Source organism: Marinomonas phycocola (assembly GCF_047525455.1).
Classification (GTDB): Bacteria; Pseudomonadota; Gammaproteobacteria; order Pseudomonadales; family Marinomonadaceae; genus Marinomonas.
This window is the reverse complement of the sequence record NZ_JBLIXL010000009.1, coordinates 61,613-119,283: the sequence shown is the minus strand read 5'-3', so window position 1 is coordinate 119,283 and position 57,671 is coordinate 61,613. Positions and strand designations below refer to the sequence as shown.

Below are 57,671 nucleotides of genomic sequence, written 5' to 3'. Positions count from 1 at the left end.
AAAACAAACTCAAACCGCAGTATTGCTCGTTGGGCATGTAACAAAAGACGGAACCTTAGCCGGACCAAAAGTATTGGAACACATGGTCGATTGCTCGGTATTACTTGAAGGTTCTGAAGATTCACGTTTTAGAACGTTACGAGGTATGAAAAACCGTTTTGGGGCCGTCAACGAACTCGGTGTCTTTGCCATGTTAGAAAACGGGCTGAAAGAGGTAAAAAACCCCAGTTCTATTTTTCTCAATCGTAATAAACACCCCGCGGCAGGCAGCTTGGTCATGGTGGTATGGGAAGGTACTCGCCCTCTTTTGGTTGAATTACAGGCTTTGGTAGACGACTCCGCTTTTAGCAACCCAAAACGCGTAACCGTTGGTTTTGACCAAAACCGTTTGGCCATGTTATTAGCGGTATTACACAAACATGGAGGGTTAGTGACTTCAGATCAAGATGTGTATTTAAACGTTGTTGGCGGTGTCAGAGTATTAGAAACCAGTGGTGATTTAGCCGCCATTGCAGCCGTTGTTTCTAGCTTTAGAGACAGGGCATTGTCTGATGAATTGGTGGTATTGGGGGAAGTTGGTTTATCTGGAGAAATTCGCCCCGTACCATCAGGACAAGAACGCATTAGTGAAGCCGCAAAACATGGCTTTACGAAAGCCGTTGTCCCAAAAGGAAACGTGCCCAAAAAACCAATTAAAGGCATGACCGTAATTGGCGTAGAAAGATTGTCTCAAGCATTGGATGCCATTTTTGAGAATTAAAATGCTCTTTAAAAATAGTGAAAATACTATTTTCTTAAAGAGCGAATTAAATACCTCTCATGAAAGCTTGGTCTTACCAAAGCGAGTTTTATCATTAAAGTGGCCGTGTTTTGTTTATGAACTACACCACTACATTATTGCAACGCACATTATTCAATGTCATCAAACAAGCTCTGCATACCTTCTTCTGTCATTCCGTAAGGCAGGCTCTTTGCATTATCTAATGAATCCAATTTATCTTGCCTTGCTTTTAAAAGTCGTTGCCAACGATGCTTACAGGTTTGCAGCACTTTTCTTTTTTCTACCTCAGAAAGAGTAAACCACTGATAGCGTTCTTCACGGCTTCGCAAACATCCTTTGCAAAAGCCTTTGGCACTGTTTTGGCAAATGCCTCTGCAAGGGCTTTCGACTTGAAATAGCTCAATCTGCTCCAAACCTCTTCTCCCACTTACTATCTCTGTCTATCGAGTTTAGAAGGTTACTAAACTAAAATCATATATTTCTTCAGGAGATAAAAAATACACTCGCTCAGGAGGAGAAGCCGTGAGGGAGAACCAGTAAAAACGCTCAGGAATCCCCATTTCAAGGTAAAAATTTACATAGGCTGCATGTATCGGATCGGATAAATTCAGTTCTTGTGGGTTCACCCCCATCGTATCAAACCATGAGTGAATACCAACACCCGCCCCAGATTCAATTGTTCTGTCCACACCACCAAGGAACAAGTCGACTCCACCTGAGACAACAAACCCTGTTCTCACTATCATAGTATCTAACTCTAAACGACGAATGAGTCGAGCGGTTTTTATCGTTTCTTGTTGGTCTAAAGAACCTCGAATATCCACTAATGCCAAAGTAGATACATTCGGGTACTGTTGAATCATTTCTTTTAGCTCTCTGCTGGAATTCGCACCTAATACGCCTGAAAGATACGCTATATTACCTTGAATAATAAAAGACAAGCCATCATGAGAGTAGGTAACATCAGGAGGCGCTGTATAAGAGTACTTTGCATTAAAAATTTGGTCTGTTAGTGGTAAATTTTCTAACGGTGCACTCGCCGATGTCTTTTGATAACTGCATCCAGAAAAAAACACCATCACGACCCCCCATAGAATATGAGAAGCTATACGCGAAAAACGTAACAACATCATTCTAAGAACTCTCTTTTGCTAGATTTCGATGAACTAAAAATAGTCTTATTTTAAATAAAGAACAGTACTTACCTTCAATAAAAATCTTTTTTTACATTTAATGAGACCTTTGCACGCAGTTATGAGCGACGAATAAGACAAGGCAAAAACAGGCCAAAAAGCGGAGTTTATGAATTATAAATGAGCATTTCAAGTCTGTTTTTAACCAAGTATTAACAAGCGTAGTCGTCGTGCAAAGGTCTCTTAATATACTCAATGGAAATCAATATAGAGCAAGATATAGAAAAAATTCATATCAAGCATGCCTAATAAGAAATTCATATCTAGACTAAAGAGATATAAAATGAAGTTATTCGTAACTACTGTTATTCTCACGGAGAGTTTAATGAAAAACCCGACAAAATACTCAATGCTAATTGGCACTGTTTTAACAACGTCTCTTTTGTTGAGCGCATGCTCCAATGAAGAAACGGTTGAAGAAATAAAGCCTGAAGTCATTCGCCCTGTAAAATTATTTACGATTAAAACCGAAAATACAATCGACATCCGTCGCTTCCCTGGTGAATTAAAAGCCAGCCAAGAAGCAGACTTGGCCTTCAGAGTAGGCGGTCAACTTGCAACCTTAAATGCGATTGCAGGTAAGCAAGTTAAAAAAGGGGAACTGCTTGCTCAACTTGATCCAAAAGATTTTCAACTAAAAGTGGACTTAGCAGAAGCAAACTATCGTTTAGCAAAAGCAACATTCAATCGAGTACAGTCCGTTTATAAGCAAAATGCAACAACCTTGGCACAATTCGATGAAGCAAAGGCCAGTCTAGATCAAGCAGAAAACGCATTAACACAAGCTAAAAACCAACTGTCTTATACTCAGTTAAAAGCACCATTTGACGGCGTTATTTCGACTGTTTCCACAGAGAACTTCCAATATGTTAATGCAACTCAAGCCTTGATACACATTCAAAATATCAAACAATTAGATGTTGTTTTCCAAGTGCCTGAAAAACTCATTATTAATATTCAGAGACACGAAGCGGCATATCAACCGAATGTAATTATCGACGCAGCACCAACAAACGTATTAAAAGGTAAGTATAAGAAACACAATACAACGCCCGATAATACAACAAAAGCTTACGATGTTACGCTAAGTCTTCAAGCAAATAGAGATAAAGACTTAACTTTACTTCCAGGTATGACAGCCAGCATTGACATGAATATCAGTGAGCTTTTAGGCGTCGAAAAAAATATTTTAGTCCCTGTTGAAGCCGTATTAGAAGCACATAATACCTCTGGCGAACCTGAGCGCTCTGTTTGGGTATTCAATGCCGACACGAGCAGAGTTGAAAGCCGTATTATTAAAATAGGAACACTTCAAGCAAATACGATTGAAATCGTCGAAGGCCTAAAAGATGGAGATCGTATTGTTTCAGCTGGCGTTCATAGCCTAAACAAAGATATTCCCGTTCGTCCTTGGACTAGAGAGAGAGGGATCTAAGTGAATATTTCAACCTATTTTATTGAACGTAAAGTCACCAGTTGGATGATTACACTCATCCTACTTGTTGGCGGTGCGATTGCCTTTACTAACCTTGGGCAATTAGAAGATCCTGAATTCACAATTAAAGAGGCCTTAATTGTCACTAACTACCCTGGTGCATCGCCAGAGCAAGTTGAGGAAGAAGTTACCTATAAAATTGAAACAGAACTACAGAATCTAACGTATGTTGATAAGATTAAATCAACGACAAAGGCGGGTTACTCTTTAATCCAAATTACGATTAAAGACACTTATCGTAAAGAACAGCTTAAGCAAATTTGGGATGAGATGCGGAAGAAAATCCGTGATATCACTCCAACCTTTCCTGCGGGTGTTCAATCTCCCATTGTTATTGATGACTTTGGCGATGTGTATGGCGTCATGTTGGCCGTTCATGGTGAAGGCTATCCATACAAAGACTTAAAAAATTACGTTGATTACATCAGACGAGAATTGGTTTTAGTTGATGGGGTTAGTCGTGTGTCGGTAGCTGGCGAGCAAGCAGAACAAGTCACAATCGAAATTTCACGTTCTAAACTTGCCAATATGGGCATTTCACCCAATCAACTAAAAGACTTATTGTCGAATCAAAATAACGTTTCAGATGCAGGTCGTGTCACTGTCGGCAGTGAATACATTCGTATTAGCCCAACAGGTGAATTTAAAGACATTTCTGAATTAGAAAACCTAATTGTAGGCACACCTATTTCAGGAAACTTAATTCGCCTTAGCGACATTGCAAGCATCAAAAGAGAGTATCAAGACCCTCAAACTCACTTAATTAATTATAATGGAGAAAGTTCTCTCTTATTGGGTATATCGTTCACCTCAGGAGTGAATGTGGTCAACATCGGGAAATCGCTAGAAAAACGCATTGATGAACTGCAATATCAGCAGCCTGTCGGTATCAGCATGGACCCGGTTTACTTTCAATCAAAAGAAGTAAACAGCTCCGTTTCTAACTTCTTATTTAACCTGTTTGCCGCTGTGGGCATTGTTGTTCTTGTGCTCTTGGTTTTCATGGGAATTAAATCAGGAATATTAATTGGGTTAATATTATTGTTAACCATCCTTGGCACCTTTATTGTCATGGATTATTTTTCAATCAATCTACAACGTATTTCACTGGGTGGATTGATCATTGCCTTAGGAATGCTGGTAGACAATGCGATCGTCGTTACCGAAGGAATATTAATCGGTTTACAGAGAGGAATGACCAAACGTGAAGCCGCCAGTTCGGTTGTAAAACAAACAAAATGGCCATTGCTGGGCGCTACTATTATCGCTATCACCGCTTTTGCTCCTATTGGCCTGTCTCCTGATGCCGTTGGTGAATTTGTCGGCTCTTTGTTCTATGTGTTGTTAATTTCTCTCTTCTTAAGTTGGATTACAGCAATTACATTAACACCTTTCTTCTGTGACTTGTTTTTTAAAGAAACGATTAATAATTCAGAGGAACAAAAAGAGCTAAAAGACCCTTACTCAGGCTTTTTGTTTATCGGTTATAAATGGTTACTTGATAAAGCTATGCGTTTCCGCTGGCTTACAGTATTGCTATTAATTGGCACCTTGTTCACTGCGGGTTGGGCATTCCAATTTGTAAAACAAGCCTTTTTTCCACCATCAACCACACCCATGGTCTATCTGGATATTCGTTTACCTGAGGGAAGCCACATTAATGCAACCTATGAGACCGTAAAAGAGATTGAGAAATCGATTTCTGATGACGAACGTATCGAATTTATTACTTCGACCACAGGTCAAGGGACGCCACGTTTCATGCTGACCTATAATGGCGAGCAAGCAAATTCTAGCTACGCTCAGTTTATTATTCGTGCCGTAAATTCGGACGTTATTCCAAGCTTAATTGAAGACTTGTATTACAACATGCAAACAAACTTCCCTGACCTTGAGATGAAGTTACAACGACTTCAATTAGGACCACCGGGTGGTGCAAAAATTGAAGCTAGAATCAGTGGACCAAACCCAGATGTATTACGTCAGTACAGCGCGAAAATAAAAGAAATTTATCGTCAAGATGGTGGTTTAGAGAACATTAAAGACGATTGGCTAGAGCGAGTTAAAGTATTGCGGCCTATTCTGGACGATGCTCAAGCTCGTCGCTTAGGCATTAGTAAAACAGACCTAGATAATGTACTACTGACCAATTTCACTGGTTCACAAATTGGTATGTATCGATCAGGTACAGACCTCTTGCCTATCATTCAAACCGTGCCTGAAAATGAACGTCGCTCCATTGATCAGATTCGTGATTTACAGATATTCAGCGCAGCATCTGGCTCTTATGTGTCACTTTCGAGTGTGGTATCTGGTTTCGATGTTGTTTGGGAAGACCCTATCATTGAACGGTTAGATCGTAAGCGAACTATTACAGTCATGTCTGATCCAAATATCCTAGACAATGAAACGGCTATGGCTGTTTTCGGACGCGTTCGAGGCCCAATTGAAGCACTGGAGCTACCTCAAGGCTATAGTCTTGAATGGGGTGGAGAATTTGAAAGCAGCACCGATGCTCAATCAAATATATTCAAAGCATTGCCAATGGGCTATTTGTTTATGTTTATTATTTCGATACTGTTGTTTAACTCCATTCGTGTACCTTTGGTTATTTGGTTCTGCGTGCCATTAGCGCTTATTGGGGTATCATTTGGTCTACTCGCGATGAATACCGCTTTTGGGTTTATGTCTCTATTAGGCTTCTTGAGCCTGTCAGGCATGATTGTGAAAAATGGCATTGTACTGGCAGATCAAATTAATGCGGAACTAGCAGAAGGTACAGAAACTTATCAAGCTGTATTTAATTCAGCAGTAAGCCGTGTTAGACCTGTCTGCATGGCAGCCATTACGACAATATTAGGCATGATTCCATTACTTTATGATGCCTTCTTTGAAGGTATGGCAGTGGTAATATCCTTTGGACTTGGGTTCGCTACGATTCTGACGTTAATTGCTGTTCCTGTTTTTTACTCTTTACTATTTAGAGTGAAATATCGTGCACAGAAAGACTTTTCTTAGTCTTTATATACGTCTAGATTACAGCAGATCTAGGTGAGTTTACTCTAGATCGTAATCTCGTAAAGAGGGCAGTAACTGTGTTGCTGTCTTCTTCGCGTTTATTTAATTGAGAAAGTTATGCGCTTAGAAGAAATTTCAAAACTGGACATTAAGCTGTTGGTTGCGTTTGTTACTATCATGGAAGAAGGCAGTGTATCTCGCGCAGCAGAACGACTAAACCTTACTCAGCCTGCGCTTAGTAAGAGCCTTCAGAGATTGCGCGAGTTATTTAACGATGCACTGTTCACACGCCAGGCTTACGGCCTAAGTCCAACAACACGAGCAAATGAACTTCATGAACAGATTCGCCCGATTTTAAAGTCATTAACCTCATTAATGGCTCCTATTTCATTGGATGTGAAGAATTTAAATAGGCGATTTCGATTGGCAGTAGGTGAGAGCGAACTTGAAAACTTTATTGAGCCATTATTAGACCATCTTTATCAAGAAGCTCCCAATGTTCGAATTTCTATCAGTACATGGAACGACAACAGCATTGAAGGACTACTCAATAGCAGTATTGATATTGGCATCAGCACACTAGCCACAACACCCGCACACATCCGTACTAAATTAGTAGGTTATACAGAAGGATGCGTTGTCCTCAACACCAAGCACCCGTTATTTGATCAAGACAGTTTATCGCTAGATGACTTACTCAGTCACCACTTTGTGACCCACCACATTAAGCACAATAACAGCAATTATTATTTCTATAACACCTTACAAAAGTTGCAACAGCAAGGCTACGATTTAGAACCAACCCTAGAAACAGAAAGTTTAATGGTGGCGATGAAGGCCGTCAAAAGAGGCATGGCGTTCATTGTTTCTCGCTCTATTGGTGAGCTTTTTCAAAAAGTCATGTGTGAAAAAAGTGAATTTTTCCCAGTAAAATTGTTACCCATCCCTAAAGAGGTATCTGAACTAGATACTTATAATGACTCTCATCCAATCCAAATGTGCTGGCATGAAAGAGACAATAATGATTTAGCACACCGTTGGTTTAGAGAAAAGATCATTCAGTTAATGAGAGAAACACCTTGGATAACAGCCCCGTAACTCAGAGGCTTTTTCAACGCGGTAAAACGAAATATTGATTGGCCCTACCGCGATAAAAAGCACATTAAACACAATAAAGAAACGCCTTAACATGGCGTTTGACATTAATTTAATCAATTGAATGCCGACTAGTACCTATCAACGAGACAGAGTTACAACTCTGACGATCCCTCTGCTAACACGGCAGCCAGCCTTGCATTTGCCTCTTCAATCGATCCAATCCATTGAAAACGAGGAATCTCTTCACCTCCTACAACAACCGTCTCCTTAAACATAGTAAGGGGACGTACCCATAGACCACAATCACCATACAGTGCCTGATAAACAACAAACGATTCCATCGTTTCACTGTGTCGAGCGACTTTCTCAACTAAATATTCCATACCTTTAAAGTGACGATACAAACCCGGTTTAAGTATTCCCATAATGCTCTTCTTTTGTATTTTTAATCCAATTAATCATTATTCAGAATATTTTGTCGCAAATTCGAAAGTTTGCATCTACTCTCACTATCAATATTCCTGAATAATACTTCACCTAAGGGATAAGTATTGAGTTGCATAATATTATTTAAAATCAGTATATGTCTAATTATTCGAAACACATACAAAAATAAATAATGAGCTTTTATCAGGAGACTAATAATGTATCTTGTAAGACCCGTTGATTTCTCTGATTTACCTGCATTAGAGAGGCTTGCTCAACAAGCAGGAATAGGATTTACTAATTTCCCTGCTAATCGTGATCGCTTGAATGACCGTATAGCCTCAACAAAGAGATCGATGCAATCTACAGTCAACCAACCGGGGGAGGAGTCTTACACTTTTGCATTAATTGATACCAGTCGAAATGAGATTGTTGGCGTCTGCGGCCTTGAAGCCACGGTGGGTGCAGATACTCCTTTTTACAGTTATCGCATTGATGAAGTGGTTCACGCGTCACCTCAAATGCAGATTCACAATCGAATATCTGCACTTTTCTTATGTCACGATTACAATGGAATAAGTCGTATGATGGCTTTGGTTGTCGATAGAGCACACCAAAATCACGTCGCAATGTCTCTGCTATCAAGAGCAAGATTACTCTTTATCTCACGCCATAAAGAGCGCTTCACCAAAAGGCTTTTCGTAGAATTACGCGGAGAAAGTGATCGTCATGGCTTTTCGCCATTTTGGGATTCATTAGGTAAACACTTTTTCTCTATGGACTTTCAAAAAGCAGATTACCTATCTGGTGTCAGTAACAAGAATTTCATCGCAGATCTAATGCCTAGATACCCCATTTATGTACCAACACTACCGAAAGAGGCGCAAGACGTTATTGGTGTTGTTCACGAAGACTCGGATAAAAGCGCTGAAATACTGTTGGAAGAAGGTTTTCAATTCCGTAATTATGTGGATATTTTTGATGCAGGACCAACCGTTGAATCAAGACTGCAAGACATTCATACCATAGCCAACAGCAAAGTAGGAAACGCATCAACAAAAGACGATTTAAGCAGTTATCCCATGCACTTAATTGCCACTGGAGATTTAGATAACTTTCGAGCCACTGCAGCCCCTGCTTACGACAACCACGATGGTTTAACTATTGAAATAGCGACACAACAAAGATTGCAAATACTTGAAGGTGAAGAAATACAATGGATAGCACTATAACTTGTACCTTATTTTATTGATTAAAGAGACCTAAGATTATGATGATTATTCGACCAATACAAAAACACGAGATTGAGCCTCTCTATAAATTGGCAGAAAAAACAGGTGTTGGCTTTACCTCTTTAATCCCAAATCACGACATACTAGAAAAAAAAATAGAGTCTTCCGTAAAGGCATTTAAGAAAACAGACATTAGTGCACCCACTGGTGAAAGTTATTTGTTTGTTATAGAGGACTCAGAAACAGGCGAAATTGTGGGCACTAGCGGTTTACTTAGCGCAGTAGGTCTAGACGAACCTTTCTATAGTTATCATCTAGGTAATATTGTTCATTCATCACGTGAGTTAAGTGTGCATAACATCATGCCAACACTTGTTTTAAACAACGACTATACGGGCTTTAGTGAACTCTGCACTCTGTTCTTAGATGAGGGTTATCGACACTCAAAAAATGGTCAACTTTTGTCTAAATGCCGCTTTATGTTCTTGGCGCAGTTTCCTGAACGTTTTACCGAGAAGATATTTGCAGAAATGAGAGGTGTCTGTGATGAGAACGGCCGCTCTCCTTTATGGGAGAGTCTAGGTCGTCATTTCTTCTCGATTGATTTCAAAAAAGCAGACGAAATGACCTCGTTAGGTGGAAAGCAATTTATCGCAGAACTTATGCCAAATAACCCCGTTTATGTGTCTTTGTTAAGTGACGAAGCAAAAAATGTATTAGGTAAGGTGCATAAAAAAACCGCACCAGCTCGACGTCTTTTGGAGCAAGAAGGTTTTAGATTTGAAAATTACGTTGATATTTTTGATGGTGGCCCAACCATTGAAGCCCGAGTTCAAGACATCCGTGCAGTTCGAAGCAGCCGTTTATCCGTTGTGAATATTGGTCAGCCTAAAAACACACAAGAAGGTGATTTCTACATGGTTTCAAATTCAAAACTAACGGATTTTCGGTGCATTCTCATTCAACGTACCAGCCCTCCAGGTAGCTCAATTACCCTGACACAAGAAGAAGCTAGCAACCTTTGTATTGACAATAAAGACACCGTTCGTTTAGTCGAACTTTCATCCCGCCGTTAACGTTTACCTTCACTTTATGAGGACATATCAATGACAGCAATTCAGTTAAATACAGCCAAACAAGCACATTTCATTAACGGTGAATGGGTTGCAGGGTTAGGCAAACTCAGCCGATCTATTGACCCTTCAGATGCATCTCTTGTATGGGAAAGCAATACGGCAACGGCGGAGCAAGTTGATGCTGCAATTAAAGCCGCTCGCACGGCTTTTGCTGATTGGGCCAATATGGATTTATCGGATCGACTCGTGATCATTGACCGCTTTGCTAAATTGGTACAAGAAAACAGCGAGAAAATTGCTCATACTATCAGCCGTGAAACAGGTAAACCTATTTGGGAAACGCGCACAGAAGCGGCTGCGATGATTGGTAAAATCACCATATCTAAGCAAGCATACAATGAACGTACAGGTGAAAAAACCACACCTATGCCGGGCGCTACCGCACGTTTGCGCCATAAACCACACGGTGTCGTTGCAGTATTTGGTCCTTATAACTTCCCAGGCCACTTACCAAATGGGCACATAGTACCAGCACTCATTGCAGGCAATACCATTGTTCTTAAACCCAGCGAGCAAGCGCCTGCAACATCGGACTTTGTTCTTCAGCTTTGGGAACAAGCAGGTCTACCAAAAGGCGTATTAAACATGGTTCAAGGCGAAAGAGAAACAGGCGTAGCGTTAGCAAATCATAATGAAATTGATGGTCTATTTTTCACTGGCAGCCCTCAAGTTGGGCACATTTTACACAAGGATTTTGCAGGCTATCCAAGGAAAATTTTAGCTCTTGAAATGGGCGGCAACAATCCTTTGCTTGTCTCTGAAAAAACGCAAAATATTGATGCAACGGTTCATGAAATCATTCAGTCTGCCTTTCTTTCAGCAGGGCAACGCTGCACTTGTGCGCGTCGATTATTAGTTCCAACCGGCTCTCATGGCGATGCCATTATTGCAAAGCTGCTTGAAACAACCAGTAAATTAAATATCGATCGCTTTGATGCTGTCGATCAACCGTTTATGGGGCCAGTCGTATCGGCTCAAGCGGCGGATGGTTTATTAGAAGCTTACAATAATCTAGTACAACTGGGCGCAAAATCACTTTACCCAATGAGCCGTGGACCAAGTGATTCAGGCTTTGTTACACCAGGCATTGTTGATGCGACAGCCATTCTTAGTTCATTGCCTGACAATGAACATTTCGGGCCTTTGTTGACGGTTGTTCGATACAGTTCGATGGACGAAGCGATGATCATTGCCAACAACACTCGCTTTGGCCTATCTGCAGGCATCCTATCGGATGATGCCTCTGAGTATGACTGGTTTTTCCGTCACAGTCGTGCCGGCATTATCAATTGGAACCGTCAAACAACAGGCGCATCAAGTGCAGCACCTTTTGGCGGAACGGGTGCAAGCGGGAATCACAGAGCCAGTGCTTATTATGCTGCTGATTACTGTGCATACCCTGTTTCCAGTATTGAAGTTGAAGAATTAACCGTTCCAGAAAAGCTGGTTCCAGGCCTTTCCCTGTAAACGGTTCGTTTTTATTAATCGATATTTTTAAAGTATCGAACACTACTTTCATCACGGTTATTAATCCATCGTTTACGGACTAATAACCCCATACTCTGAGGTTCTAATGAATAAGGCAAATGAAGCAAACTTTGATGGATTAGTCGGCCCAACGCACAATTACAGCGGCCTTTCATTCGGTAATGTCGCATCACTGAACAATGTAGACAGACCATCTCATCCTAAAGAGGCCGCTAAACAAGGTCTGACCAAAATGAAAGCTCTTGCCGATTTGGGATTTATTCAAGGGGTTTTAGCCCCCCATGAAAGACCTCATATCCCTAGCTTAAGACGTTTAGGATTCTCAGGAAGTGATGCGCAAGTCTTACAAAAAGCCGCCAAAAAAGCACCTAACATTCTTGCAGCGGCAAGCTCCGCATCTTGCATGTGGACAGCTAATGCAGCAACGGTTTCTCCAAGTTCAGACACTCACGATGGTCGTATTCACTTTACACCAGCAAATTTGGTCAATAAGTTTCACAGATCCATTGAACATGAAACGACAGGTTCAATCTTAGCGGCAACGTTCAGTAATCCTAAGCACTTTGCTCATCATCAAGCACTGCCTAGCGTAGATCACTTTGGTGATGAAGGGGCCGCAAACCATACGCGCTTCTGCTCAGAATATGGCGATCGAGGCATTGAGCTATTTGTCTACGGCATGACGGCATTTGACTCGACTTCCCCTAAGCCTGCTCGCTTTCCTGCACGACACACACTAGAAGCCTCAGAAGCCGTCGCACGTCTGCACGGCTTATCAGATAGCAAAGTGGTTTATGCTCAGCAAAAACCTGATGTGATTGATGCAGGAGTATTCCACAACGATGTGATTGCAGTTGGCAATCGCAACGCGCATTTTTATCATCAAGAAGCCTTTTTAGATACTGAAAAAATGCAACGCGATATCATGGCCGCTTGGGAGGGGAATACAGAGCCCTTCCACTTTATTGAAGTACCTAGCCATGTCGTCTCTGTTGAAGATTGCGTTAAATCCTATCTTTTTAACAGCCAACTACTTAGCCATAATCCAAATGACATGACAATTGTTGTGCCAGGAGAATGTCAAAATACACCGGATGTTTGGAATTACCTAAATGCACTCATCGCAAGTGATGGGCCAATTAACGAAGTTAAAGTCTATGATTTAAAGCAAAGCATGAGTAATGGTGGAGGCCCAGCTTGCTTACGCTTAAGAGTAGTTTTGACTGATGAAGAACATGCCGCAGTCAACCCACATTGTTTAATGAACGACGCCTTGCATTCTCGATTGAATCAATGGGTTGATCAGCATTATCGTGATCGTTTAGTTGAGCAAGACCTTGCTGATCCACGGCTTTTAACAGAAAGTCGCACCGCATTAGATGAACTGACACAAATCATGCATCTTGGCAGCGTATACGATTTCCAGAAAATATAATATTTTTCTGTGAAAAATACGAAAAAAATCAGCATAATGTAAATCACATATGCTGATTTTTTATTGTCCAGAGTAACTAAAAATGCTCTGTATTTTCATAGTAATTCTCACCATTTATAGAATGAAAAACAATGGCTATATCTTGCTCTTCTGGTATTAATGGCCTAATCAAATGATCAATGCAAGAAGCGACTTTCGTTTTTACTTCTTGCCCTCGATCAAACCAAATAATGTCAAAAAATGGATAAGATGGTGACGCACCACCAGCAACAATATAGGTTACCGCTTGGTACTCTAATGTGAAATGAGAGTTAGGTGCCTCTGTTATTTTCGCAACAGATTCAATCAATTCAGCAGAGATCGACTCCACTATTTCAAAAGGCATTCCTCTTACTCGAATATGCGGCATTATTTTTCCTTTGAATTAAAGCTTATTGAAAACATAAAAAAAGGCTTATTTTATAGATCTTTCGAGATCAAAATAAGCCTTTAAATCAAAGTGCTATAAAATTTAATTAATACTCAAAGTCATCAACATAATTAAATGAACGAGATTCAATGACCGTACCATTGTCTACAATTTCTACAGTCCATAAACCATCAAAACCAGGCATTAGCTTCTTACTAGACCAAACTCTCCAACGATCACCGCCAATATCAAATGGTAATTCAACCTGAATTTCTCCATTTAATAACCAGCGGTGGATAACTTTATGGCCAGACATATCCCGTAAATCCGTAAAGAAATACACTCGTTGAATCTCACCATAAATTACTTTAATCGTATCACCAATATCATTAACAGGCTCTCGATCTACCACATCATTTGCAAATTGAGCACGTGCGACTAATGCCATTGCAGGCTGAACTAAGCAAAAAGATAACATGCTTAACACACATAGCTTAATGGTCGATCTCCACATACATAAACCCTATTTAATGTATTAAATGATACTTAAGGCAGTATCGTAATCTTGAAGACTTTTCTTCAATCCTTTTGTATAACAATTAAGGCACCTTGCTTGACATCAGACTTTTCGAGCAAGCTCGCATTAGTTTAGGTCATAGTGCGTTAAATTAGCTCAATCGTTTACAAAAACGGTGCAAATTACATTTGCTTACAATTAAATACTATTTATTCCCGATCCGCTAGTGGTTTAGAGAAGGTGAACTCCATATCCCAAGGAAAACGAATCCAAGTATCTTGACTCACTTCTGTTACAAACGTATCGACCAAAGGCTTACCTGCTGGTTTTGCATAAATAGTTGCAAAGTGCGCTTTTGGTAGTATCTCCCTGACTTTTTGAGCTGTACGGCCCGTATCAACGAGATCATCAATCAGCAGCATGCCTTCTCCATCACCTTCAACACCTTTTAAAACGTTCAACTCGCCTTGGTATTTCGCTTCATCACCTTCAGAAGAGTAACTTACAATACAAATAGTATCGATCAAACGGATGTCCAATTCACGACAGATAATGGCCGCAGGTACCAAGCCACCACGTGTAATCGCAATAATGCCTTTCCAAGGCCCTTTCTCTAATAAACGCCAAGATAAAGCACGTGCATTACGGTGTAACTCTTCCCAAGAAATAGGAAAGTCCTTTGAATATGGGTTCATTCTAAACTCCTAAAGGTGGCAAATTCAGCGCAATTAACATTAATTCGACGTAATACTTCAATTCTAAAATAAAATTGGTCGTGAATTTTAACCAAAGTAACTCTAATTTACATGGAAATTTATCATTGCAATTATGAAATTTTTATTTCATTTTTTAGAATTAACGGCAAACCAGCAGAAACGAACGTCACCTGCTGACACAATGTCGCCAGCATCTGGTTTAAACTTCCAAGCTCATCAGCAAATCGTCTAGCCAGTGCATTCATAGGCATAATACCTAACCCAACCTCACCACTAACAATCACAAGACTGCCTTGAAAGCGTTCCAAAGAAGATAAAAACTGGCGCTTTTCAGATTCTAGCCGCGCGTCGTCGTCTAAACAAAGTAAGTTAGTCAACCACAGAGTAATACACTCTATAATAAGATAGCTGTCTTGCTTATTTACCGTCTCTATTGCTTTCGACAATAACAATGGTTCTTCTATTAACGACCATTTATCCGATCGCTTTAATTGATGCGCTAAAATACGTTCGCTCATTTCCTCATCCCATGCTTGGGACGTCGCAATATAGGTCATCGTCGCTGCTTTATTTTCATTGGATAGTGTCTTAATCCAATTTTCTGCAAAATCGCTTTTTCCACTTCGAACACCACCCAACACCAAATGTTTCACTCGATTTTTCCTTTATTTTTTAAGAGCGCATTATCTAGGATAATGCCAATACGCTCTTCTAGCAAAGAGAATGCCTCTGTCTCAGGTAAAGCAATGCGAAGCCAACCATCACCAAGGCGCGTATGAACCCCTTGATTTTGCAATGCTTTAAACACGTCAATTTCATCATTTCCATCAAAAAAAACACTGAAGAAAAAATGAGAACGACGCCAATAAAATTTCCCACCTAAGCATTCAAACCAACGATTTAGCAGGGGTTCAATACTTCTTTGAAATCGTGCTTGCCTTGTTATTAAAGACACATTTGCTTGCTTTTGCCATTGAGTATCTTGTAATGCACAAGTCACAATGTGAGCCGACACCGTTGCGATTGGCCACGGGCCAACAACCTGTTTCAGTGCGTTTAATACCGAGTTAGAAGCGAAACAGAAGCCGACTCTGGCACCCGCCAATCCGAAGAATTTTCCGACGGATCGCAAGACAATCAATTCATCAGGCCAGTTTACAGTGATTTCTTGATTAAGTAGGCTGTTCTGCGGGGTTGAATCAATAAATGCCTCATCCACTAGAAGGTAACCACTTCTTTTTTTAGCCAATGAGGCGAGTTGATCTAATACGGTATTTTCAGCCCATTCTGCAGTTGGATTATTTGGTGTAATGACCACCACAATATTCCAAGAAATGCTCAGCAACTCCGCCAGACTATGATAATACTCAACCTCATAGCCCCACTTTTCCCATGCTTGAGTATGTTCTTGATATCCTACATCTGGCAACATCACTTTAATACTCTTTCGAGAAAGGAAAGCGTTTGTGACTTGAGGTAAAATAACAGGTAGCCATTCAATCGCTTGCTGCGTTCCTGATACAGCCAAGCCATTAGGTCTTCCATAATAAACAGATGCAGCCTGGTTAAGTTGGTATAAGTCGGGTAATGCCATCCACTTTTCTGGGCTGATAGTAGGAATCGGCCATGGCTCTTTGTTCACTGCAGAAGATAAATCCAACCAAACAATAGGCGCCTTGTTCTCTCGTTGGACTTTGTCAAGGTCTCCGCCGTGCTTCAGCGGTTCTATATTAAGATTAAGACGAGGATAACCCATACAACTACGCCTCTATCAACCAGTTGAATTGATGCGGCAATATCTTGAACATTCGGTTCTCGACCTTCACCCAATATTGGTCTCGTTTCTGTTTTACCAAAATACACTGCGTCCCCACCCAGCTTTAACCCTAAAGCACCCGCACCAGCGGCCATAACGGGACCTGCATTTGGGCTTTTCCAATATAAAGATTGACGTCTTGCACAACGTCTCGCTCGTGTAGCGTTACCATGAAGAGCACCACACAGTGCGTAGGTATAAACCACTAAACGTGCAGGGATAAAGTTTAAAACATCATCAGCACGAGCCGCAAACCACCCAAAATTAATGAGTTCTTCTGTTTTGTAACCCCACATAGCATCAAGAGTATTGGCAAGTCGATAAATCAGGACACCTGGAGCGCCCAACATTACAAACCAAAAAATCGGCGCAAAGACAGCATCACTGCCATTTTCTAAGACAGACTCAATACTGGCTTTCGAAATTTCAGATTCCGTTAATGTATCAGTATCTCGACTCACAATTTTACCAACAGCATCACGCGCCTCCTTGAAATTACCTTTTAATAAAGGCGTTTCAATCGCTTGGGCATGTTCTCTCAGGCTTTGCCAGCCGATGCAAAAATACAAAACACCTGTAGAAAGCACCCATGATAGGCTGGAAGATAATGTGCAAAACAACGTGAGTAATACAAACACCCAAGGCAATACCGCTAACCCCCAAGCAAGAGCACCAGCCACTTTCTGGCCTTTTATGACCGAATCCAACGGCTTTTGAATAAATAACCGAGCGCTGTCTACCCAAGCACCGAACCAAATCAATGGGTGCCATGATTTCGGCTCTCCCACTACTCTATCTATTATTAATGCGCACAACAAAGACCAAAATGTGGCTGAAAACCAATCTAAAATCATAAAGAGTTTTCTCAAAGTTACCGTGTTAGAGGAAATATTCAGGTAGAATTCTACCATCTTAATGTAATTAACAGTGATATCTATTCATGTCTTCAAAATGTTTAATGGTTCAAGGCACTACCTCAGATGCAGGAAAAAGTACGTTAGTCACAGCACTGTGTCGATTATTGAAAAGGCGCGGCATGTCAGTTGCGCCTTTTAAGCCTCAAAATATGGCACTGAATAGCGCCGTTACTCCAGAAGGTGGTGAAATAGGGAGAGCACAAGCAGTTCAAGCTTATGCCGCTGGAATTGGGCCTCACGTGGATATGAGTCCCATTTTGTTAAAGCCAAATACCGATACGGGTGCTCAAGTCATTATTCAAGGCAAAGCCATTGGCAATATGAATGCGGTGGGTTATCACGAATACAAACTCATCGCGAAAAAAGCGTCACTTCAGTCTTTTTCTCGTTTATGTGATCAATACGATTGGGTATTGGTTGAAGGAGCTGGTAGCCCTGCTGAAATAAATCTTCGTTCGCGTGATATCGCCAATATGGGGTTTGCTGAGAGTGTAAACTGCCCTGTAATTATTATTGCTGACATAGATAAAGGCGGCGTATTTGCGCATTTAGTTGGGACATTAGAACTGCTCAGCCAGTCAGAACAAGATCGAGTGATCGGCTTTGTTATTAATCGATTTCGTGGCGATTTATCCCTGTTGCAATCTGGCTTGGATTGGCTTGAAAAAAAAACAGGCAAAACCGTACTTGGCGTCTTGCCCTATTTAAAAGGTTTCTATCTTGAATCTGAAGATGCGGTTACTCAACACAACCAAGATGCTGGACCTTTGCTCAATTCCCCCACTGAAACGTTACGAGTTGTTATTCCAATCACTCCAAGAGTCAGTAACCACACAGATTGGGACCCTTTAAATTTACACCCTCAAGTTCACGTTACACTCGTCAACGCAAATCAACCAATACCACCAGCCGATCTTATTATTCTCCCCGGTAGCAAAAGCGTCCAGTCCGATTTAACCTATTTGAAAGAACAAGGCTGGGAGGCTCACTTAAATAAGCACCTACGTTATGGTGGCAAAGTATTAGGTATTTGCGGTGGTTACCAAATGTTAGGCCAATCTCTTAACGATCCGTTGGGGTTAGAAAACAATACCGCTTCAGAAATCGATGGGTTCAACTTTATCCCTATGACAACCAAACTTGAGAACGAAAAGCAACTTAGCTTACAACAAGGAGAAATAAATAAACATTCTCCTTGGCTATCAAAAAGCCACATTACTGGCTACGAAATTCATTCAGGCGTTTCGACTCACCATCAGCCTTATGAACCTTTTTCAACATTAGAATGCGGCCAACTAGAAGGCTATATCAGTGAAGATGGTCAAATTATTGGCAGTTATTTACACGGTTTATTCGATCACCCAGACGCATTAGAAAGTTTATTAAAATGGGCCGGATTGAAAAATATTTCCCCATTCAATTACGACCTTTATAGAAACGCAGAAATTGAGCGCCTTGCTAAATCGTGTGAAGAACATATCAATATTGACGCACTATTAAAACAAGCAAGCAAATTCACCTTATCACTTTAAGCTCCAATACAGCACACAAACAAGACGGCTCAATGTGCAGCTATTTAAAGACGGTTAATGTTTTAAACCTATTGAAACAGCAGCTTAATTGAGCCGCTTTGAGCTTACTTCAAGCCGCAGCCACTGCGTTATTTTCTTTCGTAATTAACCGTGTTTGCGCTCTTTTATAAACAAACCGAAAGCGAAGTATTAACAGAGCAGACAATAAGGTTAGTCCAGCGAAAAGCCCCATATAAAACCCCAACACACCAATCGTATCGGCCCAAGGGCTGTAATGTGACAGCCAATATCCTAGCGGCATACTTAATCCAAACAAAGACACACCGAAGGCAATCATTGAAAAACGCGTATCACGAAAACCTCTTAACGCCCCTGTGAATACCGTCTGTAATACATCAGAGAATTGATAAAATGCCGTTACCACTAGAATATTGGCCGCCATAATTGCAACCTCACTGTTTGCCGTATACAGAAAAGGTATTTCATCATTGAACACTTGAGTGATCGTAAAACAGAGAAAAAAATACCCCATACCAAGACCAACGATGACCTTCATTCTTTGCCTAACACCATTAACGCCTTCATTTGCCAATGCCTTCGCAATGACAATGGCAGTAACAGCGCTCATCGCCATCATAGGAGTAAATAGAATCGAGGTATAGGACATAATGATTTGCCCCGCACCTAGAGCATAATCTCCAAAAGAAGAAATGAGCCACATTAGAGAAGAAAACAGAGCCACTTCAAATGAAAAAGCAAAACCAGCAGGAACACCCACACTTAGTAACAATCCACACTTTCTTACATAGGGAAGCACCAGCTTAGTAAACAAAGGGCGTTTATTAATAAATCGATCGTAAATAAAGAAATAAAGCACCGATAACCATACGGATAGACTAGACGCGATAGCCGCCCCTTCTGCACCCATTTCAGGAAAGCCAAAATTACCAAAAATCAGCACATAATTGAAAAATATGTTCAACAATAAGCTAATAAACGCCACCAGCATTGGAAAGTGTGGTCTACCTGCCGACTCATACAAGTTTTTATAAGCCGTCATCATTCCAAGCATGGGAATGACTGGTGATATCAGCCATAAATAACCGATGGTGACCTCTCTCGTAACTTGCTCTGTTGCCATATAAGGAACAACCAGAGGTGCGACAAAAGCAACTAAAAGAATAGCCGCCAAACCAAGAAAAAAACACACTCCCACAGCTTGTGACATGTAAATGTTCACTAATCTGATTTGCTTTCCATGCAGATGTCTCGTAATTAAAGGCGTTAAACCAAAAGACATACCAATTAAGAAGCAGCCTATAGGAAGCCATAAGCTTGATGCCAGCCCAACTGCCGCTAAATGATAGGCGTCATAGCGACCCAACATAAGCGTATCCACCAAACCAATAGAAAGCTCCAAAGTCATGGTTAACACCATAGGGAACAATAAGAAGAGCACTTCTCTTAAATTTGGCCATCTTTTTAACATAAATACATTCCCTTACACATAAAAAAACGGCCTACAATGTAGCACTTTACTTGAGATAATCCAGCTTTAATCTGAATTTACCCTACTCTGAACAAACTTCTTTAAAATCGACTATCATCTTGCTATTAACTCTTTATACGAACAGAATGCATGCTCTATAACCTATTTGACTAAAAGGATTTTTCACGCCTTATGACCGTACTTTCAACACTGGGTCCCTTATTATTAGCATTGTTAGTCGGTTATTGGATTAATGTCACACCATTAACTCCATTAAGAGTCAGCAAGCTATTAAATTACCTCACGTATTTGATTCTTGCTCTTATTGGCTTTAGCTTGGGTGCTTTGGAAAATTTTTCAGAAAAGCTTTTTATCGCAGGAAAACAAGCGGTTGTGTTCTTCGTTATGATTTGTCTTTTTAGTTGGTTGGCGCTTTTTGTATCTGGTCGCTATTTTGCTGACAAAGCCCTTTATAACCAAAAAGCTGACCTAAAAGCAAACCAAAAAGACGCTACAACCAATGTGCTAAGTTGGGCTATTTTGAGTGAAGCCATAAAAACCATTGGTTGGGTGTTGATTGGCAGTATCTTAGGGTACTTTTTTGCTAACCTATCTCCTCATATAGACAGCTTGGTAATGGTATTACTGTACGTTTTGCTTTTCTTAATTGGTTGTCAATTACGTCAAGGTCATTATCGCTTACGCAAGCTTTTTCTAAACAGCCAGGGAGTTATCATTGCCAGTGTGGCGGTTTTTAGTACATTGCTCGCAGGATTAACCACCGCAATTATGATAAACATACCGTGGCAACAAGGATTGGCTGTAGTATCTGGGTTTGGTTGGTACAGTTTATCGGGGATTTTAATTACAGGGCTTGGCAACCCAGTTCTAGGAACTACCGCTTTTTTATTAGACTTAAGCCGTGAAATTCTAACGCTGATGCTTATTCCTATTTTTTCAAGAGTCAGTACTCACCTTTCGATTGGGTTTTCAGGCGCAACGGCCATGGACTTCACTTTGCCTATGCTAAGTCGATTCCACAGTGCAGAAGTGATCCCTATCTGCATCGCTAGTGGTTTTATTATGAGCCTACTTACCCCCACCCTCATTCCTTTATTTTTAGAAATGTGATCTAAACAATACTGAAATTCAGCCTATCAAGACATAACTCAAAATAAGAGTGGACAATAAAAAGGGGAGGGATTTCTATGAGGCATACCAATAAATGAATGAAACGGTAAGAGTATTCTGATTATGTCTCTGTATTCACTGTTTTATGTTTTAATCGACGCCATTTAAGGGCGAGGAGCATAAGCAAAAACATCCGATGTGCACTGCGCATCTTGCAAACCTTGAGCCTTCAATTGATCTATTGTCCCATACACCATTTGAACGGAGCCGCTGATAAACGCAACACAGTTACTTAAGTCCGCATGATCCGATTGAATTGCTTGATACAACCAACCAATACGACCATGCCATGTATCATTGGGTTCGTTAACAATAACATCGATACTAAAATCAGACTCTACGTTCGACATGCCTTCAATCCATGCTTTTTGGAAAACGTCTTCAGGTGTTCGTAACCCCCAATAAAAAGACACTTTCCCCGAATAGTTTTGATGCTTTAAATGATCATAAATGCTTTTGATTTGTGAAAAGCCTGTTCCACCCGCAAGTAATAAAATATGATCCACTTCAGAAGTAATAAGAGACGACTCTATGTGGCTGTCTCCTCTTGGCATTTGAATGGTAATGTCCGTTTGCCCTTTCAAAAACTCAATGACTTTATAAGCAAGTGATGCTTCGTCATCAACCAAAATGTACAAAGTGAGTTCCGGTAATTCGTGTGGTGCACTACCAATAGAATAAGGAACCGCCTCTCCTGTTGGCAACACTATCATCAAATACTGTCCAGCAATAAAACGCTGATTTTCAACCTTTAATGTTACTTGGTAAACGTTTTGATTAATTAGTTCAATCGTACCCACTTGGGCCATTACATCTTTCACACCATAACTCCAAAACTAGTTTATCTGCTTACCTCTGATCTACTTATCTCCAATCTACTAACCTCTGTCTAAAAGTGAGCATCAAAACGCAAGAAATAACATGATCAAGAAATGTATTAACGTTAAATCATTATTACAAATACAAAAAAGCCACTCATAAAGTGGCTTTTTTAGACAACGTGCTTAACTACTTACCTTTGCCCTTCATAGATTCAAAGAAGTCATCATTTGTTTTTGTGACTTTCAAACGATCTATTAGAAACTCCGTTGCAGCAACGTCTTCCATTGGATTCAGTAGCTTACGCAAAATCCACATACGTTGCAGTTCATCTTCTGAAGTCAATAAGTCTTCGCGACGAGTACCTGAACGGCGAATATTAATTGCAGGGAAAGTGCGTTTCTCAGCTATTTTACGATCCAAATGAAGCTCACTGTTACCTGTGCCTTTGAATTCCTCAAAAATAACTTCGTCCATTTTAGAGCCAGTATCAACCAATGCTGTTGCAATAATGGTTAAACTGCCGCCTTCTTCAATGTTACGAGCCGCACCAAAGAAGCGTTTTGGACGTTCTAGTGCATTCGCATCAACACCACCTGTTAATACCTTACCAGAGGAAGGAATGACCGTATTGTATGCTCTAGCGAGACGAGTAATCGAATCTAATAGAATAACAACATCACGTTTATGCTCAACAAGACGTTTTGCTTTTTCGATAACCATTTCAGCCACTTGTACGTGACGGCTTGGTGGTTCATCAAACGTAGAGGCAACAACTTCGCCACGAACAGTACGTGTCATTTCTGTTACTTCTTCCGGACGTTCATCTATAAGTAAAACAATCAAATGGCAATCTGGAGAGTTACGAGTGATCGCATTAGCGATATTTTGTAACATGAAGGTTTTACCCGCTTTCGGCGGTGATACCACCAAAGCACGTTGGCCCAATCCCATTGGTGCAACCAAGTCGATAATACGGGATGTAACGTCTTCAGTTGATCCATTCCCAGCCTCCATCAACAAACGTTGATCGGGGAATAATGGCGTCAAATTTTCGAATAAAATCTTGTTGCGTACGCTTTCAGGCTTGTCAAAATTAATCTCATTAACTTTTAACAATGCAAAATAGCGCTCACCATCTTTAGGCGGTCTGATTTTTCCAGAAATCGTATCACCAGTACGTAAGTTAAATCGGCGAATCTGACTTGGAGAAACATAGATATCGTCAGGGCCTGCAAGATAAGAACTATCAGGGGAACGTAGAAAGCCAAAGCCGTCTTGCAGAATTTCTAAAATACCATCGCCATAAATATCTTCACCACCTTTAGCACGACGTTTTAAGATAGCAAAAATCACATCTTGTTTACGAGAACGGGCAATATTATCAAGGCCCATCTCTGCTGCAATGTCTAATAGTTCTTGTACTGAGTTCTGTTTTAATTCGGTAAGGTTCATAAACGGATTTTGCGTTTGCTCATTAGGGGACAATGGACGGGTCTACTCTTCAAATAAATACGTTAATGTGAATAAATGTATAGTCTTTTCTTGAAGCAATAATGTAACGGCAACTAGACGAGAAAATCCATATATAGCCTTGATAAATTATCTTATTAAAAAGTTGCAAAGAAAGCTAACTGTCGATAATTAAGTCTAAGTAGTCGTAACGATTTGATTGGAGTCTTTGTTAATCAGTGTAGAAACACAATAAGATTTTTAATCGCATTTAACTCAGACGACCCTACTATAATTCGACTTTTCCTTAAGGTCTATAGGGAAAAGCAGGAATTTGTAATTTTTTGCTATTTTTTTGATCACACGTCAAATTCATGACTTTCCCAAGATTCTGAGATACCCTTGCGATTATTCGACGACTGGCAAAGGCTTAATGAATGCAATCTCTCTTTCAGCAACAAACTCATGATTTACCTTTCGAAAAAATTGCGGCTATCGATTTAGGATCAAATAGTTTTCACATGGTCATCGCGCAAATCAATCATGGTCAACTGCGTATAACCAATGAATATGGTGAAAAAGTCCAATTGGCGGCAGGTTTAAAAAAGGGCGTTTTAAATGAAGAAGCAGAACAAAGAGGACTGGATTGCTTAGCCCGTTTTGCTCAAATTATCGAAGATATGCCCCTTGGCTCAGTTCGTATTGTCGGTACAAATGCATTAAGAGTGGCCAGCAATCGCTACAATTTTATCGGTAAAGCAATGGATATCATCTCTCACCCAGTGGAGATTATTGCAGGTCGAGAAGAAGCTCGACTAATTTATGTTGGTGTATCGAACACTATGGATCATGGGGATCAAAAACGCTTAGTAATCGATATTGGGGGGGGCAGTACTGAGCTTATTATTGGCCGGCAACACAAACCGATTTTAACTGACAGCCTGCACATGGGTTGCGTGAGCTTCCGCCAGCGCTTCTTTGCGAATGGCAACATAAACAAATCCAATTTCCAAAGGGCCGTCACCGCAGCCAGATTAGAATTACTCGGCATTCAAGACGACTACCTAGGTGAAGACTGGGACGTTGCTATCGGCTCTTCAGGCACGATTAAAGCGGCCTATAACATTATTAAAGAGAACACTTGGAGTAAAAAGGGTATTACACCCAAAGCCCTGAAAATGATTCAAAAGTCCCTTTTAGAGGCTGGTCACTGCGACAACATCAATCTAATTGGGCTCAAACCTGAACGTAAATCAACGTTTGCAGCAGGTATTGCCATTCTAACGGCCGTCTTTGAGTGTTTTGACATTAAACAAATGGACTTCTCAAACGGTGCATTACGTGAAGGCGTACTATACGACATTGTAGGGCGATATGCTGGATCCGATATCCGTGAAAGCACCATTCAATATATTTTGAACCAATACCATATTGATAAGCAGCAATCTAAACTAGTCACACATACCGCCTTATCGGCACTGGCTCAGGTAAAAGATGACTGGAATCTCAAAAGTGTCTCCGTTGAAGATTTATTAAGATGGAGTGCATTAGTGCACGAAGTTGGCATTGGCATTTCACACAGTAAATACCACAAACACGGAGCCTATATTCTAAGTGAGTCAGATCTTCCCGGTTTTTCTCAGCAAGAGCAACAAGCACTTGCTATGCTAGTATTACGTCACAGAAGAAAATTCAGTCAATCTTTTGTTTACCGCTTTACCAAAAGTGATCAATTAGAATTAGACAAATTGGCTATTTTATTGCGGCTTGCCATTGTTATGCACCACGATAGAAAAAAGGGTGACATGCCAATTTTCAACTTGCAAGCAGAAGGCAAAACGTTAAAAATCGAGTTTCTACCAGATTGGCTGAAATCAAGACCACTAACAGAGGCAACGTTACAGCAAGAAGCAGATTATCTTGCAGTAGAAGGTTACCAACTCACCTTTAGTTAAGCTTTAACATTCTTCAAAAAACAGAAAACCTCTTACTCGGCGTTATTACCGCGATCAAGTAAGAGGCTTTTTAAACGCTATCATCATCTAATAGTGTAACAAGTGATTAAGCTTATTTTCGATTACTGTCAGCCAATTCTTTTAGCAACGTTCGCTGAGCACTTCTATAATCGTCTTTACGAGGTTTACTCAGTTGATAACTTCCATCACTTTGCAATACCCAGCTTTGAGTATTGTCAGACAAATAACATTCTAGCTCCTTTTTAACCCTTCTCGCCAACTTCTGATCCTGTAGAGGAAACGCAACTTCAATTCGATTGTTCAAGTTACGATCCATCCCATCCGCACTAGACAAATACACAAGTGGGTTTCGATTATTAAAAAAGTAATACACCCGCGTATGCTCTAAGAAGCGGCCAATGATGGAGCGGACACGAATATTAGACGACACGCCTTTCACTCCCGGCCTTAAGGTACAAATACCCCGTACGATCAAATCGATTTTTACGCCCGCTTGAGAAGCTTTATATAAGGCTTGTATTAAACGCTGTTCGGTTAACGAATTAACCTTGATGATAATACGAGACGGATCGCCATTACGGGCATTTTCTGCTTCCCGTTGAACCATATCCAATAAACGATCTCTTAAAGTGAAAGGAGCATGGAGCAGTTTTTTTACCTTTAGCTCTTTACTCATTCCCGTCAATTGCTGGAAAACTTTATGAACATCCTCTCCAATCGCTGGATCACTGGTTAGAAAGCTGTAATCGGTATACAAACGAGCATTACCTGCATGATAGTTACCCGTCCCTAGATGCACATAACGAGACAGTACATGACCTTCTCGACGCACAATAAGAATCATTTTTGCGTGCGTTTTATGACGTACCACACCATAAACAACTACCGCGCCCGCGTCTTGTAATCGACTGGCTAATGCTAGGTTTTCTGCCTCATCAAAACGCGCTCTTAGCTCTATAACCACAGTCACTTCTTTGCCATTTCTTGCCGCATCTACAAGTGCATTAGCTATCGGTGAACGAGAGCCAGTTCGGTACAAAGTTTGACGAATCGCCACCACATTTGGATCTTTCGCTGCATTCGTCAGAAAATCCACCACGGGAGCAAAGCTTTCAAAAGGGTGCATAAGCAAATAATCACGAGCGCGAATTGCTTCAAAAATATCACTACCACCAGCCAACTTTCTTGGTAATCCCGGAGAAAAAGGGGAATACAATAATTCAGGTCGATCAACCATCTCCAAAACAGCCATCAATCGACTTAAATTGACAGGTCCATCGATTTTATACAAATCGACTTCATTCAAATCAAACTGCTTTAATAAAGAAGCGACTACTTCATTTGGGCAATTGTCTGCAATTTCCAATCGAACCGAACTGCCATAATGACGACTTTGTAATTCGGTTCTTAATGCACCCGCTAAATCAACGCCAATATCATCCGAGTCCACTTCCAAATCAGCATTACGCGTTAAACGAAATTGATAGCACCCTTTAACCGTCATGCCAGGGAATAATTGATCAGCATGAGCATGAATAATGGAAGACAAAAAGACCAGATTATCGCCTTCGTCGCAGACATCGTCAGGTAAACGAATCAATCGTGGTAATGAACTAGGAGCCGGCACAATGGCGAGACCATTTTCACGACCAAAAGCATCACGCCCTTCTAACTCAACCACAAAATTAAATGTTTTGTTCGCAAGTCGAGGAAAGGGATGAGCAGGATCTAAACCAACAGGGCTGATGATAGGCAGAACATTATCTCTAAAGTAATGTTTTACCCATGAAGCTTGCTCATCAGTCCATTCACTACGTCGAATAAAATTAACACCATTTTCAGCCAATTTAGGGAAAATAATGTCATTTAAAATACGATATTGACGACGTACCAATTGGTGGGCTTGCTCGCCAATTTGACGTAGCACGTCCTTTGGATGCAACCCATCTGGACCGTTCTTTTCACGACTGTATTCAAGTTGGCTCTTTAATCCCGCAACGCGAATTTCAAAAAACTCGTCCATATTGCTACTAAAAATACACAAGAACATAAGGCGATTCAGAATAGGATGATTTTCATCCATGGCTTGCTCCAACACCCGCATGTTGAATTCTAAATGGCTCAGTTCTCTATTAAAATACAGCTCAGGATCGTTCAAATTAATTTTTTCAGGGCTGCGTGCTTCAATAGCAACGTGACTAGGAGCAGTGGGTTGCTCAGGTATAGTTTCCAATACCAGCTCATCCGAGTCTTTTATTACAACGGTTGCTTTTGTTTCTTTTACTACTGGTTCTGACGCTGGTAACTCTGACATGAGCTTACTTTACTCCCAATTTAATAATTCAAAAAATGTCACGATGTTATTGGTAAACACACCAACCCTAAAAATTATTATACAAAGCGGTGCTTAATCACGGCACCTGCTATTAATACTATAACTCTACCCCGTTGATTTTCTTAATAAATAAGCGGCATCTTTAGCGAAATAAGTCAAAATACCATCCGCCCCAGCTCGCTTAAATGCAAGCAGTGATTCCAGCATAACGCTGTCTTTATCTAACCAGCCCTGTTGAAACGCAGCCATTTGCATTGCGTACTCACCGCTTACTTGATAGGCAAATGTTGGCACAGCCAATTCTGTTTTTACTCTACGAATAATGTCTAAATATGGCATACCAGGCTTCACCATAACCATATCAGCCCCCTCTTCAATATCTAATAAAACCTCACGAATGGCTTCATCAGAATTAGCAGAGTCCATTTGATAATTAAATTTATCGCTTTTACCTAGATTAGCACTTGAACCAACCGCCTCTCTAAAAGGGCCATAATACGCCGATGCGTACTTTGCTGAATACGCCATAATGCGTGTATTAATGTAACCTTGAGCCTCTAATGCTTCTCGGATAACCCCAATACGGCCATCCATCATATCCGAAGGAGCAACAACATCCGCTCCTGCTTCAGCATGGGACAATGCCTGTTTTACTAAAATTTCCGAGGTCATGTCATTCAATACATAACCCGTTTCATCGATAATTCCGTCTTGGCCGTGTGTTGTAAAAGGGTCCAGTGCCACATCCGTAATTACCCCCAACTCAGGAAATGCATTCTTTAATGCTCTTACCGCCCGCTGAGCCAAACCATCTGAATTATAGGCTTCTTCTGCATCTAAGGTTTTTTTCTTAGCGGGTACAACAGGAAACAAAGCAATTGCAGGAATACCAAGCTCAACCAATTCAGCGGCTTCAATCAACAATTGATCTAACGACACTCTCTCCACACCCGGCATAGACGGGACCACTTCTCGTTGATTCTCTCCTTCAATAACAAACATAGGGTAGATTAAATCATCCGTATTCAAACGGTTTTCACGCATTAAACGACGGGAGAAGTCATCTTTGCGCATACGACGCATACGGACCAGTGGAAAAGACATATACTTATCTCCTGTAACTGTAGATTAAAATAACGATTTTTTATGACGTTTAAATGACAAACCGAGCTAGTTTAACGCGGATTCGGCTTCTTCCAGTGCTTCTTGAGATTCAAACCAAGCCTCTTCACTTTCTTCCAGTTTTTGTTTCCAACTGGCTTCATCGGCGAGGAGTTTCTGAAGTTTATCTTTATTCTCTGCTTCATAAAGAGATCCATCTGCCATTAATTCGGTAATGCCATCAAGTTTTGTCTGAGCGGTATGCACCGCTTTTTCGTGTTTTTCTAAGGTTTTGCGTAGCGGTCTCAATTGCTCTCTAAGCTCAGCGGCTTTTCTGCGCTCTTCTTTGCGATCCACTTTGTCCAATGTGGCCGTGCTTTCTCTTTCAGATCGGTTCATCGCTTGTTGACGATTCTGCAACCATGAGTGGTAAGCAGGTAAATCACCATCAAATACTGATACATGGTTATCAACCACAAGATAAAATTCGTCTACTGTGCTATTTAATAAATGACGATCATGGGAAACAACAAGAATGGCACCGGGAAACACTTGTAACGCTTCCGTTAATGCCTGTCGCATATTTAGATCCAAATGATTTGTTGGCTCATCCAGTATTAATAAGTTCGGCTGAGTCCATGCAATAAGTGATAACGCCAGTCGCGCTTTTTCACCACCGGAAAAGCCTTTTACCGGACGTAATGCATCATCCCCGATAAAGCCAAAACCGCCCAAGTAACGGCGAATTTCAGTTTCCAATACTTTCGGCGTTCGCCTTTGAATATGCAATAATGGCGAAGCATTCAAATCTAATGCACTGAGTTGATGCTGAGAAAAATACCCTATTTTTAAGTTTTCTCCGCAGACTCTATCTCCTGTTAAGTTGGAAATGTCACCTACTAGAGATTTAATCAAAGTCGATTTACCCGCGCCGTTTGGCCCAAGTAAGCCAATTCTCTGTCCATCTCTAATACCGAAGTTCACATTTGAGAGCTGTACTTTAGGCTCGTCACCTTCAATTTGGTACCCTAAATCAGCATGAGTTAACTGAATGAGTTGCTGAGAAGTCTTTTCTGCAAAAGGAATACTAAATGAAAAGGGCGAATCGATATGAGCAGGGCCTATGGACTCCATTTTCTCTAACATTTTTAATCGGCTTTGAGCTTGCTTCGCTTTTGTGGCTTGATAACGAAAACGATCAACATATTGCTGTAAATGTGCTCGCTTCACTTGCTGACGCTCAAACGTTGCTTGCTGCTGAGCAAGGTGCTCTGCACGTTGCTTTTCGTAATTGCTGTAATTCCCCTTATATACAACCAATTTTTTCTTATACAAATGGACAATATGACTACAAATTGCATCTAAAAAATCCCTATCATGAGAAATAAGAATTAAGGTGCCTGGATACTGACGTAACCAACCTTCTAACCACATAACCGCATCTAGATCCAAATGGTTAGTCGGCTCATCCAATAACAAAACGTCCGATGGGCACATCAGGGCTTTCGCCAAGTTTAAACGAATTCTCCAACCACCTGAAAAATCTGAAACGGCACGCTGCATGTCTTCCATCTTAAAGCCAAGTCCTTGCAACAAGGTTTCACCGCGTGAGCGAGCACTGTATCCATGAGCAGACTCAAATTCACCCAACCAATGAGCATGAGCATTGGCATCATTTTTTGCTTCGGCTTTGACAACTTCCGCTTCAATTTTCCTTAACCAATCATCGCCATCCAGACAGTAATCTAAGGCACTACGTTGAGTTTCCTCAACTTCCTGAGCCATAAAAGAAATCCGACGTTGCCCCGGTAAAATAAGTTCACCCGTATCTGCTAACAAATCCCCTCGAACCATTGCAAATAAAGAACTTTTGCCTGCGCCATTGGCTCCGATAAGACCGACTTTCTGACCTTCAAAAATCGTTAAATCAGCATCGTCTAATAAAAACTGAGTACCGCGTTGTAAACTTACTTGAGAAAATTGAATCATGCTTTGCGTTTATCTCGCTGTCACTAACAAATAAAATAGGAAATGAATAAAGCTATTTTAGAGTGCTGAACTCTTAAACAAAATAGCTAATCCAAAGAAAGGCATTTAATTTTTATGCTTTTACTTTTTGACTTCCATTTTTTACCTTTTCCGAACTTAACAGTGTCTTTTCCCAATAAATGCCCACAATATAGTTTTTCTGAAGAGAACAAAAATACACTTCGCAAAACAATAGCGCTTAAAATGCATGCAGAATAAGGAAACATCGTTGAACAGGTTTGAAGAAGAGTTCCAATAAAAAAAGAAGCAGCGTAAAATGCGCCCTATTATCCTTTGCAGAAAACTCATTATTTAAACGCACATAAGTGTAAGGTGACCCAGTGAACGAAATTCAACGCTTTTCATTTGATAATACAAATGTTCGTGGTGAACGCGTAATTTTAACCGACGCTTATCAAGATATTATCAAGCGTAAAAACTACCCACTTTCAATCGAAAAGCTGCTCGGCGAATTTGTTGCAGCCATTGCTCTCCTTCGAGACATTGTGAAAATTGATGGTGTTTTATCCATGCAGGCAAAAGGTAATGGATTCTTAGAAACTATCATGGCCGAGTGCGATGAATTGCAAAATTTACGTGGTATTGCACAATGGGACGAAACGCAATCGGTTCCAAACGAAATAGACTTACAAGACGCGTTAAAAGACGGCTACTTAGTTATCACTATTACTCCTAAAAACGGTTCACGCTATCAGGGTATCGTGGAATTAGTAGGATCAACACTTAGTGAATGCATTGCTCAGTATTTTTTACAATCAGAGCAATTACCAAGCCGTGTATGGTTAGCCTGTGATGGCACAGCGTGCGGTGGACTATTCCTACAAAGTTTACCAGAGGGACAAGATCAAGACAGTAACGAGAATGAAGATAAAGATGCATGGACACGTATCACACATCTTGCTTCTACCGTGAAACAAGAGGAATTATTAACCTTGCAAACTGAAGCGCTTCTTCACCGCCTATATCACGAAGAAGTGGTTCTCTTGTACTCTCCAAAAGAAATGCAGTTTGGTTGTTCTTGTTCGCGCCAACGCACATTAGAAGCAATGGCATCCATCAATGCAGACGAACTACGCGAAATACTCATTGAGCAAGGCTCTATTAGTACAACGTGTGCATTTTGTGCGGAAACCTACGATTTTACTGAAAATGAGCTCAGTGTCATTTTAGGTGACCAAGCTCATACCCATTGAAAGTACTTACATTATAAATAGCTAAAGATTGAACTTGGCGTGTTTTATTAAATCACGCCAAGTCACAATCCCTTTCAGGTTAGATTCTTTATCGACCACTAAAACACAAGAAATATCGACACTTTGTAACCATGCTAATACCACATCGACAGAATCATCTGGCGTAACACAAATAGGCTGTCTGGTCATAATTTGATGAGCGACTTTGTTAACAGAATCTAGATCCCTTTGCATCTCCCCCGCCGTACCAAAAAAAGGACTTAAGACTCTAAGCAAATCTCGGTCAGAAATAATACCCATTACGTCTTCACCATCAAGAACAGGTAAATGGTGAATTTTATGTGTTTCCATTAAGTTTCGAATGTCTGAGAACGATGTATCCATCGTCACCGTTACCACAGAATCCGTCATTAAATTCACTACTCTCATTTTCCTTCTCCTATTCATCGAGCTTTTCTTTTCAACAAATCAATGTAACTTATACATTCATTGATCAAGAGGCCATTGGAAATCATCTAATCTTTGAATCCAGCAAGTTATAACTATCCCACATCAAATATCCAATTAAGTATTTAAAAACAAAAAGTTAAATAAAAAATATTTTATCTCTATTTATACCTTCATTAACCTCTATATAACGAACATGAATCATTCAAATCATCGTAACCATCAAGACATTTTAAAAAAAATACGTATAATCATACTAATTCGATCCGTTTTTTATGAGACCATTCTTGTACGGTTAAAAAATGTGCTGAACCTCATTATTTTAGAACACTTTGTTTTAAATATGACATTCACCACAACATAAAAATCTGAAAAGAGACATTTGTTGTTGAGTGATCAATTAGAGGATTCTCTTTGATTGAAACAGAGGCCAAAAGCCCTACAACAAATGCGACTTGAACTACATTAGCTTTAACATGGCGAGCCCCTATGACCTCAAATTCAGTTGATATTTTGCTAGTTGGGGGCGGTGCGATGAGCACTACCCTAGGAATGATACTTACTCAACTTGACCCAACATTAACTATTACTATAGTAGAACGTTTGGATCAAATAGCTCAAGAAAGTACAAATGGCTGGAATAACGCCGGTACGGGACACGCAGCCTATTGCGAATTAAACTATACGTCAACTAAACCCGATGGCAGCATCGATACAAGCAAAGCAGTCGACATTAATGCGTCTTTCGAAGTCAGTTTACAATACTGGTCTTATTTAGTTGAAAACAACATTCTTCCAGAACCTTCTGAGTTTATTAACCAAGTCCCTCACCAAAGCTTTGTTTGGGGTGAAAAAAACGTTGCCGACTTAAAAGCACGCTACCAAGCAATGAGTGCGTTACCCGCTTTTCGCGAAATGGAATACACAGAAGACAGAGACACTCTGGCGCAGTGGATGCCTTTAATCATGCAAAATAGAGGGGATAATGAGCCACTCGCGGCAACCCGAATTCAACACGGTTCCGATGTAAACTTCGGTGCCATTGCCCGTAATATGGCAAATCATTTAATTAAGCAACAAAATGTCGACATTCAGCTCAGCACTTCTGTCACCGACATCACAAAAAACAAAGATGGCTCTTGGGCTGTAGAAGTGGCTAACAAAAAAGGCAAAAAACAAACAACCAACGCTAAGTTTATTTTCTTAGGCGCTGGAGGCGGTGCCCTGCCCTTGTTGCAAATGTCAGGCATTGAAGAAGGCAATGGCTACGGTGGGTTTCCGGTAAGCGGGCAATGGTTGGTCTGCGACAGGCCTGACGTAGTCGATAAACATTTTGCCAAAGTCTATGGTGCAGCACCTATTGGCGCGCCACCAATGTCTGTCCCGCATTTAGACACGCGCATCATTGACGGTAAAAAAGTCCTATTGTTCGGTCCTTTTGCAGGCTTTACCACTAAGTTCCTAAAAAATGGCTCGGTAATGGATTTACCTTTAAGTGTCCGACTGAGTAACTTAAAACCCATGTTATCCGTGGGCAAAAACAATATGGATCTCACTCGGTACCTGATCGGTGAGGTCATGCAGTCTCATAAAGACAGAGTTGAATCATTACGTAACTTCTATCCAGATGCACAAGACAAGGATTGGAAGCTAGCTTACGCAGGTCAACGCGTTCAGATCATTAAAGAAGGAGAACAAGGCGGTGGAAAACTGGAGTTTGGCACCGAAGCCATTGTTTCAAAAGACGGATCTTTAGCTGCATTATTAGGAGCTTCTCCTGGTGCATCTACAACGGTCAACACCATGATTGATATCTTACAGCGCAGTTTTCCAGAACGTGTTGCATCAGATGGGTGGCAAACTAAATTAAAAGAAATGGTCCCCTCCTACGGCCAATCACTCGTAGAGAATACGGATTTACTTTTAGAAGTTAGGCAGCGCACATTAAAAACACTTAAATTGGCGCCTTAGTATTCTATAAGCCACTAAAACGAATTATACCAACCGCTCTTCTTATTCAACAAACAAACGGAGGAAGGGTTAGTTCTATAAACTAACCCACCAATTTATTATGTCTCTTTCATTTGCAGAAAGATCAGATCAATTATGTGGCCAACTACATACTCTCGAACATCAAACCGACGATCAAGACCAACTGTTTTATTGCGCATACTTACTGGGGTTGCTCGGTGTTCACGGTGGCCTTGATGGAATGGGCGCAGCTGAGTTTGATCAACACTTTAAAGAAGAACTTCAAGAGACTTTAGAGCGAGAGGCGGTTTCTGAAACAGACCAAAAGAATATTCTCTCTCTATTAGAAAGTCTTCTTTAACATATTGATTTAACATATTTTCACTCATACTTATCATTGTAATGATTGCGTAAAACGACTTGATTCATCTACGACACAATGAGACAAAACCAGCATTGGTTTTTGTCTGTTGTCTGTGTTAAAAATGGAAAACAAACACTTTTATTGCTCCTTATTAATTATTGGAATTGAATCATGAAAAAAACATTTATTGCGGCTTTAATGCTATCAACGACAACTTTGGCTTTTGCGGACAGCGATCATGACGCGCCAACACTTGAAAGCAAAGAGCAACGCTTAGGATACAGTGTTGGTTCTATGTTCGGCGGACGTATGGGTCAAGATTTTACAGATTTAGACCTTGAAACCTTTATTAAAGGTTTTAAAGATGCCTACGCTGGCAAGCAATTATCCATGACGGAAGAAGAAATTGAGGCATCTATCCAAGCCTTCCAACAGGAAAAAATTGCCGAGGCACAACGTGAGCAAGAAAAACTAGCAGCCGAAGCCGCTGAGAAAAACGCGTCATGGTTTGCTGAGTTAGATAAAACTGATGGCGTCATGAAAACGGAATCTGGCCTAATGTACAAAGCCATCACGACTAGTGAAGGCAAATCACCAATAGAAACAGATACTGTAAAAGTAAATTATGAAGGCTCTCTTGTAGACGGTACCGTATTTGATAGCTCTTATGAACGTGGCGAGCCAATTAGCTTCCCATTAAACCAAGTTATCCCGGGTTGGACTGAAGGTCTACAATTAATGACAGTCGGTTCAAAATACGAACTGTATATTCCAGCAGACCTTGCTTATGGTCCTGGCGGTACAGGCCCAATCCCACCAAACTCTCCTTTGAAATTCGTTGTTGAGCTATTAGATATCGAAACAGCCGCAACAGAAGAAGAGCCTATGGAAGATGAAGAAGCAGCTAAGTAATTAATTACTTAACCCTCAAAATAACAGCTCAAAAAAAAGCCGAATCATGTGCATTCGGTTTTTTTATATTCACAATTTATTTTCTATCACTAAAACGGCTTGTCTTGATTTTCAACTTTCCCTGATGCCCAAACAGTTTGCAAACACCCCTCAAAAACTAGCCTTATTGACTGTACCAAATTATCGTTTATTGGTTCATTAATCCAATTAATGTTATTCAACAGATTCGTAGGATTCGCCGTACCCACTAACGTCGAACTAATCGATGGGTGTTGCACTGCAAACTGCATGGCCAACTGAGTAATATCCACACCCTCTCGAGCACATAAAGCCTCAGCGGCATTACAACAGGCAATTAATTCTGGAGACGCTGGGTGCCAGTCTGGCCCACCACGTTTGGTTAACAACCCCATAGCAGTTGGTGACGCATTGATAATACCAACACCTTTCTCGCCTAATAAAGGCAATAACTGAGTCAAAGAATCATCATGCAATGCATAACGGCAATAGCTCAAAATGCAATCAATATCACACTGCTCAACAATGCGTTTAAAACTTTCTAATGGGTAACCCGTCACACCAAAGTAACGAATTTTCCCCTCTTGCTTTAGCCTTTCTAAATACGGCAAAGATTCATGAATAACCTGCTCTAAATCAACAAATTCAATGTCATGCAGCAAGAATATATCCAACTCATCAACACCCAGTCGCTGTAGACTTTCTTCTAGACTACGTTGAATACGCGTTGGAGACATATCGAAATCACTAAAGTCTGGGCCATATCGGCCCGCTTTGGTCGAAAGTATGTATTTGTCTCTGCTCACTCCTTTTAAGGCTTTCCCTAGAACCGCCTCTGCCTTTGTTAAGCCATAATACGGAGAGCAATCGATGTAGTTAATTCCCTGATCCAACGCCGTATGAACCGTACGAATGCCTATTGATTCCTCTATATCTTTAAAGACACTGCCTAAAGGCGAAGCACCGTAACCTAATACTGAAAGATGTAAGTCCGTTGTGCCTAATTGCTTATACTGCATTCGTTATCTCACTTCATATATTGATACTACAGAGAATAAAATTGGCTTGCATTACGCCCCATAATATTCACTTTGTGTTCTGGGAATCGTGCATTCACGAAAGATTCAACAAGGTCGATGACGTCACTGTAACGACCCGCCACCTGACAGACAGGCCAATCCGAACCAAACATCACTCGTTCAGGCCCAAAACAATCCATGACTTTTTCCAAATAAGGCCATAATTGCTCTGGCGTCCAAGTTTGCCATTCTGCTTCGGTCACCATTCCTGATAACTTGCAATGGACATGATCGAACTGAGACAAAACCTCCATATTTGAACACCAGGCTTCCCACGCGACATTATACGGGTCCACAGCTTTACTTTGTGCGGAACCTTTTTTGGCTTCAGATAAAGCACAACTAATCACGGGTTTCGCGATATGATCAATAACCAGAGGCATAACAGGTAAGGCTTCAACAAACTTAATCACTTCTGGAAGCTGATGCTGCACGACTAAAATATCGTAGCAATACCCTCTCGATGCAATTTCTTTAATGCCTGCGATAAAATCACTGCTTAGCATAAAGTTAGGATCAAGCTCTCCTTGTAAAACATGCCGAAACCCCTTTAAACTGGGGTATTCAGATAACAAATCAAGCTGATAAAGTAATGCTTGCGAGCGTAAATCAACCCAGCCCACTACCCCTTTAATCCATGGGTGCTGTTTCGCTAATGATAATAACCACAAGGTTTCCTCAAGCGTTTGCCTTGCTTGTACAGCAAGGCAACCTGATATTTTTTGGGCGTCTAATTCCGGTTTTAAATCTACAGGTAAAAAGTCTTTTTGCAATAACGACATAGAAGCATCAATCCAATCGTACTCCTCTCGACTGTAATGCCAAAAATGCTGATGCGCATCGATTCTTAGATCTGAATTCATAACCATTCCCTATATCAGGTACGTCGTCTTATTTTTGCTCCGATAAATCAAAGCAACAAGACATCTGAATCCACTTTTTCTCCGCTGGATAGCCAACGAGTCTTTGTTGATAGGTATCCATTAGCTTCTCCCACTCTTGCGATTTAGGATCACTGGCCAAATAAATTTGGGCTTCAGCCTCATCGTACTCATCCGTTGTTGTCATCTGCATAAACATACGCGAGCCTAAACGGAAAATCTTCATATCCAAAATACCAACATGACGAATGGCCTCTAGTACTTCTGGCCACACTTCACGATGATACGCTTCGTATTCTGCAATAAGTTTGGAATCATCTTTTAAATCCAGTGCCAGAGCAAAATGCTTCATACCGACTTAACCTCAATTTCTTAATACTTGTTTTATGACCTACTTTTAACATGATCAAAAGGGCACTAAAGGGAAACACCGCGCTTCCATGGTATAAAATCGTCTTGCTCTAGTCGTCGTGACTTCACTAAATAATCACCTGAAGCTGCTGCAATGCACAAATCCAATAACTCATTACTGAGTTCTTCTAAACCTCGCTCCCCAGTAACAATTGGACCAGCGTTAAAATCAATAATGTCATGCATTTTTTCGGCAACAGCCGTATTACTCGATATTTTCATTACAGGTACGATAGGGTTGCCCGTTGGTGTACCAAGGCCTGTCGAGAATAAAACCAAATTTGCTCCTGACCCAACCAACGCCGTAGTGGATTCCACATCATTTCCCGGAGTACACAGTAAATTTAATCCTGCTCGTGTTACTACTTCGGTATAGTCTAAGACATCCTCCACCGGTGCAGCTCCACCTTTTAACGCAGCACCTGCTGATTTCATTGCATCGGTAATTAAGCCGTCACGGATGTTACCAGGGGAAGGATTCATATCGAATGTCGCCCCTACCGCTAATGCATGAGCTTCATAAGCTTTCATCAATTGGGAAAAACGGATTCTTAATTCTGGACGTGTGCAACGATTCAGTATGTTCTGCTCAACGCCGCACAATTCTGGAAACTCCCCTAAAATAGACGCTCCCCCAAGTGCCACCACTTTATCCACAACACGCCCAATTAAAGGGTTCGCAGACAACCCAGAAAAACCATCAGAGCCACCGCATTCAACCCCAATTTTTAATGCCGACAGAGGCACGTCTTCACGAACAGCTTTATTGGCGTCGATTAAACCTTTAAATGTGCTTTTAATGGCCGCATCAAGCATTCTTTTTTCTTGACCATACGCTTGCTGCTCATACCATTGCACTGGCGTGACACCATCAGGATCCAGCTTTGTTAATTCTGATTGCAACAGAGACATTTGCGCATTCTGACAGCCCAAACTAAGTATCGTCGCTCCAGCGACATTTGGGTGATGAATGTACCCCGCTAACAACTTACAAAATGACAGAGCATCCTCGCGAGTACCGCCACAACCCGCCGTGTGTGTAAGAAATTTAACCCCATCAACATTAGGAAAAATCGGCGGTTTATCTAACTCAATAGTCTCTTCACCAACGCCGATAACATCGTCATTTTTCTCTAACAAATCACCGTTTTGATATTGAGAAACCAAACCGCGTGCTAGATCAATATGGTGGGTTTCATTGCGATACCCTAATGCATCTTGCAGGGCAATTTTCATACGCTCAATGTTTCTATTTTGACAAAAAACCAGAGGTACAACGATCCAATAATTCGCAGTCCCTATCCGTCCATCTTGTCGTTTAACGCCTTTAAAGGTCTTACCTTCCCATGGAGAAACATCCGGTTTTTTCCATTCATAGGAATCAACATCCTGACCATAAGACTGGCTGCTGTGCCGGGTGTTCTCTACGGTCAACACCCTGCCTTTTGCTATAGGGTGAATGACTTCACCGACCGTAATACCATACTGAATGACCGCGTCTCCAACCGAAAAACCCCGAATGGCAAACTTATGCTTCGCTTTCACTTTTTCAGCCATGACATAAGACTCACCGTCCAATACAATAACTTCACCTTTTTGAAAATCTTGCAATGCAACAATAACATTATCATCAGGATGAATTCTAAGCAGTTGATGCGCCATTCATTTGTTCCCCATTAACTGATTCTGTGACGGTGATAACTGATTACGAGACAAACACGCCTCCAAATGAGTAAGAGATACGTTAGGGAGAAGTTGCTTACCTTTTTTAATAATTGGCATAATTCGACGTTCAATCTTTGCGACATGATTCTGTTCAATATCTTGTAAACGATGCTTTAAAAAAGGGTTTAGAAAACGCTCTCGGACAGTATCAACATAAGCCGTAACATCTTCATTTAAATCCATCGCCAGTAATACAGGTATCACTTCGTCAGTCAGTACGGTTTCAAAAGCGACCCTTAGTATTGGGTTTTCCATCGCTTCAAAAACCGTATTGACTTGCGCTATTTCATCGTTCAAACGCCCATCTGCCTTTAACTTCCTCCATGTATCGACTATAAAAGTATGCGATAAATTCAAAACACCTAACTTTAAAAATTCTGCATCTTCTAAGTTTTCTAGCACTCGAATCGCCTTATGCTTGCAAGGCAATACTAAATTAGGCTGATTTTCAATCGCCCACAACGCATAAGGCTCCGCTACCGCGCCGATCGGATCTATTGACTCTGAGACAATACGATCAACTAAAGAATTTACCCACAGGCACTGATTCTGTAGCCACTCTAAAAATGCATCCGATAGAGACCATTGTTTAGCAAGTTCCAGCACTAAGTTCTTTATTACATCCCCATTATTCACCACCAGTTCACAGGGCATGATGGTGACAGGAATAGCATTTACCTCAAAACGAGCACTTAACAACACCAAAAGCTTTGCAGGGAAACTCTTTGGTGGCGTTAACTGAAGATGGTCATCCTCTTCTAATACATAACCTTGATCCGCGGTATTCGACACAACGTGTGTCACACGCTGACAGAATACTGTCACAATGTCGTCCCATTCGTTATCTGCCTGAAACCCCGTTTCAATACTGTCTATATAGCGGGTCTCATCGACAATTTCACCGCCTTGTATTCCCTGTATTTTTACTGGGTAAGCAGACGCTTTTTTAAACGCTGCAAGACGCTGCTTACCAGATGAACTACTAGAGGTTTGAACAATAACAACTTTACTTTTTGAATGCCCTTGAGCAAGCGATTCACCAACAAAAAAGTCCACATGCGCTTGTAAAAAGCGACTCGTACCAAACTGCATGATAACGCTTTTATTTGAGTGAACCGCCTGCATTAGATTTACCTCATCACTCATGATTAGACCTCAATCAGTGCTTTAATCACACCACTTTCCGATTTACTCCATTCAGGCAGTAAAGTTGGTAGATCCAACAAGGCACCTCGGTGAGTAATCATGGATTCAGCAATAACAGAACCATTACGTAAACACGAGACCACATGAGCAAAATCCTCATGAGTAGCATTACGACTTCCCATTAATGTCATTTCTCGCTTATGGAATTCAGGATCTGAAAACGAAATGTCAGACTTAACAACGCTCACTAATACATAACGCCCACCATGAGCCACCCATTTAAATCCGGCTTCCATGGCTTTTGGGTTTCCGGTTGCATCAAATACCGTCAATATAAATTCATTATTGGTTAACTCTGCAAGTGCTTCAGTTGCACCTTCTCCTGCCTGTACCACAGCATCCAATTTCAAGGTATTTTTGCAAAAATCCAAACGCTCTTGATTCGTGTCCATCACAATGACACGAGCGCCTTTTTCTTTAGCGAATTGAGCAATTCCCATGCCTATCGGACCAGCACCGACAACCAACACATCAGTATCCACCTTTATCTCTGAGCGACGAACCGCATGAGCACCAATGGCCAAGCATTCCACAACGGCTAATTGATCCAATGGAATGCCATCGGTTTTGATAACATATTCTGCGGGAACTTGTAAGTACTCACACATGCCACCGTCTACATGAACACCTAACACCTGAATATTTGAACAGCAATTGCTTTTAGCATTTCGACAAGCGATACACTGGCCGCAAGACATATAAGGAACAATGTATACTTCCTGTCCAACTTCCAAATTGACACCTTCGCCGATGGAATCAATCACACCCGATAACTCATGACCCAGCACTCTAGGGTATTGGAAAAATGGCTGATTCCCTCCAAATGCATGAATGTCTGTGCCACACACCCCAATACGCTTTATCTTCACTATAACCTGTCCAGCTCGATCCTGAGGGCGCTCAATATCACGCACTTCCATCTCTCCGGGTTGCGTACACACAACGGATTTCATCACAAAACTCTCCTAAAAATCAGACATCACATAACGTACAGCAGTATAAAAGCTCTAAACACCCAATTTACGGCGTTTTTGAACGTTATCGATATAAACAACAATGGCAATCAAGACTCCGGCTGCAACCATTTGCCAGAAAGGATCAACACCTAATAAATTAGCGCCATTTGCAATAGTGACAAACAAGAGAGCACCGATAAATGTCCCTACAATAGAGCCCCTACCACCAAATAAACTCGCACCACCAACAACAGCCGCTGCAATGGCATTCAATTCATACGCCATGGCCGCCGTCGGTGTTCCCACACTCAAACGCGATACCAATAATATCCCCGCTAACGCAGCCAATCCGGCACTTAAGGTATACGCAATAAACGTCATTTTACTAATGTTAATACCCACTCGACTGGCAGACTCTTGATTGCTTCCCATTGCAATTAAATAGCGCCCTGTTCGAGTTTTTGTTAAAACAAAATGGAGAATCAAACCAATGATAGCCATGGTCCAAAATAACGTTGGTATGCCTAAAAACTCTCCACGAGCAAATGCACTGAACGCACGCGGTAAACCCGATACACTCATGCCATCACTGACTAATAACGCACCACCTCGATACGCTTGCAAACCAGCCAGAGTCACAATAAACGCGGGAATACCCAAGCGAAAAATAGCAAAGGCATTAAAGAATCCAATGACAATACCCAAACCCAGAGCGCCAGCAACTGCCAACCAAATAGGCAAGCCCAAAACCAATAGTTTCGCAACGACAACACCGGCCAACGCTGCTACAGAACCCACGGATAAATCAATGCCAGCGATCAAAATGGTAAACAGCACACCAAATGCAATGATTCCTGAGATCGATACTTGGCGCATAATGTTTAGAATATTGCCTTCCGTTAAAAAATACGGAGAAGCAAAAGCAAGCATAACCCACAGCAATGCGGTTAACAGGACAACAAAGGTTTCAACTGGCACACCTTTATGCTTAATTCTTTGAGACAATTTATCAATAACAGACCCATTCACATCTTGATCTTTTAATTCACTCAATTGCGGTACAGACATAACCCCTCCAATAATTTTATTCACTCCGAATAAGTCGAGAAAGGGGAGGGAATAGGGCAAAAAACTCTCCCCTCTCACTTATCTCAAATAAAATTAATCACCAACAAAAGAATCCAATTCACGCTTTTTAGGATCTAATAAACCAGCGAATTTAGACTCTTTGTAATTACTAGGAGTAACGACCATAACGCCCGTATCAATTTCTTTTGGTAAACGCGCACCATTACCCGCCGCTGCGGCAAACCACACGCCGGCATAACCCATCATGTAAGGATCTTGAACAACTAAACCGTCAATAATATTGTCTTTCAATAAGCTCACTTCTTGCTCGTCCGCATCAAATGCAATCAAACAAGGCTTATTTCCCCCACGTTCATCCAATGCAGCACCCGCACCGACCCCCATGATGGCATTATCTGCGAATAAACCCGCTAGATCTGGTGTACGGCTTAGGATATCCAATGTATTTGTTAGGCCTTGTGCCATATCGTTGTTACCAATGCGGTTATCAACCACTTTAATGCCTGGGTACGCTTTTATACCGTCAAGAAAACCATTATCACGAGAAGTCAGCGATTCAACACCCGCTAATGACGTCAGATAAGCCACTTTGCCTTCTGCTTTACCTGTTTTGTCTTTGATGCATTGAGCAAGCGCTTCTGCGCCTTTTTGACCACCAACATAGTTGTTAGTTGAAAGGAAAGATGCATAGGCATTTGTGCCAACTGCTGAGTCAATTAGAATAACGGGGATACCCGCCTCAGTCGCAGCTTCAACCACACCAGATAATGGGTCTGTCGCTGTTGGAGCCAAAACAATCGCTGTTGGCTGGCGAGTAATGGTGTTTTCCACGATGGCGATTTGCTCCGCAATATCAGATTCAGCCGCCGCACCCAGTTCTTCAATGCGAACGCCTGCGTCTTTAGCCGCTTCTCGTGCACCTAAAAAAACAGTCTGCCAATATTCTGAGGTTGTCGCTTTCACAATCACAGGGACATAAGACTCAGCGGCTGTTGCTGACATAGAGGTGGCCACCATGCTCATGACTAACGCAGCTGATGCTAAAATGGGGGTAAACTTTTTCATAATTACTCTCTTATTTTTGTTATCGAATCTAAAAAATATTCTAACAGATTGAATGCATTGCCTAAGAGGCCAAGCTGAACCAGCATTGGTCTGCTTTTACGCTATGCAACTTTGGTTTCAGAAAAGCCAGTCATGTACTTAATTAGCTCTTCTTGGGTTGTGTCTTCAGAACGAGTGACATACACCACTTGACCTTGAAACATCACCGCAACTCGATCGGCCACATCTAAGATTTCTACTAAGTTATGACCAACATAAATGACGCCAACGCCTTCACTTGCAAGTAACTTGGACAGTTTCACCACATTATCTCGTTCCATCACAGCTAAAGCAGCCGTTGGTTCGTCTAAAATAACCACTTTAGCTTGCCAATATAAAGCACGAGCAATGGCAACCGCTTGGCGCTGTCCACCAGACAAGCCAGCAACGTTAGGTGCTTTAGAAGGAATATGACTTTCAATACGATTAATCAGATTCTCTGTTTCTTGTAAGATTTTCTGATTATCAATAGTAGGGAATACACCAAACACTTTCTTAATCGGCTCACGCCCTAGAAAAATGTTTGCACCAACAGACAACTCGTTAGCTAAAGCAAGATCTTGATAAACGGTTTCAATACCTGCTTCTCGTCCTTCTTTTGGTGATTCAAAATCCACTTTTGAACCGTTTAGGAAGATCCCGCCCTGATCTTGATGATACACACCTGCAATGTGTTTAATTAAGGTGGATTTACCCGCACCATTATCACCAACAACAGCCAACACTTCCCCTTTATGCAAGGTTAGATTCACACCACACAATACATCAACTGGGCCGAAACTCTTGCGCAGGTTTTTAATTTCTAACAAATCATTCATTAAACAACCTCACACTTATTTTTATTATTTGTTGTATTTTTATGCAGAAGCTAAAATCAGATTATGGTTATTATAAATAAAAATCAATTGTTTTTTATTTATAATAACCCAAAATAAAAACCACATTTACTGACATTATTTACTTAAATGCGTTTATTATTGAAAAATAACAAATAAATCAAAGAACCTGCGCGTTCCAATACGCATTCTAGACTAAGCTATATGAGACTTTTGCACGAAGTCATTAGCGATGATAAGACGAGGCAAAAACAGACGGAAAAGCAGAGTTTATGAGTTATAAATGAGCATTTTGAGTCTATGTTTAACAAAGCATTAACAAGCGTAGTAGTCATACAAAGGCTTCTGTATGTTAGTATTCCAAAAAAACATGAGGTAGGGTTGTGAGCAGGAAGAACTTTCTTTTTCAAAGAGCCGTCAATGCTTTATTCGATATTATTAGAAACGAGTATCAGTTAGGAGACATTCTCCCTACCGACTTAGCCATTGCAAATAGACTTGAGGTCAGCCGCTCTACAGCACGAAAAACAGTGGAGTATTTAATCGAAAAAGGATTTATTGAAAAATCTGGCTCTCAGAAAACACTGTCAGAAATCCCACAGGCCAGCCATTATTTTGACACGAGCCAACAAAGCACATCTAAAGACAAACAAGTTGAAGAGCATTTCTTAGATTTGATTTTAAATGGGAAAATCAAACCCGGTGATCGATTTTCTGAACTGGAGTTGGCCAGACAGTCTAACTGCAACACAATCACAGTCAGGGAATTTCTAATTCGTTTTTCACGTTTTGGGCTTATCGAAAAAAACCCTCGTTCTCAATGGCAAATGAAAAATTTTGATGAGCCTTTTGTTGACGAACTGCATGAAATCCGCCATTTATTTGAAATGCACTCTTTATCAAAATTCATGCAACTGGAAGAGTCGAACAGACATTGGGTTCAGCTTGAAGCGCTGCTTCTCGAACATCAAAAACTGGCTCCCCATATGGAAGAAAGATTCGATGAATTTCCAAAATTAGACCGAAAGTTCCACACACTGATGCAATCGGCCCATCCAAATCAGTTTGTGAGTCAATTTTATGACATTATCAGCTTTGTTTTTCACTATCATTATCAATGGGATAAAAACTCAGAAAAAGACAGAAACACTGTCGCAGTACAAGAACACATCGATATTATTAGCAAGATGTTAATGAAAGATTACCGAGGAGCAACACGCGCCTTAGAAAAGCACTTGGAAACAGCTAAGCGAAGTTTGAAAAATACAGCGATACTTTAAACATTCAAAGTAAATAGGTTCGTCATTTAACTGTAAGTCAATTATCAGGATTAAGTTTGCAAGCGCTCCATCCACCTTGTAGCAGCCCAAAAGAACACAATAGTAAAAGCATAAAACATCACACCTATATTATGACTAAACATAGACTGTGTAAGGGCAAAATCCATATAGCTCATCGGAATTAGCGCCCCAGCTAAAGCATAAGACTTCACACTCCAATTATGTTGATATAAACGCATTTTATTTAAAAACAGCTTTAGAGGCACCAAATATACGGCTAGCAAGAAAAGCAGCCCTACAACACCCCTTAAACTTAAAGAAGTAAGGTATTCATTATGTGCATGAGAAAACGGTAGAATAGCTGCATCAATACGCCCCTCACGCTCTAATTCTTGTTTTATCTTAACGCTATTGTACTCACCAACACCAAAAACAGGCGCCATTTGAAACATATAAATAGCGCCTTTCCACATTTCAAAACGCAATCCAACAGAATTATACGTAAAATCACCCGCTTGATAACGATACACATCCGTCACAGCTTCATTTAGCCGCTTTGCGACCCCAAATTGAGGGGTAACAAGAACAGCAATCCCGATAACCAACAGCAGCCCCCCACCCCAAATGCGTATTTTTTTATTCAGCAAATCTCGACTTTGCCAGAAAATAAAAACACAAATAATAGGTAATGATATCCACCCACCTCTAGTACCTGAAAGTAAAGACGCAAAGACACCACATAGAGTAGCAATAACAGCCAATACACTTAACTTATACCTACCCTGATCTGACTTGAAATACAAAAAAGCGCAGAAAGACAAACCACCTAACAATAAAGCCGTATTACCAAACATAATAGGATGCTCAAAGCCACTTGCTCGGTCTAACCCTAAAACCCAACGATCAAACACAGCAACACAAAACGCACCTATTGCACCAAATAGGACACCAAACCAAAGGTAGTGATGTTTATATGGCAATTTTAATAAGACAAGCAATACAGGTAAAGCAAGTAAGAAACGAACAGGACGATCAAGCTCTCGTGTATGCCAACCATCAAGATACACAAACAAAATCATGCTCAAAAAGTAAATAAAAAAAGATGCCGCTAAAAGCAAGTCTAAACGATCAAAAGACCAATGCACTCTTTTGGTAGTAAGATAAAAAAAGGCGCACAATAGAACTAAAGGTGCTACTGAAACGCCTTCATTCAAAACTAAGCTAAGACCTAAAGAAAGGGAAGCAACAAACCAAACAAAGAAGGGTAAAAAAACTGACTTTGTAATAGCTCCATCACTTTTCATACGGTTATTTTGCATTCTGATGAAAGAAACCATTAATAATAGTAAACACAATTATTTTCAAATCTAACCAAATAGACCAATTTTCGATGTAATACAGGTCACAATCAATCCGTTGCTGCAAATCAGAATCCCCACGCCAACCATTCACCTGTGCCCAACCTGTAATGCCAGCTTTGACCATATGCTTTTTCATATAAAGCGGAATTTCATATTTGAATTGTTCAACAAAAATGGTTCTTTCAGGTCTAGGACCTACAATAGACATATCGCCTTTCAGGACATTAATAAATTGAGGAAGCTCATCTAAACTCGATTCTCGAATGAAACGACCAAATCGAGTCACCTTCATATCTGATGCCCCTCCCCAGGTAACACCGTCTGCCTCACTATCGACAGCCATTGAGCGGAATTTCAACATATAAAAAGAACGCCCATTCCAGCTCACTCGCTCTTGTCGATAAAATACGGGGCCTTTTGAGGACAACTTAACTCCAATCGCTAAAGCCAGCATAATAGGGCTGATTATCAATAAAATAAGAAACGCTAAGACTTTGTCTTCAAGTAACTTCAAAACTCTATTTTTGCCTTCTAGCATAGGCGAGGTCGACAAGTTAATTAAAGGAAGTCCTGCTACTTCGGTAATAGAATGATTCAATAACTGAAAACCAAAAATGTCCGGCACAATACGAATCGTTACCGTTGTCGTCACTAGTAAGGACTGAACTTTTTCCATTTTTTGCACATCACCTAATGGCAAAGTAATCCAAACTTGATCTACAGCCCTTTCTTGAACAATTCTCTCAATTTCATCTATTGAACCAAGGATAGGATAATTCGGGTTGACAAACTCAGACGTCGCTTCGTCGTCAACAAAACCAACTACAGATAGACCCAAATTTGGATGAAGCTGCAATTTTTTAATTACTCTCTGCCCTAGATCACCATTCCCAACCAATAATATTCGACGGATGTTTCTGCCTTTTGCACGTAAATATCCAAGTATCCTACGCACAGCGATGCGCAAAAGAGCAATAAAACCCAAAGACCAAAGAAACCAAGAAAACACCCACATTCTCGGCAGAGAATCACCATATTGGGTTACGTATGCAGAAAGGACAATAAGTAAGAAGGTCACAATGTGAGACCAAAATACCAGGCTGGCTTCGGTAGTCGAGTTGGTCCCTCGCCACCCTTGATAGGCACCAAGCGAACTATAAGCAACTTGCCCCATCAAAACGCCAATCAAGATATTATTGTAAAAATAACCACCGAAAAAATTGTGTTCAAAGAACAAGTAAAACGAAAGGAAACCGGCTGCCACTATACTCGTTGCATCCAGTATACGTAATGTAATACCGATTGATGCACTGTGTTCTTTTAATCCACGACCTGATTTCAATCTATTCTTCTCAAAAGCTTAACAAAAAATGCGACATCTAAAAATACACTAAACAAGAACGACTGAATAGCGATTTAATCTATTTTTTGTCTCAATCTAAAACACATAATTTACCTTATCAAGATACAAATTTAAGTGTTTCTGATCACATAAAATACGTCTCTGCATGATACAATGTGCCGCATATTTTTAGTTGTATTGGAGATAATATATGACTCGCTACGTATCACTACAGAGATCCATACATAATAAAGCAGGCTATACGCCAAGTATCGATATGGGTTATGCATCAAAAATGACTACTGTTCCGCTGGTTAGGGAAGAGCTTTCTCAAGTAACACAACATATGAGCATTGTTTTTCAAAAACACTCTAATGGTAATCAACCTGACACATTTGACTTAGTTGGCCTACAAGCACTAAAACCTAATGAAAATTTATTTGTGCTTCCTAATAGACGTTGGTTAGGTGGATATAAGCCCTCTTTCTATAGAGGCAAACCTTTTTCATTAGAATTCGATAAGGAACACTCTCAACTCCAACTTTGCATTGAAGAAAGTGCAATAAAAACAGAGATAACAGAAGGCGATATCCCCTTCTTTAAAGATGACTCCAATCTATCTCCAATGATGACAAGAATGACTGAGTTCTTAAATCAAACGTTTCACGCACGAGCCCAAACATTAAAACTGGTTGCTGAATTAGCAAGCGAAAACCTTATCATCCCATGGGAAATACCTTATAAAGAGGGATCAGAAGATAAAATTTTAGACGGTTTCTATCATATAGATACAAAGACGTTAATGAATTTACCCGCGGAAAGCGTTGCGAAGCTCAATAACTCAGGCGCGTTAGAAATAGTTTACGCACAGCGCCTTTCTGAAGCTCGTGTATCGAATTTGACTACGCTACAAGAAACATACAAAAAACTTCTTGAGCAACAATCAAAAGTCAACCTTGAACCAGATCTTGACGAAGTATTTGGAAAAAAAGATGAGCTATTCACTTTTTAAAAGTAAATAGTCACAATAGCCTTGTTTAAACACATATAACCCATATAAAAGTTCAAATGTTTAATTTAATTGTCAAGGCTTTAAACGCATTCCGCTTCTGATGACACATATCAATTAATGTGTGTCATCAGAAGCGATTATATTTAACACATCAATCCGAGATTTTCATGAGCAACACCAATGTAAAAGACGACCTCAAAGACGCTCTTAAAGCAAGTAAACGGGGCTTTATCGCAGCAGGGTTCTTTAGCTTATTTATTAATTTATTAATGTTAACGTCTCCTTTTTATATGTTACAAGTATACGACCGTGTCGTTGCTTCACGCAGCCTAGAAACACTCTTTTTTCTTACTATAATTATGGTATTTATGTTTTCCATAATGGGTACTCTACAATGGGTGCGTTCTCGGATATTAGTACGATTAAGTAACCAAATGGATAAAAACCTAAGTCAGCGGGTTTATTCAGCTATGTTCGAAATCGGGGTAAGATCTCCAAACGAACGCACTTCTCAACCGCTGAGTGATTTTACAAATTTGCGTCAATTTATGACAGGGAACGGCTTATTCGCGTTTTTCGATGCACCTTGGTTACCGGTCTATATTGGTGTTATGTTTTTATTTCACCCCGTCTTTGGTTGGTTTTCCATTGGCGCAGCCATCATTTTGGTTATTGTTGCCGTTTTAAATGAAAAAACCACTAAAAAATTACTTTCTGAAGCCAATGGAGAGAATATAAAAGCGCAAAACCTTGCAACTGGAAATTTGCGTAATGCTGAAGTTTTACATGCAATGGGAATGCTCCCTAATATTATGGGACGCTGGTATAATCAACATCAAACGTTCTTAGAAAAACAAACTAATGCAAGTGACAAAGCGGGTATTTATTCTAATTCAAGTAAAGTACTGCGCATGATTTTCCAATCCTTAGTTTTGGGTATAGGTGCTTATTACGTTGTCCTTAATGAAATGTCCCCCGGAATGATGATCGCAGGCTCTATTTTAATGGGGCGAGCATTAGCCCCTGTTGATCTTATAATTGGTAGCTGGTCAAGCTTCAACAGCGCAAGAACCGCTTACAGTCGCCTCAGCAAGGTATTACACACGATTCCAGCTAACGATCGAAACATGCAACTCCCAACACCGATAGGGCAAGTCACTGTCGAAAACCTTTTCGTGGTGCCTCCTGGGTCAAAAGCACCAGCGCTGAGAGGTGTGACTCTTGACATACCGGTTGGGGATCTGATTGGTATAGTAGGCCCAAGTGCCGCAGGAAAATCGACACTTGCACGTGCATTATTGGGTATATGGCCGGCCTCAAACGGAACGGTACGAATTGACGGTGCAGAAATACAGCATTACAACCGTGATGAGCTCGGACCGCACATCGGTTATTTACCACAAGACATTGAATTATTTAATGGCACAGTGAGTGAAAACATTGCTCGTTTTAGTGAAATTGATTCTGAAAAGGTTGTTTTAGCAGCCAAAAAAGCTGGAGTGCACGAATTAATATTACGTTTACCGAAAGCCTACGACACTGTGATTGGTGTCGATTCGGGGGCACTTTCTGGAGGCCAAAGACAACGTATCGGTTTAGCTAGAGCATTATATGGCGCACCAAAGGTCGTTATTCTAGATGAGCCAAACTCTAACTTAGACGACCAGGGGGAACAAGCTCTTGCTCAAACACTACAGATATTAAAAGCTCAAAAAACAACAACCTTCGTTATTAGTCACCGTACCTCAATCCTGCGACATATTGATAAGCTACTTGTTATGCGCGAAGGACAAATACAACTCTTTGGGCCAAGAGATGAAGTAATGAAAAAGCTTGCCATACAAAAAACAGAGCAAGAAAAACTGTCAAAGACACCAGCTTAATATTACGAAGAGCTAACCTATAAATTTATTTTCCCGCCCTCATTACTTCCACTAAATGAGGGTAAGGATAAAGAGAAAGAGAATGAATAAACCAACAGATAAAAACAATGGTCACTATGATGACCAAGAAGTAGAAGATGCTGTTATCTCAGAGATACCAAACACTTCTGATAATAACAATACTGAATCTGAAGACGCCCCCACAGAAAACGAAAGAGCAGAGTCAGCAAAAACAATAGTACCTTTTACACAAAACAGTTCATCGACAGCACCACAGCAATCTAATGTTCCTGTAGACGATAGAAAATACATAAGATTTGGCACTATTTTCCTTATTATGACATTTGGCCTGTTTTCTCTTTGGGCTGGATTAGCACCATTAAGCAGCGCTTTAGTATCTCAAGGTGAGGTTGTTGTTGATAGTTACCGCAAGTCTATTCAACACCTAGAAGGGGGCATCATTGAAAATATTTACATTCGTGATGGCGATAAGGTCGTTGCGGGTCAACCGCTAATTCAACTAGAAACGACTCAAATAGAATCTCAACGTAAAAGCAACGAAAAGCGTTTGTTTAGTGCAAAAGCAGAACTAGAGCGTTTATACGCAGAACAAAATTTTAGTACCGAGTTAACTTTTTCTCAAGCCTTACAAGTTCAGGCAACTAAAGATGAAGATATTGCAAGCGAATTAATCCAGCAGGAACAGCTTCTTAAAGTTCGCTTAAATGCCTTTAAACAGGAAGAGAAGGCACTTGAAACTCAAATCAATCAAATACAACAACAAATAAAAGGATTGAATGAGCAAATTCAAATTCAAACCCAGCAGGTTACTTTACTAGAGGAAGAGGAAATTGCATTTAGAACTTTATTTGAAGAAGGCTTAGACGACGGTCAAAGATCTCGTGAATTAAAGCATACTGTATTAGGAGCTAAAAGTGATCTAGAGCAACTAAAGTCTGATATTATTCGTCTTAGCCTAACCATTACAGAAACAAAGTTGCAAATAGCCAAACGTAAGCAAGACTTTTTAAAAGATTCCGGCGAACGAATTAGATCCGTTCAAAACAATTACTATGACAGTCAAGAAAGATTAGAGATCGCAACAAATTTACTTGAAAAATCAACCATCCGAGCACCTGAAAACGGCATTGTAGTAGACTTGCAAATCCATACTATTGGTAGCGTTGCTGCGCCCGGCAGAACTTTACTAGACATTGTTCCTCTTAAAGATTCTTTTGTTGTAGAAGCGAAATTAATGCCTCAAGACATTAATGAAGTATATCAAGGCCAAATAGCAGACATTCGTTTTTCAGCCTTTAACACTCGAATTACAAAAGTTATCGAGGGAGAAGTCATTGATGTATCAGCAGATCGACTATTAAATGAGCAAGATCAATCTTCTTATTATTTAGCTCGCATAAAAGTTACAGATCAGGGAGAACAAGATATGGCTGATAGCTTTACAGATGACATGGAACTAAAGCCAGGTATGCCTGCTGAAGTAATGATTCGCCGCGGAGAAAGAACCATGTTTAGCTACCTACTTAAACCTATTACCGATAGCTTTGCTCGCAGCCTAAAGGAAAAGTAAATGCTTACATTAACTCGAATTAAGCAAAACTTAATTACATCTATTGCCCGATCAAAACCGCTATTATTTGCAATAAGTTGCACTATCTGTAACTCACAAGCAAACGCTGCGGGAACGGCTGGTGGGTTTAAAGAAGCCTTAGAATCTGCGATTAGCAATGATCTAGGTCTGAAAAAAGCATTTCATCAATATCAAGCAACCCAACAAGAAGATGATATAAGCTTCGCTAATTTACTGCCTAGCGTAAATTTAAACGCTCTCTATCAATACGAAAAATCAGATAATATTTATACCGATGAAGGCTCAAGCTCATTCGACCCAAACTTAGAAAGATCTGGTGGTGAGTTAAATGATTACTACTGGAGAATTAGCTTAAGGCAGCCTTTATTTGATTACTCTTCATATAAAGGCTACCAACGAGACAAAGCTTTTGTTGACGCAGCGAGATTTCGCTATGAGAGAGAAGAACAAGAGCTAATTTATCGTGTTGCACAACAATACTTGTCTGTCCTCTTTGCATCCCAAAGCGTCTATCTGAACCAAGACAAATTAAAAGCCCTAGAACTCAAACTCAAGCAAGAAACCCGTACACAAGAGCTAGGTGTAGGCAATCGCTTAAACGTATTACGAGCAACATCAAGTCGAGACTTAGCTCGCAGCGATCTACTCTCGTCACAAAGCGAGCTTAAAGACGCAAAAACATTGTTAAGAAATATTACGGGGAGTGATATTCAAATCCAGCAATCTTGGATTGAAAACGGGCACAAACTGAATCCAAACCTTCTAACAGGCAATGAAAATGAATGGATAACCACCATTTATAACAACGCCAATATCAAAGAAGCAAAAAGTACGATACAAAGACATGAATATGATGTATCAGCAACAAAAGCCCAGCACCTACCTACTCTATCGTTTAATCTAAGCTATCTGGATAGAACGTCTGAGGATAATTTCAGAACACGTGAAGATTTTGTCGCTTCATTAGAGTTTAGTATGGCGATTTATTCTGGTGGTCGTATTTCTGCTAATGTAAAAAAAGCAGCTGCAGAACTGCAAGCTACTCAAGTAGATTTAGATTACCTCCTTGCTGAAAAAACCCAGCTAGTCCAACTTGCTTATAATCGCTTAATTTCTTTTAAAGACAGATTAAACGCTTTAATTGAATCTGAAAAATCCAGTCGAGCATTACTGGAAGCCGCAGAACGTCAACAAGCATTAAACCTTGGTGATCAAATTGAAGTACTCGAAGCAAGAACTCAGCTTGTTGACATCCAAATTCAATTTGCCAAAACACTCAATGATTATCTATTAGCAGACTTAAATCTACGATTAGAAACGGGGCAATTAGATCAAAACAGACTAGAAATATACGATCGTTTATTCACAGACGTAAGTATGATGAATTGAACAGACAGTAGCCTTTAGAAAAACAGATACAAATCAAATTGAGAAGGTATTTAGATTCACTTAAATACCTTCTCAATCTTGCACAACGCAAAGTTTTTACTTTAATGAATACTTGAATTAGAAACATCTTATTCAGGGATCAACCAAATTGACCATTCCACATTCCATTCACTTCTTTTAGTCAACCGCTGTAATGCACATAACCATTGACGTAATTTCTCAAAACGCCTAAAACTTCCAACTTTCGCCTATAAACACCTGGCACCTACTCGGAACAGGTATGAAACTGTATAGACTAATTACCTTAAGGCGCTTTTTTCCCCACTGCGTACCAGAAAGCCTGGTAATTGAAACCAGAGAATCGCTTGGCAATCACATGAATCGAGCTTTTGCATTAACACGCAAATAGACAGAAACGTATTTGAAGCTTCGGACGAAATTTATCCATCAGAGATGTTTTTCACATTCCAAACAGCAGAACAACACCACTTAAGGTGATGCCGCTCGTACTCAAAAATGGACAATAACTGTCACCAGCTGTTTTCGTCATCAGAGTTAGTTTATGCAATTTTTATGAAATAAAATGCACTAACTCTATATAGAGGGAGCTTTACGTTACTTATGATCTAACAGATGATGTTTTATAAACCATTCTGGATGAGTATCTCGCCACTTCATGATTAAGTGGATAAAGCTTGTAATTTTTGCAGGGTAAAAACGCTGCTTGGCATACGCAAGATATAATCGATGTATAAAGGAATACCACTCAGGTAAAAGGTGAATCAGCGAGCCATTTTTCAAGTCCTCTTCTACAACGTACCTGGGTAGGTTGGCAACACCTAAACCAAGCTTTGCCATTAATCGACTATCGCTATAATCAGAGCAAGCTAGTTTGCTTTGTGTTTCAACTGTTTCTTTATCTCCTGCTTGGGTTTGGAGCTTCCAAACATTCCAATTGGTCTGGTGATTATCATTTATGGCATCGTATTTTCTTAGATCAGACACATTATTTACAGTGTTTTCTTGAATCCACTCAGGAGAAGCAACCAGTATGTTCTTGACGTAACCAAGTTCTTTGGCTACTAAGTTATCTGGTAAATGGTCATAAGCTCTTATCGCAATATCAAATTGACCAAACTCAACATCATTAATCTGACGGCTAAAACTCAATGAAAGACTAACTTTTGGGTACTCAGCTACGTATTCCCGAATGAGTTCCTTTGAGATAGTTCTTCCTAAAGCAGCTGGTGCAGTAAATTTTACTTGTCCGGATGCTTCCTGCACAAGATCGTATATGTTCAGTTGCGCCTGACTTGCCAGTTTTTCTATTTCTTGTGCTTTTTCTAACAATTCGTACCCTGGCTCAGTAAGTGTCACACTCCGTGTAGTTCTATTGAAAAGCTGACACTGCAACGACTCCTCTAATGAACGGATATGACGCGAAACCATTCCTTTCGAAATAGATAGTGAATCAGCCGCCGCTGAGAACCCTCCCAATTGTGCAACATTCAAAAATGTCCTCAAGTGCATCAAGTTCATATTAAATCCATTAAGTAAACAATGAATTTATCTTCTGCTGTTTTTCAGAGTATGTCAATTCACTAACATAGCCCCCAAGACAAAGTTAAACATTTATCATTTACAAGGGAGATAGAAACCAGAATGAAATCATTAGTACCAGCACTTTTAGCTGCAGTGGCTATGAATGCTCAGGCGCAGCTAAATCAAATAAACAATACCCCAGATGTTGTTATTGACTCTTTTAAGTTTACAGAGGGACCACTATGGATTGAAGACTCACAAAAATTCATTTTCAGTGACATTCCTAACAATACAATTTGGGAATTGTCTTCTGACGGCTCTATTAATAAATTTACTGATAATTCAGGTTATACAAACGGTAATGCTATAGACAGAAATGGCAATATTTGGAGTGCACGGCACGATAGAAAACTAAGTCGTATTACACCAGAAGGTAA

The 57,671-nt window shown here is 40.5% G+C and carries 49 protein-coding genes (2 of these 49 running past the window's edge); 21 read left to right on the top strand and 28 right to left on the bottom strand.

Annotated features, from left to right (window positions below; translation table 11 throughout):
* Positions 1-760: the 3' portion of a DNA repair protein RadA gene (gene radA / locus ACMUMJ_RS08970; protein WP_414678490.1), read on the top strand. 629 nt of this gene lie to the left of the window's left edge; the window shows 760 of its 1,389 coding nt (coding positions 630-1,389); the start codon falls outside the window, past its left edge; it ends in the stop codon at positions 758-760.
* 149 nt (positions 761-909) lie between these two features.
* Here radA and ACMUMJ_RS08965 read toward each other — a convergent pair whose 3' ends face one another.
* On the bottom strand, positions 910-1,194 hold the full coding sequence (locus tag ACMUMJ_RS08965) for a DUF1289 domain-containing protein (RefSeq protein WP_414678489.1): 285 nt from the start codon (positions 1,192-1,194) through the stop codon (positions 910-912).
* A 36-nt stretch (positions 1,195-1,230) separates the two neighbouring features.
* A complete protein-coding gene (locus ACMUMJ_RS08960) occupies positions 1,231-1,914 on the bottom strand; it encodes a COG3904 family protein (protein WP_414678488.1) in 684 nt (227 codons plus the stop codon).
* 385 nt (positions 1,915-2,299) lie between these two features.
* On the opposite strand from ACMUMJ_RS08960, the gene ACMUMJ_RS08955 reads away from it, so the two are divergent.
* From ACMUMJ_RS08955 to ACMUMJ_RS08945, 3 genes are all read left to right on the top strand, one after another.
* Positions 2,300-3,409 (top strand): efflux RND transporter periplasmic adaptor subunit, encoded by a 1,110-nt coding sequence (locus ACMUMJ_RS08955; RefSeq protein ID WP_414678487.1) that lies wholly within the window; start codon positions 2,300-2,302, stop codon positions 3,407-3,409.
* On the top strand, positions 3,410-6,487 hold the full coding sequence (locus tag ACMUMJ_RS08950; RefSeq protein ID WP_414678486.1) for an efflux RND transporter permease subunit: 3,078 nt from the start codon (positions 3,410-3,412) through the stop codon (positions 6,485-6,487).
* A gap of 117 nt (positions 6,488-6,604) precedes the next feature.
* Entirely contained in the window at positions 6,605-7,585 is a 981-nt protein-coding gene (locus ACMUMJ_RS08945) for a LysR family transcriptional regulator (protein WP_414678485.1), read from the top strand.
* A gap of 152 nt (positions 7,586-7,737) precedes the next feature.
* On the opposite strand, the gene ACMUMJ_RS08940 is transcribed toward ACMUMJ_RS08945, so the two are convergent.
* Positions 7,738-8,010 carry a DUF1653 domain-containing protein gene (locus ACMUMJ_RS08940; protein WP_414678484.1) on the bottom strand — a complete coding sequence of 91 codons (273 nt, stop codon included), beginning with the start codon at positions 8,008-8,010 and terminating at the stop codon, positions 7,738-7,740.
* A 219-nt stretch (positions 8,011-8,229) separates the two neighbouring features.
* Here ACMUMJ_RS08940 and astA (ACMUMJ_RS08935) point away from each other — a divergent pair, with 219 nt between their 5' ends.
* The 4 genes from astA (ACMUMJ_RS08935) to astB all read left to right on the top strand — a co-directional run bounded on the left by astA (ACMUMJ_RS08935) (position 8,230) and on the right by astB (position 13,302).
* On the top strand, positions 8,230-9,243 hold the full coding sequence (gene astA / locus ACMUMJ_RS08935; RefSeq protein ID WP_414678483.1) for an arginine N-succinyltransferase: 1,014 nt from the start codon (positions 8,230-8,232) through the stop codon (positions 9,241-9,243).
* A 38-nt stretch (positions 9,244-9,281) separates the two neighbouring features.
* The gene (astA, locus tag ACMUMJ_RS08930) at positions 9,282-10,319 is read left to right on the top strand and encodes an arginine N-succinyltransferase (RefSeq protein WP_414678482.1); all 1,038 of its coding nucleotides are present in this window, start codon (positions 9,282-9,284) and stop codon (positions 10,317-10,319) included.
* A 30-nt stretch (positions 10,320-10,349) separates the two neighbouring features.
* The gene (gene astD / locus ACMUMJ_RS08925) at positions 10,350-11,846 is read left to right on the top strand and encodes a succinylglutamate-semialdehyde dehydrogenase (RefSeq protein ID WP_414678481.1); all 1,497 of its coding nucleotides are present in this window, start codon (positions 10,350-10,352) and stop codon (positions 11,844-11,846) included.
* A gap of 106 nt (positions 11,847-11,952) precedes the next feature.
* Positions 11,953-13,302 carry an N-succinylarginine dihydrolase gene (gene astB / locus ACMUMJ_RS08920; RefSeq protein WP_414678480.1) on the top strand — a complete coding sequence of 450 codons (1,350 nt, stop codon included), beginning with the start codon at positions 11,953-11,955 and terminating at the stop codon, positions 13,300-13,302.
* A 76-nt stretch (positions 13,303-13,378) separates the two neighbouring features.
* On the opposite strand, the gene ACMUMJ_RS08915 is transcribed toward astB, so the two are convergent.
* The 6 genes from ACMUMJ_RS08915 to cbiB all read right to left on the bottom strand — a co-directional run bounded on the left by ACMUMJ_RS08915 (position 13,379) and on the right by cbiB (position 17,614).
* Positions 13,379-13,711 (bottom strand): DUF1904 family protein, encoded by a 333-nt coding sequence (locus ACMUMJ_RS08915; RefSeq protein ID WP_414678479.1) that lies wholly within the window; start codon positions 13,709-13,711, stop codon positions 13,379-13,381.
* Between the two features lie 106 nt (positions 13,712-13,817).
* Positions 13,818-14,189, bottom strand: coding sequence for a DUF2914 domain-containing protein (locus tag ACMUMJ_RS08910; protein WP_414678478.1), 372 nt, complete (start codon positions 14,187-14,189; stop codon positions 13,818-13,820).
* 248 nt (positions 14,190-14,437) lie between these two features.
* Positions 14,438-14,923 (bottom strand): xanthine phosphoribosyltransferase, encoded by a 486-nt coding sequence (gene gpt, locus ACMUMJ_RS08905; RefSeq protein ID WP_414678476.1) that lies wholly within the window; start codon positions 14,921-14,923, stop codon positions 14,438-14,440.
* A gap of 131 nt (positions 14,924-15,054) precedes the next feature.
* A complete protein-coding gene (cobU, locus tag ACMUMJ_RS08900) occupies positions 15,055-15,597 on the bottom strand; it encodes a bifunctional adenosylcobinamide kinase/adenosylcobinamide-phosphate guanylyltransferase (protein WP_414678475.1) in 543 nt (180 codons plus the stop codon).
* Positions 15,594-16,700, bottom strand: coding sequence for an aminotransferase class I/II-fold pyridoxal phosphate-dependent enzyme (locus ACMUMJ_RS08895; RefSeq protein WP_414678474.1), 1,107 nt, complete (start codon positions 16,698-16,700; stop codon positions 15,594-15,596). Before ACMUMJ_RS08895 ends, cobU begins: the two co-directional genes overlap by 4 nt.
* Positions 16,670-17,614, bottom strand: coding sequence for an adenosylcobinamide-phosphate synthase CbiB (cbiB, locus tag ACMUMJ_RS08890; RefSeq protein ID WP_414678473.1), 945 nt, complete (start codon positions 17,612-17,614; stop codon positions 16,670-16,672). The genes ACMUMJ_RS08895 and cbiB overlap by 31 nt, the downstream gene beginning before the upstream one ends.
* An 86-nt stretch (positions 17,615-17,700) precedes the next feature.
* Between cbiB and ACMUMJ_RS08885 the strand changes: the two genes are divergently transcribed.
* Positions 17,701-19,209: a cobyric acid synthase gene (locus tag ACMUMJ_RS08885; RefSeq protein WP_414678472.1), complete on the top strand. Its 1,509-nt coding sequence runs from the start codon at positions 17,701-17,703 to the stop codon at positions 19,207-19,209.
* Between the two features lie 109 nt (positions 19,210-19,318).
* Here ACMUMJ_RS08885 and ACMUMJ_RS08880 read toward each other — a convergent pair whose 3' ends face one another.
* Positions 19,319-20,698 (bottom strand): MATE family efflux transporter, encoded by a 1,380-nt coding sequence (locus ACMUMJ_RS08880; protein ID WP_414678471.1) that lies wholly within the window; start codon positions 20,696-20,698, stop codon positions 19,319-19,321.
* Positions 20,699-20,890: 192 nt separating this feature from the next.
* Between ACMUMJ_RS08880 and ACMUMJ_RS08875 the strand changes: the two genes are divergently transcribed.
* Positions 20,891-21,829: a LysO family transporter gene (locus tag ACMUMJ_RS08875; RefSeq protein WP_414678470.1), complete on the top strand. Its 939-nt coding sequence runs from the start codon at positions 20,891-20,893 to the stop codon at positions 21,827-21,829.
* 164 nt (positions 21,830-21,993) lie between these two features.
* On the opposite strand, the gene ACMUMJ_RS08870 is transcribed toward ACMUMJ_RS08875, so the two are convergent.
* Positions 21,994-22,710, bottom strand: coding sequence for a ferredoxin reductase domain-containing protein (locus tag ACMUMJ_RS08870; protein WP_414678469.1), 717 nt, complete (start codon positions 22,708-22,710; stop codon positions 21,994-21,996).
* A gap of 187 nt (positions 22,711-22,897) precedes the next feature.
* Positions 22,898-24,163 carry a transcription termination factor Rho gene (gene rho / locus ACMUMJ_RS08865; protein WP_414678526.1) on the bottom strand — a complete coding sequence of 422 codons (1,266 nt, stop codon included), beginning with the start codon at positions 24,161-24,163 and terminating at the stop codon, positions 22,898-22,900.
* Between the two features lie 434 nt (positions 24,164-24,597).
* Here rho and ppx point away from each other — a divergent pair, with 434 nt between their 5' ends.
* Positions 24,598-26,115, top strand: coding sequence for an exopolyphosphatase (gene ppx / locus ACMUMJ_RS08860; protein ID WP_414678468.1), 1,518 nt, complete (start codon positions 24,598-24,600; stop codon positions 26,113-26,115).
* Positions 26,116-26,227: 112 nt separating this feature from the next.
* Here ppx and ppk1 read toward each other — a convergent pair whose 3' ends face one another.
* From ppk1 to ACMUMJ_RS08845, 3 genes are all read right to left on the bottom strand, one after another.
* Complete coding sequence (gene ppk1, locus ACMUMJ_RS08855) at positions 26,228-28,450, bottom strand: polyphosphate kinase 1 (RefSeq protein WP_414678467.1); 2,223 nt, start codon at positions 28,448-28,450, stop codon at positions 26,228-26,230.
* Between the two features lie 126 nt (positions 28,451-28,576).
* Positions 28,577-29,575 (bottom strand): porphobilinogen synthase, encoded by a 999-nt coding sequence (gene hemB / locus ACMUMJ_RS08850; RefSeq protein ID WP_414678466.1) that lies wholly within the window; start codon positions 29,573-29,575, stop codon positions 28,577-28,579.
* Positions 29,576-29,641: 66 nt separating this feature from the next.
* The gene (locus ACMUMJ_RS08845) at positions 29,642-31,561 is read right to left on the bottom strand and encodes an ATP-binding cassette domain-containing protein (RefSeq protein WP_414678465.1); all 1,920 of its coding nucleotides are present in this window, start codon (positions 31,559-31,561) and stop codon (positions 29,642-29,644) included.
* A 380-nt stretch (positions 31,562-31,941) separates the two neighbouring features.
* Between ACMUMJ_RS08845 and hslO the strand changes: the two genes are divergently transcribed.
* Positions 31,942-32,814 carry an Hsp33 family molecular chaperone HslO gene (hslO, locus tag ACMUMJ_RS08840; protein WP_414678464.1) on the top strand — a complete coding sequence of 291 codons (873 nt, stop codon included), beginning with the start codon at positions 31,942-31,944 and terminating at the stop codon, positions 32,812-32,814.
* A 21-nt stretch (positions 32,815-32,835) separates the two neighbouring features.
* Here hslO and ACMUMJ_RS08835 read toward each other — a convergent pair whose 3' ends face one another.
* Positions 32,836-33,243 carry a CBS domain-containing protein gene (locus tag ACMUMJ_RS08835; protein ID WP_414678463.1) on the bottom strand — a complete coding sequence of 136 codons (408 nt, stop codon included), beginning with the start codon at positions 33,241-33,243 and terminating at the stop codon, positions 32,836-32,838.
* Positions 33,244-33,750: 507 nt separating this feature from the next.
* Between ACMUMJ_RS08835 and mqo the strand changes: the two genes are divergently transcribed.
* From mqo to ACMUMJ_RS08820, 3 genes are all read left to right on the top strand, one after another.
* Positions 33,751-35,232, top strand: coding sequence for a malate dehydrogenase (quinone) (mqo, locus tag ACMUMJ_RS08830; RefSeq protein ID WP_414678462.1), 1,482 nt, complete (start codon positions 33,751-33,753; stop codon positions 35,230-35,232).
* A gap of 100 nt (positions 35,233-35,332) precedes the next feature.
* Positions 35,333-35,593: a hypothetical protein gene (locus ACMUMJ_RS08825; protein ID WP_414678461.1), complete on the top strand. Its 261-nt coding sequence runs from the start codon at positions 35,333-35,335 to the stop codon at positions 35,591-35,593.
* A gap of 174 nt (positions 35,594-35,767) precedes the next feature.
* Positions 35,768-36,508, top strand: a complete 741-nt coding sequence (locus ACMUMJ_RS08820) for an FKBP-type peptidyl-prolyl cis-trans isomerase (RefSeq protein WP_414678460.1) — start codon at positions 35,768-35,770, stop codon at positions 36,506-36,508.
* Positions 36,509-36,597: 89 nt separating this feature from the next.
* Here the strand turns inward: ACMUMJ_RS08820 and ACMUMJ_RS08815 are convergent, their stop codons facing one another.
* The 9 genes from ACMUMJ_RS08815 to ACMUMJ_RS08775 form a co-directional block, all read right to left on the bottom strand.
* Positions 36,598-37,545, bottom strand: a complete 948-nt coding sequence (locus ACMUMJ_RS08815; protein WP_414678459.1) for an aldo/keto reductase — start codon at positions 37,543-37,545, stop codon at positions 36,598-36,600.
* Positions 37,546-37,571: 26 nt separating this feature from the next.
* Positions 37,572-38,468, bottom strand: coding sequence for an amidohydrolase family protein (locus ACMUMJ_RS08810; protein ID WP_414678458.1), 897 nt, complete (start codon positions 38,466-38,468; stop codon positions 37,572-37,574).
* A 28-nt stretch (positions 38,469-38,496) separates the two neighbouring features.
* Positions 38,497-38,838, bottom strand: coding sequence for an L-rhamnose mutarotase (locus tag ACMUMJ_RS08805; protein ID WP_414678457.1), 342 nt, complete (start codon positions 38,836-38,838; stop codon positions 38,497-38,499).
* A gap of 65 nt (positions 38,839-38,903) precedes the next feature.
* Positions 38,904-40,559, bottom strand: coding sequence for a UxaA family hydrolase (locus tag ACMUMJ_RS08800; protein WP_414678456.1), 1,656 nt, complete (start codon positions 40,557-40,559; stop codon positions 38,904-38,906).
* Positions 40,560-41,768 (bottom strand): mannitol dehydrogenase family protein, encoded by a 1,209-nt coding sequence (locus ACMUMJ_RS08795; protein WP_414678455.1) that lies wholly within the window; start codon positions 41,766-41,768, stop codon positions 40,560-40,562. It abuts the gene before it with no gap.
* 2 nt (positions 41,769-41,770) lie between these two features.
* Complete coding sequence (locus ACMUMJ_RS08790; protein ID WP_414678525.1) at positions 41,771-42,781, bottom strand: zinc-binding alcohol dehydrogenase family protein; 1,011 nt, start codon at positions 42,779-42,781, stop codon at positions 41,771-41,773.
* Positions 42,782-42,835: 54 nt separating this feature from the next.
* Positions 42,836-43,852, bottom strand: a complete 1,017-nt coding sequence (locus tag ACMUMJ_RS08785; protein ID WP_414678454.1) for an ABC transporter permease — start codon at positions 43,850-43,852, stop codon at positions 42,836-42,838.
* A gap of 93 nt (positions 43,853-43,945) precedes the next feature.
* Positions 43,946-44,938: an ABC transporter substrate-binding protein gene (locus tag ACMUMJ_RS08780; RefSeq protein WP_414678452.1), complete on the bottom strand. Its 993-nt coding sequence runs from the start codon at positions 44,936-44,938 to the stop codon at positions 43,946-43,948.
* A 101-nt stretch (positions 44,939-45,039) separates the two neighbouring features.
* Positions 45,040-45,795 (bottom strand): ATP-binding cassette domain-containing protein, encoded by a 756-nt coding sequence (locus ACMUMJ_RS08775; protein WP_414678451.1) that lies wholly within the window; start codon positions 45,793-45,795, stop codon positions 45,040-45,042.
* Positions 45,796-46,196: 401 nt separating this feature from the next.
* On the opposite strand from ACMUMJ_RS08775, the gene ACMUMJ_RS08770 reads away from it, so the two are divergent.
* The gene (locus ACMUMJ_RS08770) at positions 46,197-47,093 is read left to right on the top strand and encodes a GntR family transcriptional regulator (RefSeq protein WP_414678450.1); all 897 of its coding nucleotides are present in this window, start codon (positions 46,197-46,199) and stop codon (positions 47,091-47,093) included.
* Between the two features lie 50 nt (positions 47,094-47,143).
* Here ACMUMJ_RS08770 and ACMUMJ_RS08765 read toward each other — a convergent pair whose 3' ends face one another.
* Together ACMUMJ_RS08765 and ACMUMJ_RS08760 are read right to left on the bottom strand one after the other, a co-directional pair.
* Positions 47,144-48,412, bottom strand: a complete 1,269-nt coding sequence (locus tag ACMUMJ_RS08765) for an O-antigen ligase family protein (RefSeq protein ID WP_414678449.1) — start codon at positions 48,410-48,412, stop codon at positions 47,144-47,146.
* The gene (locus ACMUMJ_RS08760; RefSeq protein ID WP_414678448.1) at positions 48,402-49,796 is read right to left on the bottom strand and encodes an undecaprenyl-phosphate glucose phosphotransferase; all 1,395 of its coding nucleotides are present in this window, start codon (positions 49,794-49,796) and stop codon (positions 48,402-48,404) included. Before ACMUMJ_RS08760 ends, ACMUMJ_RS08765 begins: the two co-directional genes overlap by 11 nt.
* Positions 49,797-50,007: 211 nt before the next feature.
* On the opposite strand from ACMUMJ_RS08760, the gene ACMUMJ_RS08755 reads away from it, so the two are divergent.
* From ACMUMJ_RS08755 to ACMUMJ_RS08740, 4 genes are all read left to right on the top strand, one after another.
* A complete protein-coding gene (locus tag ACMUMJ_RS08755; protein ID WP_414678447.1) occupies positions 50,008-50,808 on the top strand; it encodes a SapC family protein in 801 nt (266 codons plus the stop codon).
* 167 nt (positions 50,809-50,975) lie between these two features.
* Positions 50,976-52,691, top strand: a complete 1,716-nt coding sequence (locus ACMUMJ_RS08750) for a type I secretion system permease/ATPase (protein ID WP_414678446.1) — start codon at positions 50,976-50,978, stop codon at positions 52,689-52,691.
* Positions 52,692-52,773: 82 nt separating this feature from the next.
* Positions 52,774-54,282, top strand: a complete 1,509-nt coding sequence (locus tag ACMUMJ_RS08745; protein WP_414678445.1) for an HlyD family type I secretion periplasmic adaptor subunit — start codon at positions 52,774-52,776, stop codon at positions 54,280-54,282.
* The gene (locus ACMUMJ_RS08740; protein WP_414678444.1) at positions 54,283-55,692 is read left to right on the top strand and encodes a TolC family protein; all 1,410 of its coding nucleotides are present in this window, start codon (positions 54,283-54,285) and stop codon (positions 55,690-55,692) included.
* Positions 55,693-56,307: 615 nt separating this feature from the next.
* Here ACMUMJ_RS08740 and ACMUMJ_RS08735 read toward each other — a convergent pair.
* Positions 56,308-57,222: a LysR family transcriptional regulator gene (locus ACMUMJ_RS08735; protein WP_414678524.1), complete on the bottom strand. Its 915-nt coding sequence runs from the start codon at positions 57,220-57,222 to the stop codon at positions 56,308-56,310.
* Between the two features lie 132 nt (positions 57,223-57,354).
* Here ACMUMJ_RS08735 and ACMUMJ_RS08730 point away from each other — a divergent pair, with 132 nt between their 5' ends.
* Positions 57,355-57,671 carry the start of an SMP-30/gluconolactonase/LRE family protein gene (locus ACMUMJ_RS08730; RefSeq protein WP_414678443.1) on the top strand. Its footprint extends 535 nt past the window's final position, so only the first 317 of its 852 coding nucleotides appear in the window; its start codon is at positions 57,355-57,357; its stop codon lies beyond the right edge, outside the window.

What these genes read in the sequence shown, in the direction of transcription:
- ACMUMJ_RS08960 (WP_414678488.1), bottom strand. Translation starts at nt 1,914, where the DNA reads ATGATGTTGTTACGTTTTTCGCGTATAGCTTCTCATATTCTATGGGGG.
- ACMUMJ_RS08955 (WP_414678487.1), top strand. Translation starts at nt 2,300, where the DNA reads ATGAAAAACCCGACAAAATACTCAATGCTAATTGGCACTGTTTTAACA.
- ACMUMJ_RS08945 (WP_414678485.1), top strand. Translation starts at nt 6,605, where the DNA reads ATGCGCTTAGAAGAAATTTCAAAACTGGACATTAAGCTGTTGGTTGCG.
- ACMUMJ_RS08940 (WP_414678484.1), bottom strand. Translation starts at nt 8,010, where the DNA reads ATGGGAATACTTAAACCGGGTTTGTATCGTCACTTTAAAGGTATGGAA.
- astA (WP_414678483.1), top strand. Translation starts at nt 8,230, where the DNA reads ATGTATCTTGTAAGACCCGTTGATTTCTCTGATTTACCTGCATTAGAG.
- astA (WP_414678482.1), top strand. Translation starts at nt 9,282, where the DNA reads ATGATGATTATTCGACCAATACAAAAACACGAGATTGAGCCTCTCTAT.
- astD (WP_414678481.1), top strand. Translation starts at nt 10,350, where the DNA reads ATGACAGCAATTCAGTTAAATACAGCCAAACAAGCACATTTCATTAAC.
- astB (WP_414678480.1), top strand. Translation starts at nt 11,953, where the DNA reads ATGAATAAGGCAAATGAAGCAAACTTTGATGGATTAGTCGGCCCAACG.
- ACMUMJ_RS08915 (WP_414678479.1), bottom strand. Translation starts at nt 13,711, where the DNA reads ATGCCGCATATTCGAGTAAGAGGAATGCCTTTTGAAATAGTGGAGTCG.
- ACMUMJ_RS08910 (WP_414678478.1), bottom strand. Translation starts at nt 14,189, where the DNA reads ATGTTATCTTTTTGCTTAGTTCAGCCTGCAATGGCATTAGTCGCACGT.
- gpt (WP_414678476.1), bottom strand. Translation starts at nt 14,923, where the DNA reads ATGAACCCATATTCAAAGGACTTTCCTATTTCTTGGGAAGAGTTACAC.
- ACMUMJ_RS08895 (WP_414678474.1), bottom strand. Translation starts at nt 16,700, where the DNA reads ATGGGTTATCCTCGTCTTAATCTTAATATAGAACCGCTGAAGCACGGC.
- cbiB (WP_414678473.1), bottom strand. Translation starts at nt 17,614, where the DNA reads ATGATTTTAGATTGGTTTTCAGCCACATTTTGGTCTTTGTTGTGCGCA.
- ACMUMJ_RS08885 (WP_414678472.1), top strand. Translation starts at nt 17,701, where the DNA reads ATGTCTTCAAAATGTTTAATGGTTCAAGGCACTACCTCAGATGCAGGA.
- ACMUMJ_RS08880 (WP_414678471.1), bottom strand. Translation starts at nt 20,698, where the DNA reads ATGTTAAAAAGATGGCCAAATTTAAGAGAAGTGCTCTTCTTATTGTTC.
- ACMUMJ_RS08875 (WP_414678470.1), top strand. Translation starts at nt 20,891, where the DNA reads ATGACCGTACTTTCAACACTGGGTCCCTTATTATTAGCATTGTTAGTC.
- rho (WP_414678526.1), bottom strand. Translation starts at nt 24,163, where the DNA reads ATGAACCTTACCGAATTAAAACAGAACTCAGTACAAGAACTATTAGAC.
- ppx (WP_414678468.1), top strand. Translation starts at nt 24,598, where the DNA reads ATGCAATCTCTCTTTCAGCAACAAACTCATGATTTACCTTTCGAAAAA.
- ppk1 (WP_414678467.1), bottom strand. Translation starts at nt 28,450, where the DNA reads ATGTCAGAGTTACCAGCGTCAGAACCAGTAGTAAAAGAAACAAAAGCA.
- hemB (WP_414678466.1), bottom strand. Translation starts at nt 29,575, where the DNA reads ATGTCTTTTCCACTGGTCCGTATGCGTCGTATGCGCAAAGATGACTTC.
- ACMUMJ_RS08845 (WP_414678465.1), bottom strand. Translation starts at nt 31,561, where the DNA reads ATGATTCAATTTTCTCAAGTAAGTTTACAACGCGGTACTCAGTTTTTA.
- ACMUMJ_RS08835 (WP_414678463.1), bottom strand. Translation starts at nt 33,243, where the DNA reads ATGAGAGTAGTGAATTTAATGACGGATTCTGTGGTAACGGTGACGATG.
- mqo (WP_414678462.1), top strand. Translation starts at nt 33,751, where the DNA reads ATGACCTCAAATTCAGTTGATATTTTGCTAGTTGGGGGCGGTGCGATG.
- ACMUMJ_RS08825 (WP_414678461.1), top strand. Translation starts at nt 35,333, where the DNA reads ATGTCTCTTTCATTTGCAGAAAGATCAGATCAATTATGTGGCCAACTA.
- ACMUMJ_RS08820 (WP_414678460.1), top strand. Translation starts at nt 35,768, where the DNA reads ATGAAAAAAACATTTATTGCGGCTTTAATGCTATCAACGACAACTTTG.
- ACMUMJ_RS08815 (WP_414678459.1), bottom strand. Translation starts at nt 37,545, where the DNA reads ATGCAGTATAAGCAATTAGGCACAACGGACTTACATCTTTCAGTATTA.
- ACMUMJ_RS08810 (WP_414678458.1), bottom strand. Translation starts at nt 38,468, where the DNA reads ATGAATTCAGATCTAAGAATCGATGCGCATCAGCATTTTTGGCATTAC.
- ACMUMJ_RS08805 (WP_414678457.1), bottom strand. Translation starts at nt 38,838, where the DNA reads ATGAAGCATTTTGCTCTGGCACTGGATTTAAAAGATGATTCCAAACTT.
- ACMUMJ_RS08800 (WP_414678456.1), bottom strand. Translation starts at nt 40,559, where the DNA reads ATGGCGCATCAACTGCTTAGAATTCATCCTGATGATAATGTTATTGTT.
- ACMUMJ_RS08795 (WP_414678455.1), bottom strand. Translation starts at nt 41,768, where the DNA reads ATGAGTGATGAGGTAAATCTAATGCAGGCGGTTCACTCAAATAAAAGC.
- ACMUMJ_RS08790 (WP_414678525.1), bottom strand. Translation starts at nt 42,781, where the DNA reads ATGAAATCCGTTGTGTGTACGCAACCCGGAGAGATGGAAGTGCGTGAT.
- ACMUMJ_RS08785 (WP_414678454.1), bottom strand. Translation starts at nt 43,852, where the DNA reads ATGTCTGTACCGCAATTGAGTGAATTAAAAGATCAAGATGTGAATGGG.
- ACMUMJ_RS08780 (WP_414678452.1), bottom strand. Translation starts at nt 44,938, where the DNA reads ATGAAAAAGTTTACCCCCATTTTAGCATCAGCTGCGTTAGTCATGAGC.
- ACMUMJ_RS08775 (WP_414678451.1), bottom strand. Translation starts at nt 45,795, where the DNA reads ATGAATGATTTGTTAGAAATTAAAAACCTGCGCAAGAGTTTCGGCCCA.
- ACMUMJ_RS08765 (WP_414678449.1), bottom strand. Translation starts at nt 48,412, where the DNA reads ATGCAAAATAACCGTATGAAAAGTGATGGAGCTATTACAAAGTCAGTT.
- ACMUMJ_RS08755 (WP_414678447.1), top strand. Translation starts at nt 50,008, where the DNA reads ATGACTCGCTACGTATCACTACAGAGATCCATACATAATAAAGCAGGC.
- ACMUMJ_RS08750 (WP_414678446.1), top strand. Translation starts at nt 50,976, where the DNA reads ATGAGCAACACCAATGTAAAAGACGACCTCAAAGACGCTCTTAAAGCA.
- ACMUMJ_RS08745 (WP_414678445.1), top strand. Translation starts at nt 52,774, where the DNA reads ATGAATAAACCAACAGATAAAAACAATGGTCACTATGATGACCAAGAA.
- ACMUMJ_RS08740 (WP_414678444.1), top strand. Translation starts at nt 54,283, where the DNA reads ATGCTTACATTAACTCGAATTAAGCAAAACTTAATTACATCTATTGCC.
- ACMUMJ_RS08735 (WP_414678524.1), bottom strand. Translation starts at nt 57,222, where the DNA reads ATGCACTTGAGGACATTTTTGAATGTTGCACAATTGGGAGGGTTCTCA.